56 protein-coding genes (1 of these 56 only partly in view) are annotated in these 55,872 nt (G+C 62.4%); 34 read left to right on the top strand and 22 right to left on the bottom strand.

The window, feature by feature from the left end; all coding sequences use genetic code 11:
* The 3 genes from QN219_RS16485 to QN219_RS16475 all read right to left on the bottom strand — a co-directional run.
* Positions 1-1,129 carry the 5' portion of an RNA polymerase sigma factor gene (locus QN219_RS16485; RefSeq protein ID WP_284000814.1) on the bottom strand. The gene continues 146 nt to the left of window position 1, outside the view, so 1,129 of the gene's 1,275 nt are visible here — the first part of the coding sequence; the start codon lies at positions 1,127-1,129; its stop codon lies beyond the left edge, outside the window.
* Positions 1,126-1,500, bottom strand: coding sequence for a YciI family protein (locus QN219_RS16480; protein WP_284000813.1), 375 nt, complete (start codon positions 1,498-1,500; stop codon positions 1,126-1,128). Before QN219_RS16480 ends, QN219_RS16485 begins: the two co-directional genes overlap by 4 nt.
* A 195-nt stretch (positions 1,501-1,695) precedes the next feature.
* A complete protein-coding gene (locus QN219_RS16475; protein ID WP_405052156.1) occupies positions 1,696-2,628 on the bottom strand; it encodes a DMT family transporter in 933 nt (310 codons plus the stop codon).
* A gap of 166 nt (positions 2,629-2,794) precedes the next feature.
* Here QN219_RS16475 and gcvA point away from each other — a divergent pair, with 166 nt between their 5' ends.
* Positions 2,795-3,679 carry a transcriptional regulator GcvA gene (gene gcvA, locus QN219_RS16470; RefSeq protein ID WP_284000811.1) on the top strand — a complete coding sequence of 295 codons (885 nt, stop codon included), beginning with the start codon at positions 2,795-2,797 and terminating at the stop codon, positions 3,677-3,679.
* 47 nt (positions 3,680-3,726) lie between these two features.
* Here gcvA and dnaA read toward each other — a convergent pair whose 3' ends face one another.
* From dnaA to mutM, 4 genes are all read right to left on the bottom strand, one after another.
* Positions 3,727-5,172 carry a chromosomal replication initiator protein DnaA gene (dnaA, locus tag QN219_RS16465; protein WP_284000810.1) on the bottom strand — a complete coding sequence of 482 codons (1,446 nt, stop codon included), beginning with the start codon at positions 5,170-5,172 and terminating at the stop codon, positions 3,727-3,729.
* A gap of 1,016 nt (positions 5,173-6,188) precedes the next feature.
* Positions 6,189-6,455 carry a 30S ribosomal protein S20 gene (gene rpsT / locus QN219_RS16460; RefSeq protein WP_284000809.1) on the bottom strand — a complete coding sequence of 89 codons (267 nt, stop codon included), beginning with the start codon at positions 6,453-6,455 and terminating at the stop codon, positions 6,189-6,191.
* 192 nt (positions 6,456-6,647) lie between these two features.
* Positions 6,648-7,421, bottom strand: coding sequence for an enoyl-CoA hydratase (locus tag QN219_RS16455; protein ID WP_284000807.1), 774 nt, complete (start codon positions 7,419-7,421; stop codon positions 6,648-6,650).
* A gap of 38 nt (positions 7,422-7,459) precedes the next feature.
* Positions 7,460-8,350, bottom strand: coding sequence for a bifunctional DNA-formamidopyrimidine glycosylase/DNA-(apurinic or apyrimidinic site) lyase (gene mutM, locus QN219_RS16450; protein WP_284000806.1), 891 nt, complete (start codon positions 8,348-8,350; stop codon positions 7,460-7,462).
* Positions 8,351-8,625: 275 nt separating this feature from the next.
* Between mutM and ubiE the strand changes: the two genes are divergently transcribed.
* The 8 genes from ubiE (at position 8,626) to coaBC (ending at position 15,676) form a co-directional block, all read left to right on the top strand.
* Positions 8,626-9,402, top strand: a complete 777-nt coding sequence (gene ubiE, locus QN219_RS16445) for a bifunctional demethylmenaquinone methyltransferase/2-methoxy-6-polyprenyl-1,4-benzoquinol methylase UbiE (protein ID WP_284000805.1) — start codon at positions 8,626-8,628, stop codon at positions 9,400-9,402.
* Between the two features lie 4 nt (positions 9,403-9,406).
* Positions 9,407-10,981, top strand: coding sequence for a 2-polyprenylphenol 6-hydroxylase (gene ubiB, locus QN219_RS16440; RefSeq protein WP_284000804.1), 1,575 nt, complete (start codon positions 9,407-9,409; stop codon positions 10,979-10,981).
* Between the two features lie 327 nt (positions 10,982-11,308).
* A complete protein-coding gene (locus QN219_RS16435) occupies positions 11,309-11,812 on the top strand; it encodes a GNAT family N-acetyltransferase (RefSeq protein WP_284000803.1) in 504 nt (167 codons plus the stop codon).
* Between the two features lie 152 nt (positions 11,813-11,964).
* Complete coding sequence (locus QN219_RS16430; protein ID WP_269278962.1) at positions 11,965-12,225, top strand: hypothetical protein; 261 nt, start codon at positions 11,965-11,967, stop codon at positions 12,223-12,225.
* A 185-nt stretch (positions 12,226-12,410) separates the two neighbouring features.
* Positions 12,411-13,190 carry an SDR family oxidoreductase gene (locus QN219_RS16425; RefSeq protein ID WP_284000802.1) on the top strand — a complete coding sequence of 260 codons (780 nt, stop codon included), beginning with the start codon at positions 12,411-12,413 and terminating at the stop codon, positions 13,188-13,190.
* Between the two features lie 110 nt (positions 13,191-13,300).
* Positions 13,301-13,894: an ankyrin repeat domain-containing protein gene (locus tag QN219_RS16420; protein ID WP_284000801.1), complete on the top strand. Its 594-nt coding sequence runs from the start codon at positions 13,301-13,303 to the stop codon at positions 13,892-13,894.
* Positions 13,895-13,909: 15 nt separating this feature from the next.
* Entirely contained in the window at positions 13,910-14,380 is a 471-nt protein-coding gene (locus QN219_RS16415) for a nucleoside deaminase (RefSeq protein WP_284000800.1), read from the top strand.
* 87 nt (positions 14,381-14,467) lie between these two features.
* Entirely contained in the window at positions 14,468-15,676 is a 1,209-nt protein-coding gene (coaBC, locus tag QN219_RS16410; protein ID WP_284000798.1) for a bifunctional phosphopantothenoylcysteine decarboxylase/phosphopantothenate--cysteine ligase CoaBC, read from the top strand.
* A gap of 12 nt (positions 15,677-15,688) precedes the next feature.
* Here coaBC and QN219_RS16405 read toward each other — a convergent pair whose 3' ends face one another.
* Positions 15,689-16,531 (bottom strand): class II glutamine amidotransferase, encoded by an 843-nt coding sequence (locus QN219_RS16405; RefSeq protein ID WP_284000796.1) that lies wholly within the window; start codon positions 16,529-16,531, stop codon positions 15,689-15,691.
* 256 nt (positions 16,532-16,787) lie between these two features.
* Between QN219_RS16405 and QN219_RS16400 the strand changes: the two genes are divergently transcribed.
* From QN219_RS16400 to QN219_RS16350, 11 genes are all read left to right on the top strand, one after another.
* Positions 16,788-17,918, top strand: a complete 1,131-nt coding sequence (locus QN219_RS16400; RefSeq protein WP_284000795.1) for a Gfo/Idh/MocA family oxidoreductase — start codon at positions 16,788-16,790, stop codon at positions 17,916-17,918.
* A gap of 267 nt (positions 17,919-18,185) precedes the next feature.
* The gene (locus QN219_RS16395) at positions 18,186-19,049 is read left to right on the top strand and encodes a MurR/RpiR family transcriptional regulator (RefSeq protein ID WP_284000794.1); all 864 of its coding nucleotides are present in this window, start codon (positions 18,186-18,188) and stop codon (positions 19,047-19,049) included.
* A gap of 109 nt (positions 19,050-19,158) precedes the next feature.
* Positions 19,159-21,111, top strand: coding sequence for a 5-dehydro-2-deoxygluconokinase (gene iolC / locus QN219_RS16390; RefSeq protein ID WP_284000793.1), 1,953 nt, complete (start codon positions 19,159-19,161; stop codon positions 21,109-21,111).
* 68 nt (positions 21,112-21,179) lie between these two features.
* Positions 21,180-23,033 carry a 3D-(3,5/4)-trihydroxycyclohexane-1,2-dione acylhydrolase (decyclizing) gene (gene iolD / locus QN219_RS16385; protein ID WP_284000792.1) on the top strand — a complete coding sequence of 618 codons (1,854 nt, stop codon included), beginning with the start codon at positions 21,180-21,182 and terminating at the stop codon, positions 23,031-23,033.
* Positions 23,034-23,290: 257 nt separating this feature from the next.
* Positions 23,291-24,190: a myo-inosose-2 dehydratase gene (gene iolE / locus QN219_RS16380; protein WP_284000791.1), complete on the top strand. Its 900-nt coding sequence runs from the start codon at positions 23,291-23,293 to the stop codon at positions 24,188-24,190.
* Positions 24,191-24,365: 175 nt separating this feature from the next.
* Positions 24,366-25,166, top strand: a complete 801-nt coding sequence (gene iolB, locus QN219_RS16375; protein ID WP_284000790.1) for a 5-deoxy-glucuronate isomerase — start codon at positions 24,366-24,368, stop codon at positions 25,164-25,166.
* Positions 25,167-25,240: 74 nt separating this feature from the next.
* The gene (locus QN219_RS16370; protein WP_284000789.1) at positions 25,241-25,642 is read left to right on the top strand and encodes a GFA family protein; all 402 of its coding nucleotides are present in this window, start codon (positions 25,241-25,243) and stop codon (positions 25,640-25,642) included.
* Between the two features lie 4 nt (positions 25,643-25,646).
* Positions 25,647-26,459 (top strand): AraC family transcriptional regulator, encoded by an 813-nt coding sequence (locus QN219_RS16365; protein ID WP_284000788.1) that lies wholly within the window; start codon positions 25,647-25,649, stop codon positions 26,457-26,459.
* A gap of 142 nt (positions 26,460-26,601) precedes the next feature.
* Positions 26,602-27,510, top strand: a complete 909-nt coding sequence (locus QN219_RS16360) for a DMT family transporter (RefSeq protein WP_284000787.1) — start codon at positions 26,602-26,604, stop codon at positions 27,508-27,510.
* Positions 27,511-27,574: 64 nt separating this feature from the next.
* Entirely contained in the window at positions 27,575-28,267 is a 693-nt protein-coding gene (locus QN219_RS16355) for a phenylalanine--tRNA ligase beta subunit-related protein (protein ID WP_284000786.1), read from the top strand.
* A 91-nt stretch (positions 28,268-28,358) separates the two neighbouring features.
* The gene (locus QN219_RS16350) at positions 28,359-28,730 is read left to right on the top strand and encodes a hypothetical protein (protein ID WP_284000785.1); all 372 of its coding nucleotides are present in this window, start codon (positions 28,359-28,361) and stop codon (positions 28,728-28,730) included.
* A gap of 43 nt (positions 28,731-28,773) precedes the next feature.
* On the opposite strand, the gene QN219_RS16345 is transcribed toward QN219_RS16350, so the two are convergent.
* Positions 28,774-30,357 (bottom strand): peptide chain release factor 3, encoded by a 1,584-nt coding sequence (locus QN219_RS16345; RefSeq protein ID WP_284000784.1) that lies wholly within the window; start codon positions 30,355-30,357, stop codon positions 28,774-28,776.
* 96 nt (positions 30,358-30,453) lie between these two features.
* Between QN219_RS16345 and dut the strand changes: the two genes are divergently transcribed.
* A complete protein-coding gene (dut, locus tag QN219_RS16340) occupies positions 30,454-30,924 on the top strand; it encodes a dUTP diphosphatase (RefSeq protein ID WP_284000783.1) in 471 nt (156 codons plus the stop codon).
* A 67-nt stretch (positions 30,925-30,991) separates the two neighbouring features.
* Here dut and QN219_RS16335 read toward each other — a convergent pair whose 3' ends face one another.
* Entirely contained in the window at positions 30,992-31,426 is a 435-nt protein-coding gene (locus tag QN219_RS16335) for an Lrp/AsnC family transcriptional regulator (RefSeq protein WP_173511160.1), read from the bottom strand.
* A 134-nt stretch (positions 31,427-31,560) separates the two neighbouring features.
* Here QN219_RS16335 and QN219_RS16330 point away from each other — a divergent pair, with 134 nt between their 5' ends.
* Positions 31,561-32,472, top strand: coding sequence for a DMT family transporter (locus QN219_RS16330; RefSeq protein WP_284000782.1), 912 nt, complete (start codon positions 31,561-31,563; stop codon positions 32,470-32,472).
* 3 nt (positions 32,473-32,475) lie between these two features.
* Here the strand turns inward: QN219_RS16330 and QN219_RS16325 are convergent, their stop codons facing one another.
* Together QN219_RS16325 and QN219_RS16320 are read right to left on the bottom strand one after the other, a co-directional pair.
* Positions 32,476-33,207 (bottom strand): gamma-glutamylcyclotransferase, encoded by a 732-nt coding sequence (locus QN219_RS16325; protein WP_284000781.1) that lies wholly within the window; start codon positions 33,205-33,207, stop codon positions 32,476-32,478.
* Positions 33,208-33,300: 93 nt separating this feature from the next.
* The gene (locus QN219_RS16320) at positions 33,301-33,885 is read right to left on the bottom strand and encodes a LysE family translocator (RefSeq protein WP_289624165.1); all 585 of its coding nucleotides are present in this window, start codon (positions 33,883-33,885) and stop codon (positions 33,301-33,303) included.
* A gap of 221 nt (positions 33,886-34,106) precedes the next feature.
* Between QN219_RS16320 and QN219_RS16315 the strand changes: the two genes are divergently transcribed.
* Positions 34,107-34,724, top strand: coding sequence for a LysE family translocator (locus QN219_RS16315; protein ID WP_284000779.1), 618 nt, complete (start codon positions 34,107-34,109; stop codon positions 34,722-34,724).
* Positions 34,725-34,958: 234 nt separating this feature from the next.
* Positions 34,959-35,927 carry a cysteine synthase A gene (gene cysK / locus QN219_RS16310; RefSeq protein WP_284000778.1) on the top strand — a complete coding sequence of 323 codons (969 nt, stop codon included), beginning with the start codon at positions 34,959-34,961 and terminating at the stop codon, positions 35,925-35,927.
* Positions 35,928-36,141: 214 nt separating this feature from the next.
* Here cysK and QN219_RS16305 read toward each other — a convergent pair whose 3' ends face one another.
* Entirely contained in the window at positions 36,142-37,086 is a 945-nt protein-coding gene (locus tag QN219_RS16305) for a threonine/serine dehydratase (protein ID WP_284000777.1), read from the bottom strand.
* 50 nt (positions 37,087-37,136) lie between these two features.
* Between QN219_RS16305 and QN219_RS16300 the strand changes: the two genes are divergently transcribed.
* Positions 37,137-37,439 carry a helix-turn-helix transcriptional regulator gene (locus tag QN219_RS16300; protein ID WP_284000776.1) on the top strand — a complete coding sequence of 101 codons (303 nt, stop codon included), beginning with the start codon at positions 37,137-37,139 and terminating at the stop codon, positions 37,437-37,439.
* Positions 37,440-37,571: 132 nt separating this feature from the next.
* On the opposite strand, the gene QN219_RS16295 is transcribed toward QN219_RS16300, so the two are convergent.
* From QN219_RS16295 to rsmI, 8 genes are all read right to left on the bottom strand, one after another.
* A complete protein-coding gene (locus tag QN219_RS16295; protein WP_284000775.1) occupies positions 37,572-39,104 on the bottom strand; it encodes a YifB family Mg chelatase-like AAA ATPase in 1,533 nt (510 codons plus the stop codon).
* Positions 39,105-39,456: 352 nt separating this feature from the next.
* Positions 39,457-40,449, bottom strand: coding sequence for an endonuclease (locus QN219_RS16290; protein ID WP_284000774.1), 993 nt, complete (start codon positions 40,447-40,449; stop codon positions 39,457-39,459).
* Positions 40,446-41,564: a sn-glycerol-3-phosphate import ATP-binding protein UgpC gene (locus tag QN219_RS16285; protein ID WP_284000773.1), complete on the bottom strand. Its 1,119-nt coding sequence runs from the start codon at positions 41,562-41,564 to the stop codon at positions 40,446-40,448. The genes QN219_RS16290 and QN219_RS16285 overlap by 4 nt, the downstream gene beginning before the upstream one ends.
* 63 nt (positions 41,565-41,627) lie before the next feature.
* The gene (gene ugpE, locus QN219_RS16280) at positions 41,628-42,470 is read right to left on the bottom strand and encodes a sn-glycerol-3-phosphate ABC transporter permease UgpE (protein WP_284000772.1); all 843 of its coding nucleotides are present in this window, start codon (positions 42,468-42,470) and stop codon (positions 41,628-41,630) included.
* A gap of 10 nt (positions 42,471-42,480) precedes the next feature.
* On the bottom strand, positions 42,481-43,401 hold the full coding sequence (locus QN219_RS16275; protein WP_284000771.1) for an ABC transporter permease subunit: 921 nt from the start codon (positions 43,399-43,401) through the stop codon (positions 42,481-42,483).
* A gap of 122 nt (positions 43,402-43,523) precedes the next feature.
* Entirely contained in the window at positions 43,524-44,822 is a 1,299-nt protein-coding gene (locus QN219_RS16270) for an extracellular solute-binding protein (protein WP_284000770.1), read from the bottom strand.
* 94 nt (positions 44,823-44,916) lie between these two features.
* On the bottom strand, positions 44,917-45,285 hold the full coding sequence (locus QN219_RS16265; RefSeq protein ID WP_284000769.1) for a YraN family protein: 369 nt from the start codon (positions 45,283-45,285) through the stop codon (positions 44,917-44,919).
* Positions 45,275-46,204 carry a 16S rRNA (cytidine(1402)-2'-O)-methyltransferase gene (rsmI, locus tag QN219_RS16260; protein ID WP_284000768.1) on the bottom strand — a complete coding sequence of 310 codons (930 nt, stop codon included), beginning with the start codon at positions 46,202-46,204 and terminating at the stop codon, positions 45,275-45,277. Before rsmI ends, QN219_RS16265 begins: the two co-directional genes overlap by 11 nt.
* Before the next feature lie 250 nt (positions 46,205-46,454).
* On the opposite strand from rsmI, the gene dnaN reads away from it, so the two are divergent.
* From dnaN to QN219_RS16230, 6 genes are all read left to right on the top strand, one after another.
* Positions 46,455-47,573, top strand: coding sequence for a DNA polymerase III subunit beta (dnaN, locus tag QN219_RS16255; protein WP_284000767.1), 1,119 nt, complete (start codon positions 46,455-46,457; stop codon positions 47,571-47,573).
* 237 nt (positions 47,574-47,810) lie between these two features.
* The gene (gene pmtA / locus QN219_RS16250; protein WP_284000766.1) at positions 47,811-48,413 is read left to right on the top strand and encodes a phospholipid N-methyltransferase PmtA; all 603 of its coding nucleotides are present in this window, start codon (positions 47,811-47,813) and stop codon (positions 48,411-48,413) included.
* An 8-nt stretch (positions 48,414-48,421) separates the two neighbouring features.
* On the top strand, positions 48,422-49,003 hold the full coding sequence (locus QN219_RS16245; protein ID WP_284000765.1) for a histidine phosphatase family protein: 582 nt from the start codon (positions 48,422-48,424) through the stop codon (positions 49,001-49,003).
* A gap of 7 nt (positions 49,004-49,010) precedes the next feature.
* Positions 49,011-49,715 (top strand): orotidine-5'-phosphate decarboxylase, encoded by a 705-nt coding sequence (gene pyrF, locus QN219_RS16240; RefSeq protein WP_284000764.1) that lies wholly within the window; start codon positions 49,011-49,013, stop codon positions 49,713-49,715.
* A 139-nt stretch (positions 49,716-49,854) separates the two neighbouring features.
* Positions 49,855-50,142: a DUF1330 domain-containing protein gene (locus QN219_RS16235; protein WP_153442546.1), complete on the top strand. Its 288-nt coding sequence runs from the start codon at positions 49,855-49,857 to the stop codon at positions 50,140-50,142.
* Between the two features lie 121 nt (positions 50,143-50,263).
* Entirely contained in the window at positions 50,264-51,244 is a 981-nt protein-coding gene (locus QN219_RS16230) for a complex I NDUFA9 subunit family protein (protein WP_284000763.1), read from the top strand.
* Positions 51,245-51,884: 640 nt separating this feature from the next.
* Here QN219_RS16230 and QN219_RS16225 read toward each other — a convergent pair.
* On the bottom strand, positions 51,885-52,691 hold the full coding sequence (locus tag QN219_RS16225) for an undecaprenyl-diphosphate phosphatase (protein WP_284000762.1): 807 nt from the start codon (positions 52,689-52,691) through the stop codon (positions 51,885-51,887).
* A gap of 164 nt (positions 52,692-52,855) precedes the next feature.
* Between QN219_RS16225 and QN219_RS16220 the strand changes: the two genes are divergently transcribed.
* From QN219_RS16220 to QN219_RS16210, 3 genes are read left to right on the top strand one after another with little or no spacing between them, the layout of a single operon-like run.
* Positions 52,856-53,548 carry a glutathione S-transferase family protein gene (locus QN219_RS16220; RefSeq protein ID WP_284000761.1) on the top strand — a complete coding sequence of 231 codons (693 nt, stop codon included), beginning with the start codon at positions 52,856-52,858 and terminating at the stop codon, positions 53,546-53,548.
* Positions 53,549-53,558: 10 nt separating this feature from the next.
* Positions 53,559-54,731, top strand: a complete 1,173-nt coding sequence (gene queG, locus QN219_RS16215) for a tRNA epoxyqueuosine(34) reductase QueG (RefSeq protein WP_284000760.1) — start codon at positions 53,559-53,561, stop codon at positions 54,729-54,731.
* Positions 54,719-55,594, top strand: a complete 876-nt coding sequence (locus tag QN219_RS16210) for an SDR family oxidoreductase (RefSeq protein ID WP_284000759.1) — start codon at positions 54,719-54,721, stop codon at positions 55,592-55,594. The genes queG and QN219_RS16210 overlap by 13 nt, the downstream gene beginning before the upstream one ends.
* Positions 55,595-55,872: the final 278 nt, after the last annotated feature.

The raw sequence follows: 55,872 nt of genomic DNA, 5'->3' as shown, positions 1-55,872 counted from the left end.
TCTGCTTGAGCAGGCCCCCGCGCAAGCCGTGATAGTAGAAATAGCCGGCGAGCCTGTCGCCAAGGGGCTCGACGAGTGCCAGCGCTGCTTCGGGCCCCTCGCGCTTCGACACGGCAACGGCACGGTTGAGCGTGACTACGGGCGACGGTTGCAGACGTTCGAGCGTCTGATAGAGCAGGTCGATTTGCTCCCAGTCAGTCAGTTCGGGACGCGTGGCGCGGGCGTGCAGCGCCGCGATTGCCGCCTGAACCTGATAGGGACCGGGACGCTGGTGGCGCATGGCCTTGTCGATCATTGCGAGCGCCTCGGTGATCATTTCCCTGTTCCACAGGCGGCGGTCCTGATCCTCGAGCAGAACGATGGCGCCCTCTGCATCGAAGCGCGCCCTGGCGCGGGAATGCTGGAGAAGCAGTAGCGCCGTCAGCCCCATGATTTCCGGTTCGCCCGGAAACAGTCTGAGGAGAAGCCGGGAGAGCCGGATGGCCTCGTCGCATAGATCGGCGGAGACGCCCTCGGGACCATTCATCGCCGAATAGCCCTCGTTGAAGACGAGATAGATCATTGTCGCGACGGCTGCGAGCCGTTCTGCCCGATCAGCGGCATCTGGCGTCTCGAAGGGAATGCCCGCTGCAGCGACACGCGCCTTGGCGCGGGTAATGCGCTGCTCCATCGCTGCTTCGCTGACGAGGAAGGCGCGCGCGATCTGCTTGACCGACAAGCCGGAGACCACCCGGAGCGCCAGCGCGATCTGCTGGGTCGCCGGCAAGGCCGGATTGCTGCAGACGAAGAGCAGCCGCAGGATGTCGTCGCGATAATGTGAACCGTCGAGGCGGTCGGCGAGTTCATCCTCCCGGTCTTCCAGATCGGAAAGCAATTCCTCGGGGGGCAGCGCCGTCTCGCGCGCCTGCCGCCGCACCTTGTCGATGCCGCTGTTGCGGCCGACGAAGATCAGCCAGGCGGCGGGATCCCGCGGGGGGCCGCTCTTCGGCCAGGTCTTCAGTGCCCGGATGCAGGCCTCCTGGAAGGCTTCCTCGGCCATGTCGAGGTTGCGAAAATAGCGCAGAAGTGCACCCATCGCCTGCGGCCGGGCGGAAACCAGAGCGAGATCGATCCAGGCCGTGTCTGTCATGAGGGAAGCTCACTTGGCTTGTAGATGGCGAGGGGACGGATCTCATAGGCGCCGGGGCTGGGATTGACCTCGCCGAGTTCGCGCGAAAAGGCGATGGCCTCCTCCAGCGAGGCGCAGTCTAGGATGAAGAACCCGAGCAACTGCTCCTTCGTCTCGGCAAAAGGACCGTCGATCACGATCGGTTCGCCGCCGCCGTGGCGCAGCGTCGTCGCCGCGGTCGTCGGCAGGAGACGGGCAACCGGGCCAAGCTTGCCGGCCTCGGCATATTTCTTCTCGACGGCGGCCATGTCGCGCATGACCTTGCCGTCCTGCTCCTTGGTCCAGGTCCCGGTAACATCTTCCGAATTGTAGCAAAATACCGCGTAAAGCATCGAGAACTCTCCCGCTCTGATCTCAAGACGAACGACGCTAGAGATAGCCGACAAGCGGGGCGAAAAAAACATGCAAGTATCCGCTGCTGGGGCACGCTTCTGCCCGATATCGCGAAAGCTGCGGTGCTGATGGTTTCCGACAGGAGCAAGTCATCAACGCATTGGTCGCCAATCTCACCTGTGCGAACTGGTGGGCTAGATCTTCTTCTCGCTGCCGAGCTTCCGCTGCGCCGGCAGTGCCCGCAACCGGTTCAGAAGCCGGCCGTCGATCGCCGCGAGCCCTGCTGCGATCAGGACCATGCCAAGGAAATGCTTGGGCTCGAGTCGCTCCCCAAGGAAAACCGCACCGAGCAGGATGGCACTGACGGGGATGAGGAAGGTCACCAGCATCAGATTGGTTGCGCCGGACGTTTCGAGGATGCGGAAAAACAAGACATAGGCGAGCGCGGTCGAGATCAAGGCGATGCCGAGAAGTGCGGCCCAGACGTCGAGCCCGGGAAAGGCAAGCGTCCAGGGCCGGTCGGCGATCAGGGCGAGCGGCACGAGCATCAAGCTCGAGGCACTGACCTGCCCGGTCGCCGTCAGAAGCGGCGCGACGCCCATGCGCTTGAAACGGCGAGCAAAAACGCTTGCGAGCGAATAGGAAAATGCGGCACCGAGCACGGCAAGTTGCGCGAGCACGTTCGAGCCGAGGCCGCCAATTGCTGCCGGACCGATTATCACCGCGACACCGAAGAAACCGACCAGAACGCCGGTCAGCTTGTTCGCCGTCATTTTCTCGTCATCCGTCAGCAGATGGGCAACGACAACGCCGAAAAGCGGCGTGGTGGCGTTGAGAATGGAGGCAAGGCCGCTGGCAATGTGCGTCTGTCCCCAGACGATCAGCGAAAAGGGAACGAGGTTGTTAAGCAGTCCCATGCCGAAGAATGCGAGCCACACCTCTCGCCGGCGCGGCAGCGCGAGCCCAAGAGCGCCGATGAAAATCAGAAGGGCCGCGGCCGCAAGCGTCACGCGCAGCGCGACGATGGTGAAAGGCGGCAGCGCTTTCACCGCAATGCCGATGAAGAAGAACGACCCGCCCCACAGCACGGACAAGGCGATGAGCATGCCCCATTCCCGCGCACCCATAACCCTCGCGCCTGCCGAACTGCTCATGGCATTTCCCTTCATGATTTAGTTTTCCCGATGTTTTCAGGCAGTGAGCCCCAGCGCTTTCCCATATTTGTTTATCACACAAGATGTTATACTTTCCCAAGCGAACAATTTTCTGGAACTGGTTGAGTTTAGCTAAATCATGGAAACGCCGCTCCCCTCGCTGTCGGCACTGCGCGCCTTCGAAGCGGCCGCGCGCAATCTGAGCGTGACGCTGGCCGCCCGTGAGCTCAACGTGACGCCGGGCGCCGTCAGCCTGCAGGTGCGCGAGCTGGAGACTGCACTTGCGGTGAAACTGTTCGAGCGCCGCCCGCGGCAGCTTGTCCTGACAGATGAGGGAAATGCCTATTTCGCGACGCTGAGGCACGCCTTTCGAATGATCCGCGAGGCGACCGAAGACCTTGCCGCCCGCAATCGGCCGCCGGTGCTGACGATCAGTTGCACGCCGACTTTCGCCGCCCAGTGGCTCGTGCCACGTCTCGACGACTTCGAGAAGAACATGCCGGGTATCGACGTGCGTCTCAATGCCTCGAACCGGCTGACGGACTTCGACAGGGATGCGGTCGATGTCGCGATCCGCCATGGTTTTGGGCAATATCCGGGTCTTGCTAGCGAACGCCTGCTCGATGACGAGCTCGTCCCCGTACTGAGCCCGGCGCTGATGCGGTCACGCCCGCTCATAGAGCCGGTCGACCTTCGCAACCACGTCCTTCTGCACGACGTACAAAGACAGGATTGGCGGCTGTGGCTCGACGCCGTCGGGGCGAGCGAGGTTCAGAGCACACGGGGGCCGGTTTTCATCAACAGCAACGGCGCGATCGAAGCGGCAAGGGCGGGCGACGGCGTCGCGCTGGTGCGGCTTTCGCTGGTCGCGCGCGAACTTCGGGAAGGCGCGCTTGTTGCACCATTCGCCTGCGGCATTGCGACGAACCTCGCCTATTATCTTGTCTATCCGGCGACGGCGCTCGATCGGGCGGCTGTGGCAGGTTTTCGCAGATGGATTCTCGATCAGGTCCGCAAAAGCTAAAAAGCCCGACACGCAGCCGGGCTTTTCAAATAGATGAATATTCTGCTTTATTCGTTGATTAGCCGCTTCAGCAGTTCGATCTCGTGGCTGAGCTTGGTGTCCGCCGCGATCAACTCCTCGATCTTGCGCACGGCATGCAGCACCGTCGTATGATCGCGACCGCCGAAGCGTCGGCCGATTTCCGGGAACGAGCGCGGCGTCAGCGTCTTCGACAGATACATGGCAATCTGGCGCGGCTTGACGATGACGCGCGTGCGTCGGTTCGACACCAGTTCCTGGCGCGAAACATTGTAGTGCTTGGCGACGACGCGCTGGATGTCCTCGATGCGGACGCGCCGCGGTTCACCGGCGTTGACGAGGTGGCCAAGCAGTTCGTCGACGCGCTCGATCGAGAGCTGAGGCTCGAAGGAACGACGGAAGAGTAGCTGGTTGAAAGCGCCCTCCAGCTCGCGGCCGCTGGCCGTGACATTGCGCGCGACGTGGCACAGGATATCGGTCGGAATATCGAGCGACGCGTCATCCTGGCGTGCGGCCTCGAGCCGCCGCTTCAGCATCTCCAGACGCATCTCGTAATCCGGACCTTCCATCTCGATCGCGACGCCGCCCTGAAGCCGCGAGCGAACACGGCTGTCGAGCGATTCCAGTTCCCACGGCGCGCGGTCGGCAGCGACCACGACCTGCTTGGCGGAGTCGAGCAGCATGTTCAAGAGATGGCAGAACTCGTGCTGGATCGACTTGCCCTGCAGGAACTGCATGTCGTCGATCACCAGAAGATCGATATTGCGCAGCGATTCCTTGAGGGACAGCGCGTCGTTGTCGCGGATTGCGGTCGCGAAGCGCCACATGAAGTATTCGGCCGTCAGATAGACGACGCGCGGCGCCCGGGCGCTCTGCAGGGCGGCGATCGCGATCGCCTGCAACAGATGCGTCTTGCCGAGGCCAACGCTCGAATGGATGAAAAGCGGATTGAAACGCACGGCGCCGGCGCCAGCCTCGGCGATGGTGCGTGCGGCGGCGAGCGCCACGCGGTTCGACGAGCCTTCGACGAAACTGTCGAAATTGTAGCGCTGGTCGAGCGGCGACCCGAAAAGCGGCGCCTGGGCCGGTCTCTGCACGGTTGCCACGGCCGCCGCGGCGACCGAGGCAATCGACTGGGCCGTTGCCGGACGTCGTGCCGGGGTCGTCGGAACCGTTTCACTTGCCGCCGGCATCGCTTCTTCGTGGGTAACCGGACGCGCACCGCGCGTCGCGGTGCGTACGAGGATTTCCACCTTCAGGATTTCGCCGTCTTCCTGCTGAAACAGGTTGGTGATGAGATCGAGATATCGGTTGTTGATCCAGGACTTCAGGAACGTCGTGGGCACCGAAAGACGTACAACGCTCTTGGAAATCGAATGGAGCTTGAGACGTCCAAACCAGCTTGCGAAGACATCCGGACCGACTTGTGCTTTCAAACGCTGACTTACGCGCTCAAAAAGTGCGTCATGCCGCATGTCGTGTTTTTCCCCCGCCGCCTGAGACTGATTGCTTCCGGCCTGACCTGCGTCAGCTGCCGTCGCCAAATTCATCTGCATGTTGCCGCCTTCCAAAATCATGCTCCGATGCCGTCATTGCTGCCGGCCTCATCTCTTAGTCCGTCTGCCACGGCTGCCTTCAAAGCCATGCCGCGTCCGACGAACGCTCCTGTCACACCGAAAGCCGGGCTCCTCATATCCCGCCTCGGTGCGCGTTGCGCTCACCCGCCCGCTTTCGCAAGCGAATGTCCCCTCGCGCCCCGCCTTTACCGACTCCACCCGGCCGCTTTCAAGCCGCGCAAAATCGCATTCCTCGTTACAGGCTGTGCCGCACCCTCGTACGAAGCGGACAGCCCGACTGCCTCCTTCTCCTGGGCGCCTCACAGGCGCGCTCCTTAGAACGTCCCAGCCATTCCCTCAACCACAAGACGAAAGATCCTCGTTCCGGAACGAAGGATCGGTCCGGTTTCTCTATCTTGACTTGTTTGATTGAACGACGTGGAGTGACCCCGCCACAGCGAACAGAAAGCTCGAGGCCACCTCATTGAAATGGCCCTGCACTTCCCTTTACAGATATGATCTGTGTCCCCTGTGGGAGGCATTTAGGCAGGATCGACCGGCAAGATCAATCGCGAATTTTACCTATCGTTAAACGCCGCCGGTTGACTCTCTCGCCGCCTTTTGCTTGCCGCATTCTGAGTCCATCAAGAATCGCTTTTGAATCAAGGGTTTTGATTTTCTTGCGCTTGCTTAGCTGGCGAAAAAGAAAAAAAATAAAAATTCGCTTGACTCGCTTCGGACCCGGCCTGTCCCCGATCTCCAGGCACACCAGCGCGAAGACCTCGCGTAAGTCCTTGAAATTATTTCTGAAAATTTGTCATCGCAATGACACAACCAAAAACCCGTCATTTCACCATAGCGGTGACAGAAGTATGAATCCGAAAAGCCCGGCGCAAGGACCGGGCTTTTCATCAACAGATTTTTATTTAGCCGGGTTAGGCCGAAAGGGCCTTCACACGCTGTGCCAGACGGGAAACCTTGCGCGATGCCGTGTTGGCATGCAGCACGCCCTTGGTGGCGGCGCGCATCAGTTCCGGCTGCGCTGCCTTGAGGGCTGCGGCTGCGACTGCCTGATCGCCGGCAGCGATGGCTTCTTCAACCTTGCGGATGAAGTTGCGGACGCGCGAACGACGGGCCTTGTTCACTGCGGTGCGGCGTGCGATCTTGCGGGTCGCCTTTTTCGCCGAAGTTGTATTGGCCATTGATGCCTCTCTTCGAAAACTGACATGAACTCCGCCTTCGCCGTGCCGGGTCACTGCGACCTGTCATCCAAAGCAATTCGGGAGCATTATCGGAAAGCCTCGGGTTGCGGCGTTCCAAGCTGAGGGCGGCGTATAGCTGGAAACCGCCCTCTCGTCAACGCGCAAATTTGAGAAAACTGTGCGGTTTGCGCTTCACTTATGCCGGAAGTCTGCCTTGCGCTTTCCGACGAAGGCAGCCATCCCTTCCTTCTGATCCTCGGTTGCAAAGAGCGACTGGAAAAGCCGCCGTTCAAAGCGCAGGCCCTCGGCCAAGGTAACCTCAAGCGAACGGTTGACCGCCTCCTTGGCCATAACGACCGCCGGCAGCGAGAAGCCAGCAATCTTTTCGGCGGCGGCCAACGCTTCTTCCATCAGCTTTTCGGGCGCCACCACACGCGAAACGAGTCCCGACCGTTCGGCTTCCGCCGCATCCATCATCCGGCCGGTCAGCACCAGATCCATCGCTTTCGCCTTCCCGACGGCGCGGGTGAGGCGCTGCGAGCCGCCCATGCCCGGAATGACGCCGAGGGTAATCTCTGGCTGGCCGAATTTCGCCGTCTCCGACGCGATGATGATGTCGCACATCATCGCGAGTTCGCAGCCACCACCGAGCGCAAAGCCGGAAACGGCGGCTATCACCGGCTTGCGGGCGCCGGCGACCCGCTCCCAGCCGCCGAGAAAATCGCCAAGATAGGAATCGACGAAATCGAGCGCCTGCATCTCCTTGATGTCGGCGCCGGCCGCGAAAGCGCGCTCCGAACCGGTCAGCACGATCGCGCCGATGTCCTTGTCGGCCTCGAAGGCCTTCAATGCGGCATCGAGCTCCCTCATCACGGTCGAATTCAGCGCATTCAGCGCCTGCGGGCGGTTGAGCGTGATCAGGCCCACGCGTCCGCGTGTTTCGACCAGCAACGTCTCGTAACTCATTCTTGATCTCCTCCGTTCGGATGCGCCCGGTCGAGCGCCTATTTCTGGCAGCGCGGGCAACAAAAGGTCGAACGCCCGGCATGAACCATGCGGGCGACGGTACCGCCGCAGTCCGGCCTGCGGCAAGCCTCGCCTTCGCGATCATAGACCGAAAAGGAATGCTGGAAATAACCGAGCGAGCCGTCTGTCTGGATGTGATCCTTCAGTGAGGAACCGCCGGCGGCGATGGCGTCGGCGATCACATCACGGATCGCCTCTGTCAGCGTCACCAGGCCCGGCCTTGCGCGCCCGCGCTTGTCCACCAGCGAGCCGGCCGGACGGGAGGGCGACAGGCCAGACCGCCACAGCGCCTCGCAAACGTAGATATTGCCGAGGCCGGCAATGATCTTCTGATCCAGGAGCGCCGCCTTGAGCGGCTGCGCCTTGCCGGCAAAGCGCTGGGCAAGATAAGCGGCATCGAGCGCATTTCCCGTCGGCTCCTGGCCGAGGTCGCGGAAGAAGACGTGATCGGCGATCCCGTCGCGCCGGGCGAGGTCCATGAAGCCGAAGCGGCGCGGGTCGTTGTAGATCACCCTCGCGGGTCCGGACTGTCCGCTCAGGTGAAAGATCACGTGGTCGTGCTTCTCGTCCTTGCCGCGCTGATGGTGGAACCTGCCCGGTGTGTCGGCATCCGTCCCGGCCTCGATCCGGAACGAACCGGACATGCCGAGATGCGCGATGATCACGTCGCCGCCTTCGAGATCGATCATCAGATATTTGGCACGGCGCGACAGAGAGACGATGCGGCGCCCCGCAACGGAAGCTGAAAAATTGTCGGGAAAGGGAAAGCGCAGGTCCGGCCTGCGCAGTTCGGCCCGCACGAGAAGCGCCCCTTCCATGGTCGGCGCGAGTCCCCGCCTCACCGTCTCGACCTCGGGCAATTCCGGCATTGTTCGTCTTCCTTCTTCGGCTCGCGCACCGGTCGTGCACGCCATTCCCTTGACGGCATTGTTGTCCTATACAGCGCCGCGCGTCGTATCAGGCGCGCAAAGGACGCTGCAGCACTTTGAATTGCTGCATGTTTTTATCCTTAAATCGGCTGCGATTTAACAAAACATGCAGTAGGGATGCGCTATGCCGCAGCCGCATCCTCTCCGCTGAGATAGCGCGGACAAGGTGATTTCGCTATGGTGCCGGCAAATTTGGTTGAAGTGGAGTTTTTCGTATGACGGATGAGCGCGTATCTGCCAATGGCGGCATGGAAACCTCCTTCGGTTTCCGCGAGGTCGGCGCAGGCGAGAAGCAGCCGCTCGTCAACGATGTCTTCCACAAGGTCGCCAAGCGCTACGACATCATGAACGACGTGATGTCGGCCGGGCTCCATCGTGTCTGGAAGGACGCGATGATCGCGGCGCTCAATCCGCCGCGCCGGGAGGACTATCGGGTGCTCGACGTGGCCGGCGGCACCGGCGACATTGCCTTTCGTATCGTCGAGGCCTCCGCGCGTCACGCGCATGCGACCGTGCTCGACATCAACGGATCGATGCTCGCCGTCGGGGCCGAGCGGGCAAGGAAGAAGGGGCTGTCGGCCAATCTCGACTTCGTCGAGGCCAATGCCGAGGACCTGCCCTTCGCTGCGAACTCCTTCGACGCCTACACGATCGCCTTCGGCATCCGCAATGTGCCGCGCATCGACGCGGCGCTCAAGGAGGCCCACCGCGTCCTGAAGCGCGGCGGACGGCTGCTGGTGCTCGAGTTTTCCGAGGTCGAGATGCCGCTGCTCGACCGTTTCTACGACACCTGGTCGTTCAACGCGATTCCGAAGTTCGGCAAGCTGATCACCGGCGACGAAGCTCCCTACCAGTATCTGGTCGAATCGATCAGGAAGTTTCCGAACCAGCGCGATTTCGCCGCGATGATCAAGAATGCGGGCTTTTCGCGTGTCAGCTTCACCAATTATACCGGCGGCATCGCGGCACTTCATTCCGGCTGGAAAATCTGACCACATGAGCACGCCTGGAGCATATTTCCGTCTTGTGCGGATCGGCTGGGTCCTTGCGCGCGAGGACGCCTTTTCGGCGGTCCCTTCCGAACACCTTCCTCCGCTTGCGCGTTTCGTGCAGAGGCTCGCCGGATTGCTTGCCCGCCGCAGGGCCCGGTTCGAAGCGCGCAGCGGACGGCTTGCCCGGGCCGTCGAACGACTCGGTCCATCCTATGTCAAGATCGGCCAGTTCCTGGCGACACGCCCGGATGTCGTCGGCGCGGAGCTTGCCGCCGACCTGTCGCTCTTGCAGGACCGCATGGCGACGTTTCCGCAGAGCGAGGCCAGGGCCGCGATCGAAGGATCGCTCGGCCGCTCCGTCGATGAGCTCTTCGTTGAGTTTTCCGAGCCGATGGCGGCGGCTTCGATCGCGCAGGTCCATACCGCCGTCGTCATGCGCGACGGCCGTCGCGAACAGGTCGCCGTCAAGGTCATTCGTCCGGGTGTGCGCCAACGCTTCGCCGCCGACATCGAAGCCATGTACCTGGTCTCCCGCATGCAGGAGCGGTTCCTTCCCTATACGCGCCGGCTGAAGCCGGTCGAGGTGACGAAGACGATCGAGCAGACGACCAAGGTCGAAATGGACCTCAGACTCGAGGCCGCGGCGCTCTCCGAACTCGGCGAGAACACCAAGGAAGATTCCGGTTTTCGCGTGCCCAGGGTCGACTGGGAGCGCACAGGCCGCGACGTCGTGACCATGGAATGGATCGACGGCGTGAAGATGTCGGACATCGAAGGTCTGAAGCGGGCCGGCCACGACCTCAACAAGCTCGCCGAGACGCTCATCCAGTCCTTTCTGCGGCACACGCTGCGCGACGGGTTCTTCCACGCGGACATGCACCAGGGCAATCTGTTCGTCGATGATGCCGGTCACATCGTCGCCGTCGACATGGGCATCGTCGGGAGGCTCGGCAAGAAGGAACGCCGTTTTCTCGCCGAAATTCTCTACGGCTTCATCATGCGCGACTACCAGCGCGTCGCGGACGTGCATTTCGAGGCTGGCTACGTTCCCTCGCACCATGATGCTGCAAGCTTCGCCCAGGCCATTCGCGCGATCGGCGAGCCGATCCATGGCCAGCCGGCCGCGACCATCTCGATGGCAAAACTCTTGACGCTGCTATTCGAAGTCACCGAGCTTTTCGACATGCAGACCCGCCCGGAGCTCGTCATGCTGCAGAAGACCATGGTGGTCGTCGAAGGCGTTGCCCGTACGCTTAATCCGCGGTTCAACATGTGGAAAGCGTCGGAACCGGTCGTCGGCAAATGGATCCGAGACAATCTCGGGCCGAAGCGCATCGTCGCAGACGTCCGCGACGGTCTCCACGCGGCGTTCAGGCTAGCCGAAGCGATCCCCGACATTGCCGCCCGGACGGAGCGCTTCTCGGCGGATATCATGGCGATGAGCGAAGACGGCTTGCGCTTCGATGCCGAGACCGCAGAGGCGATCGGCAAGGCCGAGGCGCGCCATACGCGCTCCGGCCGCATCGCGCTCTGGATCATCGCGGCGACGCTCCTCTATATCGCCTGGCTGCTTACCTGATCGGCATAGAACCCGTCGCTTGTCTGCCAAAATCACTTCCGCTTCTTCGCATCCTGAAGTAGCATCCGGCCATGGACAGTCGTTTTGCGCTCGTGATGATGGTGACCACGCAGACCCTACAGCGCCGCGCGTCCAATCGGACGCGCCAAGATCGCTGTAGCGCTTTTGCTGCATGATTTTGTCCTTAAATCGATTCCGATTTAAGGAGTCATGCAGCAGGGTGTGCGGGGAACCTGTTGCGCTAAGCAGCCTGTCTCCACGCCAACCCTGCCGAGGCAAGCAGGGTTCGGCTCTGTTTCCTCGGTCCCACTCTGATGAGAGGAAACGATGACCACCGCTCCGCCCGAAATCCGCATCCGCGCCGCATCTGTCTCCGACTGGGAGGCGCTCGCCGCCTTACGCGACCAGCCCGGCGTTCGCGCCGGCACATTGCGGTTGCCCTTCGCACGGCCAGAACAGACGCGGAAATGGCTCGAAAACCTCACCGAATCTGACATGGTCATCGTCGCCGAACTCGACGGGCGCATCGTCGGGCTGGCCGGCCTGCATCGTCACAGCGGACGACGGCAGCATGCGGCGGATCTCGGCATGAGCGTGCATGATGATTACCGGCGGCGCGGTATCGGCAGGGCCCTGCTCGACGCGCTGATCGATGCGGCCGACCGCTGGCTCGGCGTTTCTCGCATCGAGTTGACGGTCTTCACTGACAACGAAGCGGCGATCGCGCTCTACCGGCAGGCGGGTTTCGCCACCGAGGGCGTGTTGAAATCCTGGGCGATGCGGGACGGCGCGCTCGCCGACGTTTTGGTCATGGCGCGCCTTCGCGCGTGACGGCAAACGGTACTCTGCGATGGACACCTCCGCCGGGGCTTCCATCGCCGTTCGAGCACATGTTCCATTCGAAACTGCGAATATGCATTCGTGATGCGATCGTTCCTCCATGGATGACGGAAGGTCATCCCGAGCTCGGAGGAGAGGACGTCATGCGCAAGATCATCATCGCAGCCGCCGTCGCGGTTACCACCATTTCCTTTGCCGCCCCGTCCGAAGCCGGCGGCTTCTCGATCGGCTTCGGCAACGGCCACTACCATCACGGTTGGAGCGGCCGTGTCGGCTTCGCCGGCAGCTATTACGACGGCCCCTATTACAGCGACTATTACGAACCCTATTGCTTCATCAGGAAAGTGAAGCGCCACGACCGTTTTGGCAACTTCTACATCAGACGAGTCCGGATCTGTCGCTAACCCGGTAAATCCGGATGATGCGCAAACCCGGTCGCGTGCGGCCGGGTTTTTCTGAATCGCTCATGGAATATTGGTCTGCCGGGCACCGACCTTGCCGCGCCATTTTTCCTCCCCCTGCCCATTGACGACGTCGCTCGGGCGCGCTCCAACAGCACGAGTAGCGATGAATGGTGGAGGACTGGATCATGGATCTCGGTATCGAAGGCAAACGGGCTCTCGTGCTCGGCGGCAGCAAGGGACTTGGGCGCGGTATCGCCGAAGCGCTTGCCGCAGAAGGTGTTGCCGTCGCGCTGACAGGCAGGGACACGCATGCGACCGGCAAGATCGCCGCCGAGATCCATCGAGCCGCAGCCGGCTTTGCCCTCGATCTTACCAAACCCGAAACAATCGACCCCTTTCTGGATCGGCTGAGTGCCGAGTTCGGCCCGGTCGACATCCTCGTTCTGAACGGCGGCGGTCCGCCGCCGACGCTTGCGGCCGATATCGATCCCGATTTCTGGCGAACGCAATTCGAGGCGATGGTGCTCGCTGGCATGCGCATCACGCACCGCCTGCTGCCGGGCATGCGCGAGCGGCGCTTCGGCCGCATCATCGCTGTCGCCTCGACCAGCATCCGCGAACCGATACCGGGCCTCAGCGCCTCCAACGCCCTGCGCAGTGCGCTTGCCGGTTGGATGAAGACGCTCGCGGGCGAGGTCGCGGCGGACGGCGTTACCGTCAACATGCTGTTGCCGGGGCGGCTTGCGACCGATCGCACGCTGTCCTTCGACCGCATGGACGCGGAAAGGGAAGGAGCCAGCATCGAAACGGTCGCGGCGCGCAGCCAGTCCGAAATCCCGATCGGGCGTTACGGCACGCCCGCCGAATTCGGCGGGGCCGCCGCCTTCCTCGCGAGCCGCCAGGCGGCCTATGTCACGGGCGCCGCACTGCCGGTCGACGGCGGTCTCAGTCGCTCCATGCTTTGAGTTGGTGTGCCACGGTGTCGCTTGAGCGAATGACCCCCGGACAGGCATTGCGGTGCCGATTCCTCGCGGCCATCATGTTTCTGTTGAGTGTGGGAGTCGCTGGAGCCGCCATGCTGGAGAAAGAACTGATCGCTGCCGCGCGACGGGGCAATGCTGCCGAAATCAGCGCCCTGCTTCAGCGAGGCGCCACGGCGGATGCACGGGACGACACAGGCGCCACGGCGCTGCTCGTCGCGACGCATGAAAACAACATCGAGGCCGCCCGAGTCCTCATCGAGGCCGGCGCTAACGTCAATGCCAAGGACCACATCGAGGACAGCCCCTACCTCTATGCCGGCGCGCGCGGCCATCTCGAAATCCTGAAGATGACGCTAGCGCATGGGGCGGATCTCAAGAGCACCAACCGCTATGGCGGCACCGCCCTCATTCCGGCGGCCGAGCGCGGCCATGTCCAATCGGTGAAGACGCTGATCGAGGTCGGCGTCGCTGTCGACCATGTCAATCGCCTCGGCTGGACGGCGCTCCTTGAAGCGATCATCCTCGGTAGCGGCGGTGACAAGCACACGGAAATCATCAGGCTGCTTATCGATGCCGGCGCAGACGTCAATCTTGGCGACAGCGAAGGCGCCACACCTCTCGCTCACGCGCGAAGGCGTGGCTTCGGCAAGATCGAACGCCTTCTTGCCGCCGCCGGCGCCCACTGAAACCGGAGCGGAATAATGCAAGAGGAACAACGCTTTCTGTGCGAGGCGGTGTCGCTCGCGCGCAGCAACATGGAAAACGGCGGCCGCCCCTTCGGCGCCGTCGTGGTCAAGGATGGCGAGGTGATTGCGACCGGCGTCAACGAGATGAGTCGGACGGGCGATCCGACCTCGCATGCGGAACTCAATGCGCTGCGTGCAGCGGCCCAAGCTCTCCGGTCGCTGCGGCTCGAGGGCTGCGCCGTCTACGCCAGCGGTCAGCCATGCCCAATGTGTCTTGCCGCAATGCGCATGGCTGGCATCAACGACATCGCCTACGCCCATTCGAATAGGCAAGCGGAGCCTTACGGATTGTCGACCTCGGCGATCTACGCAGAACTGGCCAAGCCAATCACGGAACAGGCCATGCGATTTCGCCATGTGCCGCTCGAAGCGCAAGATGCGGTGCCGCTTTACGCCGAATGGCAGCAGCGACAACAGACAGGTTAGCCGCTGCACCGGCTCCAATTGCGTGCGGCAGGCCCGTCGGGTAGGGTCGCCATCAAAGAACCAGGAGCGGCGAAGAGCCGAAGCGGAATGACATTTTCCGGCAAGCGCATACTTCTCATCATTTCGGGCGGAATCGCCGCCTACAAGAGCCTTGACCTCATTCGTCGTATGCGCGAGCGCGGTGCCGAGGTCCGGCCGGTGATGACGGCGGCTGCGCAGGAGTTCGTGACGCCGCTCGCGGTTGGTGCCCTTTCCGCCTCCCATGTCTTCACCGAGTTGTTCTCGCGCGAGGACGAGCAGGATGTCGGCCATATCCGGCTGGCGCGCGAATGCGATCTCGTCGTCGTTGCTCCGGCGACCGCCGATCTGATGGCCAAGATGGCCAGCGGCCTCGCCAACGACCTCGCCTCGACCATCCTTCTCGCGACCGACCGGCCCGTGTTGCTCGCGCCGGCGATGAATCCGAAAATGTGGGCGCATCCGGCAACGCGTCGCAATCGCAGAACCCTGGCTGGCGACGGGGTTCACTTTGTCGGCCCCGCTGCGGGCGAAATGGCCGAAAGCGGTGAAGCAGGCGAAGGCCGGATGGCCGAACCGCTCGAGATCGTGGCGGCGGTCGAGCAACTCATGAACGGTGGCGAAAAACCTTTAGCGGGGCGGAAGGCCATCGTCACCTCCGGGCCGACGCATGAGCCGATCGACCCGGTGCGTTACATCGCCAACCGCTCGTCCGGCAAGCAGGGGCATGCGATCGCCGCAGCACTCGCGAAGCTCGGAGCGGAGGTTACGCTTGTCTCCGGTCCGGTGACGATCCCCGATCCCGCAGGCGTTCGCGTTGTTCATATCGAGCGCGCCGAAGAAATGCGCGATGCGGTGCTTGCCGCGCTCCCGGCCGATGTTGCCGTCATGGTCGCGGCGGTCGCGGACTGGCGCGTCGCCTCCGCCGCCGGCAACAAGATCAAGAAGAAACCGGGCGAAGCGCCTCCTCCGCTCCAGCTTGCGGAGAACCCCGATATTCTGAAAACGATCGGCCATCACCCCTCACGGCCAAAGCTGGTGATCGGCTTTGCCGCCGAAACGGAAAATGTTGCCGACAACGGCCGCGCCAAGCTGGAAAGGAAAGGCGCCGATTACATTCTCGCGAACGATGTTTCGCCCGCGACCGGCATCATGGGCGGCGATCGCAACCGCGTGAAGCTGATCGGTCGCAACGGCGTCGAAGATTGGCCGGACATGGAGAAGGAAGACGTGGCGGCAAAGCTTGCCGCGCGCATTGCCGACGCGCTTTCGCAATAGCGGGTCGCGAGATCAAATCGACTGCTGCGCTACACCGCGACGTGGCACATCCGCTACCGGACATTCCCGGGCCTCGATCTCGGCAGTACCGAAAAGGCGCACGTCGACACCGTTTTCGCCGACGATGACGGCGGCGCCGTCCGGAATCTCGACCCAGGCATTGTCGTCGTCGTTGAGCGGTTCGGAGACGAGACAATAACCGCCGCTGCCCCCCATCGGGGCCGCATAGAGCGTCGGTGCGTTCCAGTCGGTGGCGTAACGTACAGCGTAAAGGTTCCGGCCATCGGACAAGGCGGCCGTGAAGCGAACGAGCGGCGGGCGGCCCAGACGTTCGGCAAGCCGCTCGACGAAGGCGAGCGCCTCGGCGATCGCACCAAGCGGGTCGCGGTCGAGACCGAACTGCAAAGCGAGAAGGAAGAGCAGTTCCGAATCCGTCGTGCCGGTGCGCGCCGCATAGAGATCATTGTCGAGCATGCTCTCCATAGGCCGGCGCAAATGCTCGAAGTCGCCGATCTGGCCGTTGTGCATGAAGCACCAGCGTCCGAAGACGAAGGGATGGCAATTGTCGCGGCGCGTGCCGCCACCGGTCGCCGCACGGACGTGGGCGAGGAATAGCGGCGAACGGATCTGCCGCGCGATGCTCCTCAGATTGCAGTCCGACCAGGCCGGAAGGACGTCACGGTAGCGCCCGGGTTCCGGACGGTCGCCATACCAGGCAATGCCGAAACCGTCGCCGTTGGTCGCCGTCTTTGCGCGCGTGGCACAATGAGACTGTTCGATCAGCGAGTGCGCAGGAGAGGTTACGAGTTCCTCGAGATAGAGCGGCTCTCCGCGATAGGCTGCCCAACGGCACATGCTTCCGTCACCCCGGTTCGGCTCTTTCGAAGCGATTCGTTAACCACCGGCGATGTTCCGATGGAAGATGGTAAAAATGCGTTAACAGATTCACCCCTGTGCCCATCGTTCGTAGCCGATTCGCCCACCCGGCGCTGTCACTCGCGGCACATCATCGTGCCGGATCTATTTCGAACAAATATTCCATATTGACAACATTCGCACATTTCATTTCATTTCCACCGAACGCAATGGGCTTTTGCCCGGGAGGAGTGGCATGGGCGGCAAACGCAAACTGGGCGTCGGCCTGATCGGCACGGGTTTCATGGGCAAGGCCCACGCCCTTGGCTTCACGATTGCAGCGCGGGTTTTCGATCTTCCCCTCGAACTGGATCTGGTTTCCGTCGCGGACGTGACACAGGAAAGCGCCGAGGCCGCGCGCGGGCGCCTCGGTTTCCGCAAGGCAACGGCGGACTGGCGGGACCTGTTGACCGATCCCGAGATCGACATCATCGACATCACCACGCCGAACCTTCTCCACAAGGAGATGGCCCTTGCCGCCATTGCCCACGGCAAACATGTCTATTGCGAAAAGCCGCTGGCGCCGACGGTCACCGACTGCGCGGAAATGGTGGCAGCGGCAGAGAAGGCCGGCATCGTCACCCAGGTCGGCTTCAACTACCTCAAGAACCCGCTGATCTTTCTCGCCAAGGACATCATCGAAAGTGGGGAGATCGGCGAAATCCGCTCCATGCGCGGCATTCACGCCGAGGATTTCATGGCGGATGCGAATGTTCCTTGGGGCTGGCGGCTCGACCCGCGGAGCGGCGGCGGCGCGCTTGCCGATCTCGGCAGCCACATCATTGCGTCCATGCGCCACCTGGTCGGACCGATCAGGTCGGTTCTCGCGGAAACGGTCATCCAAATCCCTGAGCGCCCGGTCTCGCTGGGCGCTGCCGAAACGCGTGCCGTCGAAGTGGACGATATCACCCGCGCCTTCGTGCGATTCGAGAACGGCGCGACCGGCAGTTTCGAGGCAAGCTGGATCGCCACCGGCCGCAAAATGCAGCATGACTTCGAAATCTACGGATCGAAGGGCAGTATTGTCTTCACCCAGGAGCGGCTGAACGAAATCAAGGTCTACTATGCGGGCGACAACATTCGCAGCCGTGGCTTCCGCACGATCTGGGCCGGACCCGAACACCCGCCCTACGGCGCCTTTTGCGTGGCGCCGGGCCACCAGATCGGCTTCAACGATCTGAAGGCGATCGAGGTCCACGAATTTCTCGACGCGATCGCCAAGGGCGGCAAGCCCGCAACCGATTTTCGCGAGGGTTACGAGGTGCAGAAGGTGCTGTCGGCGACCTACCAATCGGCCCGCACGAACGAATGGGTCGAAATCGGCTAAGGGTGTCGAGACTTGGGGAATGCTCGGGAATATGCCTCACTCTAACCTTCCCCCGCAAGCGGGGAGAGGGACTTTGCGCCGGCGCTTGCCGCGATTCTCCTTCGCTCCGCTTGCGGGGAGAAGGTGGCCGGAAGGCCGGAAGAGGGGCGGACGTGATCGAAAACCGCCCGAAGCAAAGAAGGGAAAATGGAACATCCATTCTACCGCTACCGCAATCAATCGAATAGAATGAGGCAACGAAACAGACGAGTCTGGAGATTCTGAACGATGCCAACGCCGGAGACGACCGTGGACGTCCCTCAGGATTTCGAGGCGCTGAAGGCCGTTATCCTCGAGCGCAAGGCGCAACTGCCGAAGCGGCTGAAACAGGTCGCCGCCTATTCGCTCGACAATCCGGACGAGATCGCCTTCGGCACGGCGGCAAGCATCGCCACGTCCGCCGATGTCCAGCCCTCGACACTCGTGCGCTTTGCGCAGCATTTCGGTTTCGAGGGGTTTTCAAGCCTGCAGCAGATTTTTCGCGCGAGACTGCGGGAACGTACGCCCGGCTACGAAGAGCGGCTGAAAGCGCTGAGCCAGAACGAACACAGCAAGCTTGAAAGCGGCTCGATCTTCAACGGCTTCGTCGCCGCCGCCCATCGATCGCTGGACAATGTTGCCACGTCCGTCGACCCGGAGGCCTTCGAGCGTGCGGTCGATATCCTCGCCAAGGCCGACACGATCTATCTCATCGCCAAGCGCCGCTCCTATCCGATTTCCAGCTACATGGCCTATGCCTTCGGCAAGCTGAAGGTGAAATACCAGCATGTGGGGACGGCGGCCGGCATCGACGACGACATGCTGGCGATGGCGAACAGGCAGGACGCGGCTTTCGCTGTCAGTTTTTCGCCCTACGCCTCGGAAAGCGCGAGCCAGGCGCGTTTTCTCGCCAGCCGCAGGGTGCCGGTCATATCGCTGACCGACTCGGCTTTCTCGCCGCTCGCGGAATCATCGAAGGTCTGGTTCGAGCTGGTCGAAGCCGATCACGCCGGCTTCCGCTCCCTTTCCGCCAGCATGGCCTTCGCAATGGCGCTGACGGTGGCGATCGCCGAGAAGCGGCAACGCCTGACGGACGGCAGCAACAGTCAATAGAATGAAAATTCCATATTGACGAAATGACGGAATTTATGTTTCATAACCTCATCGCCCATGACATAATCATAATTGTCGGCGCCGGCGCGGCGTCCGCGGGGAGGAAGCAGTGAGCCAGAGTTCATCGGCCGAAAGCCCGTCGGCAAAGGGAGCAAAGCCCCTCGACCTCATCACGATCGGCCGGGCCTCGGTCGATCTTTACGGGCAGCAGATCGGCACGCGCCTGGAGGACGTGGGGAGCTTTGCCAAGTCGGTCGGCGGGTGCCCCTGCAACATTTCGGTCGGCACCGCGCGCCTGGGGCTGAAATCGGCGCTGCTGACGCGTGTCGGCGACGAGCAGATGGGCCGCTTCATCCGCGAGCAGCTGGCGCGCGAGGGTGTCGAGACCCGCGGCATCGTGACGGATCCCGAGCGGCTGACGGCGCTCGCGATCCTTGCCGTCGAAAACGACAAGTCCTTCCCGCTGCTCTTCTATCGCGACAACTGCGCCGACAACGCGCTCTGCGAGAACGATGTCGCGGAAGACTTCATCCGTTCCGCGCGCGCGATCCTCGTCTCCGGCACCCATTTTTCGAAGCCCAACACCGATGCGGCCCAGCGCAAGGCGATGCGGATCGCCAAGGAGAACGGCGCGAGAATCGTCTTCGATATCGATTATCGGCCGAATCTCTGGGGTCTTGCGGGCCACGACGCCGGCGAAAGCCGCTATATCGCCTCCGATCGCGTCTCCGCCCACCTGAAGACTGTTCTCGCCGACTGCGACCTCATCGTCGGCACGGAGGAAGAGGTTCTGATCGCCTCCGGCGAAAGCGATCTGCTCAAGGCGCTCAAGACTATCCGCTCGCTGTCTGAGGCCACGATAGTGCTGAAGCGCGGCCCGATGGGCTGCATCGTCTATGACGGCCCGATCTCGGACAATCTCGAAGACGGCATCGTCGGCAAGGGCTTTCCGATAGAGGTTTACAACGTGCTCGGCGCGGGTGACGCCTTCATGTCCGGCTTCCTGCGCGGCTGGCTGACCGGCGAACCGCACGCGACGTCGGCCACCTGGGCCAATGCCTGCGGCGCCTTCGCGGTGTCGCGCCTGCTCTGCGCGCCGGAAATCCCGACCTGGACCGAACTCACATTCTTCCTCGAAAACGGCAGCAAGGAAAAGGCGCTCCGCAAGGACGAGGCGATCAACCACGTCCATTGGGCGACGACCCGCCGCCGCGACATCCCGCTCCTGATGGCGCTTGCGATTGATCACCGCAGCCAGTTGGAAGACATCGCGGAAGGCAAGCCGGAATTGCTGGCGCGCATCCCCGCCTTTAAGGTGCTTGCGGTCAAGGCTGCCGCCCAGGTCGCCGCCGGCCGCCCCGGCTTCGGCATGCTGATCGACGACAAATACGGCCGCGACGCGCTCTATGCCGCCGGCGCCTACCGCGACTTCTGGATCGGCAAGCCGATCGAACTTCCCGGCTCGCGTCCGCTGCAGTTCGAGTTCAGCCAGGACCTCGGCAGCCGCCTCATCGACTGGCCGGTCGACCACTGCATCAAGGTGCTCTCGTTCTTCCACCCCGATGATCCGGCCGAGCTCAAGGCCGCGCAGATCGCCAAGCTTCGTTCAGCCTTCGAGGCGGCGCGCAAGGTCGGACGCGAGATTCTGATCGAAATCATTGCCGGCAAACACGGCACGCTTGACGATTTCACCATTTCGCGGGCGCTCGGCGAGCTTTACGATGCCGGTTTGAAGCCCGATTGGTGGAAGCTGGAACCGCAGGCAAGCCGCAGCGCCTGGGCCGCCATCGACGCCCTGATCGAAACGCGCGACCCGCTCTGCCGCGGCGTCGTCCTGCTTGGGCTCGAGGCGCCCTATGAGGTGCTGAAGGATGGCTTTGCCGCCGCCCGGACGTCGAAGACGGTCAAGGGCTTCGCGGTCGGCCGGACGATCTTCGCCGACGCCAGCAAGGCGTGGCTTGCCGGCAGCATGACCGACGAGCAGGCGATCGCCGACATGGCGGCAAGGTTCAAGGCGCTGGTGGATCTCTGGCTGCAACTGGGTGAAACAAAGGCTGCATAGGATCGCGTGGGCGACAATGCAGCGGAAAGGGCGAAGCAAGAACTTCGCTCGCGAGGAGGAAACAGACGATGAGCCAGAAAACGGTGCGCCTCACAATGGCCCAGGCCGTGGCGCGGTTCCTGACCAAGCAGATGACGATCATCGACGGCAAGCGCGTGCCGATCTTCGGCGGCGTCTTCGCCATTTTCGGCCACGGCAATGTCGCCGGCGTCGGCGAGGCGCTTTACTCCATCAGGGAAACACTGCCGACCTACCGCGCGCAGAACGAGCAGGGCATGGCGAATGCGGCGATCGCGTTTGCCAAGGCGAGCTTCCGCCGCCGCTTCATGGCCTGCACGACCTCGATCGGTCCCGGCGCGCTCAATATGGTCACATCGGCGGCGCTCGCCCATGTCAACCGGCTGCCGGTTCTTCTTCTGCCCGGCGACGTCTTCGCCAACCGCCGGCCCGACCCGGTGCTGCAGCAGGTGGAGAGCTTCGGCGACGGCACGATCTCGGCAAACGACTGCTTCCGCCCGGTCTCACGCTATTTCGACCGCATCACCCGGCCCGAACAGATCATACCGGCGCTCCGCCGCGCCATGCAGGTCCTGACCGAACCGGCCGATTGCGGCCCGGTCACGCTCTCGCTCTGCCAGGACGTCCAGGCGGAAGCCTATGACTATCCGGAAAACTTCTTCGATGAGAAAGTGTGGGTGCCGCGCCGCGTCGAGCCCGATCTCGACGAACTGGCCACGGCGATCACCACCCTCAAGGCCGCGAAGAAGCCGATCATCGTCGCCGGCGGCGGCGTGCTTTATTCGGAAGCAAGCGCGGAACTCGCGGACTTTGCCGAGAAGCACGGTATTCCCGTCGTCGAGACGCAGGCCGGCAAGTCCTCGCTGCCGCACGCGCACCCGCTCAACATGGGATCGGTTGGCGTCACAGGCACCTCCGCTTCCAACGCGCTCGCCGAGGAGGCCGATGTGGTGCTCGCCGTCGGCTCGCGGCTCCAGGATTTCACCACCGGTTCCTGGGCGCTCTTCAAGAATGATGAACTGAAGATCATCGGCCTCAACGTGCAGCCTTTTGACGCCGGCAAGCACAACGGCCTGCCGCTGATCGCCGATGCGCGGGCCGGCCTCAACCGGATCTCCGGCGGCCTCGGCTCGTACAAGACCGACAGCAATTGGGCGGCGAAGGCCAGGGCCGAAAAGACCGCGTGGCTCGAGGCAGCCGACAAGGCGACGGCCACCACCAATGCGACACTCCCCTCCGATGCCCAGGTGATCGGTGCCGTCCAGCGTGCACGTGGCGGCAAGAAGACGACACTCGTCTGTGCCGCCGGCGGGCTCCCCGGCGAACTGCACAAGCTGTGGCAGGCGGATGCGCCAGGCGGCTATCACATGGAATACGGCTTCTCAACCATGGGATACGAGGTGGCCGGCGGCCTCGGCGTCAAGCTTGCCAAGCCCGACAGCGACGTGGTCGTCATGGTCGGCGACGGCAGCTACATGATGCTGAACTCCGAGATCGCCTCCTCGATCATGCTCGGCGCCAAAATCACCATCGTGCTCCTCGACAATGCCGGCTATGGCTGCATCAACCGGCTGCAGATGGAAACGGGCGGCGCGAACTTCAACAACCTCCTCAAGGACACCCATCACGTGACGCTGCCGGGCATTGATTTTGCCGCCCATGCCGCGGCGATGGGCGCCGTCACTCGCAAGGTCGCCTCGATTCCGGAACTCGAAGCCGCGCTCGCCGAAACGGCGCAAGAGCCGCGCACGACCGTCATCGTCATCGATACCGACCCGCTGATCACAACGGAAGCCGGCGGCCATTGGTGGGATGTCGCCGTTCCCGAAGTGTCGGAACGCGGCCAGGTAAACGCGGCCCGCGAAGGCTACGAAAAGGCGCTTCAGTCGCAGCGGTTCGGTTGATGTCGGAATTAGGCGCCCGCGCTTTCGCGCGGGCGCTTTTCCTATTGGGGCCATTGCCGCCGCGGCCAAGAAATGCCCCTCACCCTAGCCCCTCCCCGCTGGCGGGGAGAGGGGACGAAGTCGGCGCCGCGAGTCACCTTCTCCCCGCCCGCGGGGAGAAGGTGCCCGGCAGATGAGGTGCCCCTGCGCACCCTCTCTGCGCCAAGAAATACCGGAGCATCCGCTTCGAGCACACGACAAACAGAAAGTGAAAAGACATGATCCGCTACGGAACCAACCCGATTGCCTGGAGCAATGACGACGATCATTCGATCGGCGCGCATCTGACGCTCGAGGATTGCCTTTCCGATTGCCAGAAGATCGGCTTCGACGGCATCGAGAAGGGCCACAAGATGCCGTCCGATCCGGAAGCGCTGAAGCAGAAGCTAGCCTCCTACGATCTCGTCTTCGTTTCCGGCTGGCACTCCACCAATCTTCTGACGCATGATGTCGAAGCCGAGAAGAAGGCGATCCAGCCGCATCTCGATCTCCTGAAGCACAACGGCTGCAAGGTGGCGATCGTCTGCGAGACCTCCAATGCCATTCATGGCGACGATTCGAAATCCGTCGCCAACGACAAGCCGGTGCTGCCGGCGGACCAGTGGAAGAAGTTCGGCGCCGATCTCGAAGCGATCGCTCAATATTGCGCCGACCAGGGCATCGACCTCGTCTATCACCATCACATGGGCACGATCGTCCAGACCGGCGAGGAGATCGATCTGCTGATGCAGAACACAGGCCCCGCGACAAAGCTCTTGCTCGATACTGGCCACGCTTGGTTCGGCGGCTCCGATCCGGCGGAAGTCGCTCGGAAATACATGCATCGCGTTCGCCATATCCATTGCAAGAATGTCCGTCCCGCGATCCGCAAGGAAGTGGAGAGCCAGGCCCTCTCCTTCCTCGAGGGCGTGCGCCGCGGCGTCTTCACCGTTCCGGGCGACACCGAAGGTGGCGTCGACTTTCTCGCCGTGCTGAAAATCGCAGCCGAACACGGCTATAATGGCTGGTTGGTGATCGAGGCGGAGCAGGACTCAGCCGTGCGCAATCCGTTCGAGTACCAGTCGCTCGGGCTGAAGTCGCTGAAAGCGTTTGCGAACGAAGCGGGGCTGGATAAGTAAACCCTCTTATCCGACACAGCAGGCGGCGCCCCTCATCCGGCTTCCGCCACCTTCTCCCCGCAAGCGGGAGAAGGGATATATGCCGCAGCGTCCAAGTCCCCTCTCTCCCCGAGCGCGGGGAGAGGCTTACGGTGAGGGGCGGATCACAAAGTACGCAAGATCAGGAGATCGTCATATGTCCAAACTGCTTGTCAAACCCAAGGCACAATCTGGGCTGATGCAGGAGATCACGCCCGAGAGCGCCGGCTGGACCTATGTCGGGTTTGCCCTCAACCGCTTGAAGCCCGGCGAAACGACGGCGGGCGAAGCCGGTGAGAAGGAACTCTGCCTCGTTCTCGTCAGCGGTAAGGCGAAGATTTCCGTCGACGGCGAAGACTTCAGTGAACTTGGCGAGCGCATGACGCCGTTCGAAGGCCAGCCCTATGCCGTCTATGTACCGAAGGGCAGCAAGTGGCAGGCTGAGGCTACCACCGGCCTCGATCTTGCGATCTGCTCCGCGCCCGGTGGCGAGGGCTTCAAGGCCAAGGTCATCCCTCCCGGCACACACCCGCAGATGACGCGCGGCAAGGGCACCAACACCCGTTATGTCACCAACATCATGCCGGAGGACGACGGATCGGCACAGTCGCTGCTTGTCGTCGAGGTGATCACGCCGGGCGGGCACACCTCATCCTACCCGCCGCACAAGCACGACCAGGACGACCTGCCGGCCGAAAGCTATCTTGAGGAAACCTATTACCATCGCCTCAACCCGCCGCAGGGCTTTGCGATGCAGCGCGTCTACACCGACGATCGCTCCCTCGACGAAACCATGGCAGTGGAAGACGGCGACGTGACACTCGTTCCGAAGGGCTATCACCCGGTCGCCGCCGTCCACGGTTATGACGTCTATTATTTGAACGTCATGGCAGGCCCCAAGCGGATCTGGAAGTTCCACAACGCCAAGGAACACGAGTGGCTGTTCACCGGCATCTGAGGAAACGTCTCTGGACGTTTGATACGGCTGGTCTATCGTAATCGCTCAAGCGAAAACCGTGTGAGGAGCGGCCGATGCGGATCGATGGTCAATGCCATTGCGGCCATGTCACCTATGAGGCGGAGATCGACCCGGACGACGTGGCGATCTGCCATTGCACTGATTGCCAGCAACTGACAGGCTCGGCCTATCGCGTCACCGCGAGCACGCCGCGGGCGTCCTTCCGTCTGACCGGCGCCGATCCGAAACTCTACGTCAAGATCGCCGAGAACGGGCGGAAGCGGTTGCAGTTCTTCTGTCCGCAATGCGGCTCGCCGATCTATACGACAGGGACGGATGAGGACGCCGAGGAAATCGGCATCCGTGTCGGCACGATTAACCAACGGCGCCAGCTCGCGCCGCGGTCGCAGATCTGGTGCTCGTCCGCCCTGCCCTGGATCGACGTCAGCAAGCTGCCGGGCGAGCCGCGTGACTAGAGGGATGACGAGAGGCGAATTCAAAATTCTGCGCCGCAGGATCGCCGGTGTGGATGCGGTCGAGGCGGCGACGCGCCATAGCTTTCCGCGCCATAGCCATGAGCAGTTCGGCATCGGGCTCATCCATCAAGGGGCGCAGAAGTCCCTGAGCGGACGCGGACTGGTCGACGCCGAATGCGGCGATGTCATCACAGTCAATCCCGGCGAAGTCCATGACGGCGCACCGATCGGCGATGCCGGCCGCTCGTGGCGGATGCTCTATTTCGAGCCGGCCATCGTCGAAGCCGCCGTCAGCGATATCAGCGAAGGCAGCCGACGATGCTGCGAGTTTACCGACCCGGTCATCCGGAACGCGGCGCTTGCCGCTCGTTTCCGCGAAATCTTCGCGCTCGCGGCGACAGTGGACAGCGACGATCAGATCGTTCGCTGGGACGAACTCGTCCTGACCGTCCTCGCTGAAGCGATGCACCCCGTCCCGCCGGCGAACGCTCCGGCGAGAGCGCCAGCGTCGATCGCCACGGCGCGCAGCCTGATCGATGATGACCCGCTGGCCTCCGTCACGCTTGCGGACATGGCGCGCGCCAGCGGCCTTAGCCGGTTCCAGGTTGTGCGCGGCTTTGCCCGGGCGACAGGCCTCACGCCTCACGCCTATCTGATGCAGCGTCGCATCGACATCGTCCGGCGCCTGATTGCTGAAGGCACGCCGCTCGCAGAGGCGGCGATCGCCGGCGGCTTTGCCGACCAGAGTCATATGACACGCCTCTTCGTGCGCGCCTACGGTGTTTCGCCCGGCGCCTATGCCACAGCCTTCGGCTAGAGCGGGATGAGGAAAAGTGTACGCGGTTCTCCGCCCGCATCCCGCCCAAAATCACCGTGATCTAGCGCCTGCAATTCCGTTCAAGACCGCAAAGCCCGGATCGGATTTTTCTACCACTTCCGAGAATGAGGATTGGCGGACGATGTCGCAACGGTTTCAAGGTTATATCTATCTGTCGCTCGCAATGCTGCTTGTCGGCAGCACGGTGGTCGCGAGCAAGATCATAGCGTCCGGCTTGCCGCCATTCGCCGCAACGACCGTGCGCTTCGCCCTCGCCTTGCCGCTCTTCCTCGTGCTGATGCGCGTGACCGCGACGGCATGGCCAAAGCTACAAAGGCGCGAATGGCTCATACTGCTCGTCCAGGCGGGCGCCGGCAGCGTCGGTTACACGACGCTCCTGATTTCCGGCCTGCGGCTGGCACCGGCTGCCGATGCCGGCGTCATCATCGGCACTCTCCCCGTTATTTCGGCTGCAATCGCCATTCTCGTTCTTGGCGAGAGGCCCCAGCGTTCCGTGCTTCTCGCGATCGTTCTCGCCGCCGCCGGCGTCCTTTCGATCGTATTCCGCGCCGATGCCGACAATAAGCATTCGCTTCTCGGCAGCGCGCTGATTTTCGGCGCCGTCATCTGCGAAGGCCTCTTCATTCTCATCAACAAACGCGTGAAATCCGCGATCTCGCCCCTCGCGCTGTCGACAATGATGGCCTGCCTGGGCATGGCTGTTGCCGCCCCGATCGCCTTGCTCGAAATGCCGAGCATCGACGCGATCACCGCGCAAGCCGTCGCCGCCGTCGTTTATTATGCGCTGATCCCGACGGTCGGTGGTTTCCTGCTATGGTACGCAGGTCTGGCGAAGGTGAGCGGCACGGAGGCTTCTGTTTTCACCGCGCTGGCGCCGGTCTCAGCCGTTCTCCTCGCCTCAGTGGTGCTTGGAGAACCGATCCGCCCGAACCAGATGCTCGGCATCGCCTGCGTGCTTGCTGCCGTTCTCAGCCTGGGATTTCGCACATCCGGGATACTACGCCACGCCCAGCGGCAGTCGGAAGCCTGATGCACATTTCGACCTTTTGTCGAGCACCACTGCAATTACCATTCCGTAAGCACGAGGCAACGCCATGTATTTCCGCCACGCAAGCGACGTCTGGGAGGATTTCCCCGAGCTTTCCGCCGGTGTTCTTCACGCCGAAGGCATCCATCGCCCCGTGTCCGTCGATGCGCATATCGCCCGTTTCGAGGCTGCGGCGAGGACTCGGCTTGCCGCGCGTTCGGAGGCCGAACTGCCGGAGATCCAGGCATGGCGGCGCGCATTCTCACGCATGGGGCTGAAGCCGACCCAATATCGTTCAGCCTCCGAGGCGCTTCTCAGACGTTTCCGGAAGGAAGGATCCCTGCCGCGGATTCACCCGTTGATCGATCTTTGCAACGCGCCATCGATCGCCTTTGCTATTCCGGTCGCAGTCTTCGATCTCTCCAAGGTGGCCGGTCATCTTGAGGTTCGCCACGCCGTCGGCAACGAGACATACATCACGTTCTCTGGCGAGACCGAGCACCCCGAGCAGCACGAAGTGATCTTCGCGGACGAAGAAGGGCGAGCGCATGCCCGCCGCTGGACCAACCGGCAGAGCGGCTATTCGGCGGTCGGCGGCCAGACGACGACCGTACTGGTGGTTGCCGAAGCGCTGCATGCGCGCGCTGAGACAGATGTGAGCCGGCTCGTCGATGAACTTGCTGGAGCTATAGCCGCCGCCTGGATCATCAATCCACGAAGCGCGATATTGGGTCGCCCGTCGCCGCGCTTCGATATCTGAGGCCGGGCGCGAGATTTGGCCAAAATCCTTTGACGGCGCAAATTCGGCTCCAATATCATCCGGCCGAACCGCAACTCGGGATTGACCTGCCATGTCCGACGAACGCGCCACACCATGGTTCCTGAACCTCAAGCAGGCGCTCCTCGATCGGCGCGGGCTCGAGGAAATCTTCCGCCACGTCCGCAATCTGGTTGTCGCGACCCTGGTCATCGCAGCCGGCCTGCATGCCGTCGAGCATCCCGACATCATCGATGCGAAGGGGCTGTTGAGCATCCCGGTCGCCGGCTACTTCGTCTTCTCGACCGGGATTGCGCTGTTTTTCCTCAACTTCGCGGACGGACTTCATCGGCTTGGGAAGATCAAGCGTCACGTCGCTCTGCAACTGCTGCTGGTGGCCGTCTACGTTTTGGTCACCGTCCGTGTCGCCCAACTAATCCTGGCTCTCCGGATGACGCCATCCTAGCCGGCGCTGTGCGGGCGCCGGCTACGATCTTGCCGTGGATTGATCACGCCGCCTTGGCGACGTGATACTCCTTGATCGCCACCATCTTGATCGCCGGATAGCGTTCCGCCTCGTAGCGCAGCGAGAAGCCGTCCTGCGCCAAGAATACCGGATCGCCGTCGAGATCGCGCGCGATATCGCCGCGGCGGGCCGTGATGAACTTGTCGAGTTCGCCCGGATGATCGGCGGAAACCCAGCGGCAGACGGAAAAGCGCGACATTTCGAAGGAGACCGGAAGCCCGTATTCCGCCTGCAGGCGCTCCTTTAGAACGTCGAGCTGCAGCGCGCCGACGACGCCGACGATCGCCGGCGAGCCGTCTTCCGGCGAGAAGAGCTGCACGACGCCCTCTTCCGCCATCTGCTGCAGCGCTTCCTTCAGCTTTTTCGCCTTCATCGCATCCTCGAGCCTGACGCGGCGGAGAATTTCCGGCGCAAAGTTCGGCACGCCCTGGAAGACGAGCGGCTCGCCCTCGGTGAGCGTATCACCGATCCGGAGCGTGCCGTGGTTCGGGATGCCGACGACATCGCCGGCAAAGGCGGTATCGGCGAGCTGGCGCTGCGAGGCGAAGAAGAACTGCGGCGCGGTCAGCCCCATCTGCTTGCCGGTGCGCGAGAGCCGTGCCTTCATGCCGCGCTCGAGCTTGCCGGAGCAGACGCGGACGAAGGCGATGCGGTCACGATGGTTCGGGTCCATGTTCGCCTGGATCTTGAAGACGAAGGCCGTCATCTTCTCGTCCGTCGCCTCGACGGTGCGGATATCGGCGACCTGGGCGCGCGGCGGCGGCGCAAATGCGCTTAACGCATTGATGAGGTCGCGCACGCCAAAATTCCGGAGCGCCGAACCGAAGAACACCGGCGTCAGATGGCCTTCGAGGAAGGCCTTGTGATCGAACGGCTTGCAGGCCTCGATCGCCAGCGTCGTTTCCTCGATGAAGGCGTCTCGCTCGTTTTCGGGAAGGCGATGCGAAGCCATTTCCGGATCGTTCACCTTGGTGAGCCGCTCCTGCGTGTCGGCGCCGCGCACCTCGTTGGTGGCGAGGTGATAGGTGCCGCAGAAGGTCTTCGACCGGCCGATCGGCCAGGTGACCGGCGCGCAGTCGAGAGCCAGCTTGTGCTCGACCTCGTCGAGGATCTCGAAAGGATCACGGCTCTCCCGGTCCATCTTGTTGACGAAGGTGATGATCGGAATATCGCGCAGGCGGCAAACCTCGAAGAGTTTCAGCGTGCGCGGCTCGATGCCCTTGGCGGCGTCGATAACCATGACTGCCGCATCCACCGCCGTCAGCGTCCGGTAGGTATCGTCGGCAAAGTCCTCGTGACCTGGCGTGTCGAGCAGATTGAAGACAGTGTCGTCGTATTCGAAGGTCATCACCGAGGTGACGACGGAGATGCCGCGTTCGCGCTCGATCTTCATCCAGTCCGAGCGGGTCTGGATGCGGTCTTTCTTGGCCTTGACCTCGCCGGCGAGCTGGATCGCGCCGCCGAAGAGAAGGAGCTTTTCGGTGAGCGTCGTTTTCCCGGCGTCCGGGTGCGAAATGATCGCAAATGTGCGGCGGCGGGAAACCGCCTCGGCAATGCTTTCGGCCATATTCTAGTATCCTGTGAGTTGCGGCGTCTTTACAGGCTCGCAGACCAATATGCAATTGACTGCGGCAAGACCGCTGGCGCTTATGACGGAATGATCATGCATTCACTCGAAAACCGCCCTGCCCTCACCCTCGTCCGCCTGCCGCACGCGCAGGATCTCGACCTGCCCGCCTATGAGACGACGGGCGCCGCGGGCATGGATTTGCGCGCGGCTGTTCCCGCTGGCGAGCTGATGACGATCAAGCCGGGCGGCCGGGTGCTGGTGCCGACCGGGTTCATCTTCGAAATTCCCGCGGGCTACGAAGGACAGGTGCGGCCGCGCTCTGGCCTTGCCTTCAAGCACGGCATCACCTGCCTCAATACGCCGGGAACGATCGACAGCGACTATCGCGGCGAAGTGAAGGTGCTGCTCGTCAATCTTGGCGAGAAGGATTTCGTCGTCGAGCGCGGCATGCGCATCGCCCAGATGGTGATCGCGCCGGTGACGCAGGTGGCGATCCGCGAGGCGGACGGGGCCAGCACGACCGCACGCGGCGCTGGTGGATTCGGCTCTACCGGATCCAAGTAGAATGGAATGAGGAAAAGTGTGCGCGGTTTTCCGCCCGCATCCCGCTCCAACTGCATAAAGCAAGTATCTAAAGCGGCGGCAGCCGGCGCTTGACCGGTGTCGACTTGACGATCGAGGTATTCGTCTGCGCCCGTTCGGCAATGCGGTCGAGGATCGTGTCGAGCTCTTCCATATCCCGCACGAGCATCTTGGCGATGAAGCAATCGTCACCGGTAATCTTGTCGCATTCGACAATCTCCGGCGTTTCCTGAATGAGCTTTTCGACGATGTGCAGCATGCCTGGAAGCGGCCGGACGCGCACGACCGCCTGCAGCGGATAGCCAAGTTGCGCCGGATTGACGGAGACGGTGAAGCCATTGATCACGCCGCGGTCCTCGAGCTTGCGCAGCCTGTCGGCGGCGCTCGGCGAGGAGAGGCCCGCCTCCTGCGCCAATTCCTTCAGCGACACGCGGGCATTCGCTGCGAGAATCTCGAGAATACGGCAATCGACATCATCCAACATCAAGTCATCCTCAATAAGACAAAGTAGCAGCTTTGCCTTTCATAATTAGGCATCATAGTCCATCTTCCTTCTTGGATCCATATAAAGTCGCCCAACAGCCGAGTATTGTTGGCGATCAGAAAAGGAGACCAGTCATGGACGGAGAGCTGAAGCGCGGAAGCATGGAGATGACGGCGGCGATGCTGATCTCGGGGACAATCGGCTGGTTCGTGCTGATGTCCGGCCAGCCGGTGACGGGCGTCGTTTTCTGGCGTTGCGTGTTCGGGGCGCTGACGCTGATTGCGCTGGCCGCGATGCTCGGGCTCATCGACTTTCGCCATCTGAAGCCACGCGTCGTCTTCCTTGCAGCACTCGGCGGTGTCGCGATCGTCGTCAACTGGCTCCTGCTCTTTGCCGCCTATTCGCGCGCATCGATCTCGATTGCGACGATGGTCTACAACACGCAGCCCTTCATGCTGCTTGGACTTGGCGCGCTTTTTCTTGGTGAGCGGATCACGATGAACAAGCTTTTCTGGCTTTCGGTTTCCTTCGCGGGAATGATCGCGATCCTCTCCGCGAAACCGGGCGGCGGCTTCGATGCCGAGCACTATCTTGCTGGTATCGCGCTTTCGATCGGAGCGGCGTTCTTCTACGCGATCGCCGCGCTCCTCACCAAGCTCCTCAAGGGCACGCCGCCGCATCTGATCGCGCTCATTCAGGTGATCACCGGGGCGATCATGCTGGCGCCCTTCGCGCTCTCCGCACCGCCGCCGCAGGATGCATGGCAGTGGACGCTGCTTATCGCCGTCGGCGTCGTGCACACCGGCATCATGTATATTCTGCTCTACGGAGCGATCCAGCGGCTGCCGACGCATATGACGGGCGCACTCTCCTTTATTTATCCGATCGCCGCGATCCTCGTCGACCGCGTCGCTTTCGGCCATGAATTGCAGCCGGTACAGATCGCCGGGTCGGCGGCGATCCTCCTTGCCGCGGCCGGCATGAACCTCGGCTGGAGCGTTCGGTCGATCCTGCTTCTCAAGCGCGCAATCAGACCGAGCGCCTGATCGTCAGGCACTCGCTACCTCGTTCGCGTGCACTGCTCTACTGTTGCGCTCGATGCACTCTGCGACGAGCGCCTGCAGGCGCCACAGATTACGGTCCCGAATACCCCTGTCCTCGAGATGCGTCACGGTGTTGAGCAGATATTCCGCGCCTGAGCCGACATGGCCGCATGCGCAAGCCAGCACCTCCGCGACGGCTTCGAGCGAGAGACTTCCGGCATAGAGCGGCGAAGCGCGGTTCATGACAAAGGCCAAGGCCGGGGTTCGGCCGAAGGCGGTCTCGACGGTGATCCAGCGGGGCATGCTGTTGGGCGGTTTATAGGTGAACTCGCGCCGGAAAAGCTTTCCGAGCTGCCCCTCAAGGTTGTCCTTAGGCAGTTCATAGAGGAGACCGCGGCACTGTCCTCCGCGATCGAGCGCCATCATAAGGCCCGGCAGGTCGGGGGTTCCCCGGAAGCGGGTCATTCGGAAGCAAAAGGAACGATGCCAGCCCCGGGCAACGCCGATCTCTTCAGCGACATGTTCGATCTCCGGCTTCCAGATCAATGATCCATAGGCGAAGAGCCGCGTTGGCGACCCAGGAGCCGGATGGTTCCTGATCATCCGCTTCACCCAGTCGTCGTAGTCCGCGTCGCTATGGAGCTCGACACCGGGCTCCACGCCCTTGTCGACGATCGTTTTATGGACCTGCGCGACGTGGGCTGGCGTCAAGCTGAGTGAGCTCCGTGTGTCCGGCATCGTCAAAACCTCGATAGTGCAGAGAAAGATCGCCGACGGCAGACATGAAAGCAAGCCGCCACCCGCCTCGCAGCTTCAGTCGCGCGCAGAGCTCTATCTCCGCGCCTCCGCCGCCATGCTGACCGCCAGACCGGCAAGCACCGTGCTCATCAGCCAGCGCTGCATCAGCATGAAGAACGGGCGGCCGGTGAGAAAGGCGGCGACCGACGCCGCGGTCAACGCGATCAGCGCGTTGACGGTGACACTGATCATGATCTGCAGGCTGCCGAAGGTGAGCGACTGCAGAAGGACGTCACCTTGTTCAGGGCGGATGAACTGCGGCAGCAGCGAAAGATAGAGCACCGCCACTTTCGGATTGAGCAGGTTCGTGACAAGCCCCATGACGAAGAGCTTGCGCGGCCCGTCCTTCGGCAGATCGCGCACCTGAAACGGCGAGCGGCCGCCGGGTCTTACGGCCTGCCAGGCGAGGTAAAGCAGGTAGAGGGCGCCTGCGAAACGCACCGCGTCATAGGCATAGGGTACCGCCAGAAGCAGGGTGGTGATACCGAGCGCGGCGAAAACCATGTAGAAGACGAAGCCGACCGCAACGCCGCCGAGGGAGACGAGACCCGCCACCGGTCCCTGGCAGATGGAGCGGGAGATCAGATAGATCATGTTCGGTCCGGGTGTCAGTACCATGCCGAGGGCAATCAGGGCAAAGGCGATAAGGCTCTGAACATCAGGCACGTTGCGCTCCGAACGAATGTCAGCACTGTCGCCGCGACACTCTCATGATCTCCTTGCACCGGGCAACGCAATTGCTGTCACCCTGACAATCTGACCGCGAAATTTCGCCTCGCGGATTTCGCTTTTCAGCGCGCTGCTGTAGACAAATGCAGGAGCATGTTCGGAGACGCTTCATGACGCTCGCAGCCCTTCTTGCCTATAGCGGCGCCCTCTTCATTGCGGCAATCATTCCCGGTCCTGGCGTGACCGCGCTCGTTGCGCGGGCGCTCGGATCCGGCTTTCGCGAAACCTTCTTCATGGGCCTCGGGCTGATCCTCGGCGACATGGTCTATCTGACTGCCGTGGTGTTGGGGCTCGCCTTCGTCGCGCAGACCTTCACCACGGCCTTTCTGGCCGTGAAGATCGCTGGCGCGCTCTATCTCGGCTATATCGCCTGGAAACTCTGGACCGCCGGCCTTCTGCCGCAGGATATACAGGCGCGGAAATCGGCAAGCGCGACGATGTCCTTCCTGTCGGGACTGATGGTGACGCTCGGCAATCCCAAGACCATGCTGTTCTATGTGGCACTGGTACCGACGCTGATCGATCTCGCGGCAATCGGTCCCGAGGATTACGGCCTGCTGCTGGCGGCGACTTTCCTTGTCCTTCTCGCCGTGCTGCTGCCCTACATGCTGCTCGCGGCCCGCGCGCGCTCGCTTCTGAAGCAGCCGAAGGCGCTCAGGGCCCTGAACCGCGCGGCCGCCGGCATTCTTGCCGGAACGGCCGCCTACATCGCTACCCGCGCGACTTGAAAAAAGATTTCTCCGCCGGCCGCCGCGCAGACGCTTTTTCCTCCGGCTGGCGGGCTTCGAGGCCCATCTCGCCCTACAGCGCCGCGTCTGATCAGACGTGCAAAGACGCTGTAGCACTTTGAATTGCTGTATGTTTTATCCTTAAATCGGAACCGATCTAAGGAACATGCAGTAGAACGGCCCAGTCATTGCCCGTATTCTCGCTGCAACGATGTCAACTGAAGGGAGCAACACATGTCCGAAACGCGTAAGCCTGGCCGCGGCCGCGTCTTTTCCTCGATCACCGAAACGATCGGCGACACTCCCATCGTACGCCTCGACAAGCTGGCAAAAGAGAAGGGCGTAAAGGCAAACCTTCTTGCCAAGCTCGAGTTCTTCAATCCGATCGCCTCGGTCAAGGACCGCATCGGCGTTTCGATGATCGAGTCGCTCGAGGCACAGGGCAAGATCGTACCCGGTCGCACGACGCTCATCGAACCGACTTCGGGCAACACCGGCATTGCGCTCGCCTTCGTCGCAGCCGCCAAGGGTTATAAGCTGATCCTCACCATGCCCGAAACGATGTCGGTCGAGCGGCGCAAGATGCTCTATTTGCTTGGCGCCGAGCTGGTTCTGACGGAAGGCGCCAAGGGTATGAGGGGTGCAATCGCCAAGGCGCAGGAATTGGTCGAGACGCTGCCGGACGCGATCATACCGCAGCAGTTCGAGAATCCGGCCAACCCGGAAATCCACCGCAAGACGACAGCCGAGGAGATCTGGAACGACACCGACGGCAGCGTTGACATTCTCGTCTCCGGCATCGGCACGGGCGGCACGATCACCGGCGCTGGCCAGGTACTGAAGGCGCGCAAGCCCTCGATCAAGGTGATCGCCGTCGAGCCGGAGGAATCCCCGGTCCTCTCCGGCGGCGATCCTGGACCGCACAAGATCCAGGGAATCGGCGCCGGTTTCGCGCCGGCAATCCTCGACACGGGCGTTTATGACGAAGTCGTGACCGTGAACGCGAGCGAAGCCGTCGAAGCCGCACGCCTCGTCGCAAGGCTCGAAGGCGTGCCTGTCGGCATTTCCGCAGGTGCCGCCCTCCAGGCCGCGATCGAAATCGGCCAGCGCGAGGAAAACGCCGGCAAGAACATCGTCGTCATCATCCCATCCTTTGCCGAGCGCTACCTCTCGACGGTTCTTTTCGATGGGTTGGGCGGGTAAACCGCACTTGGCCAAAGGGCGCCTTCGGGCGCCCTCTTCGTTTTCGCGGGGCGCTTCCCTTCACGGATGATTCGGTGAAGCATATCGACCGTGCGAGTCCTGCCTCTTGATCTCGTGGCGAGATGCCGTGGGGCGCGGCATTCTTGCGCACGACCGTCAACGTCCATGAAATGGCAAATGCGGTTCAAGCTCCGTCTGCCACCCGTTGCGGATATCAGGCGAAACGTACCGCGGTCGTGTTTGCGCCGCATATGAGGACGCAGACTTTCTCGCCTGGTGCCGGCGTGTATCTTCCGCTCAACAGGGCCGCGAAGGCCGTTGCGCCTCCTGGTTCGGCGACGATCCGTATCGTGTCCCATAATAACGCTTGCGCCCGTTTGATTTCGTTATCGCTGACGAGGATCGAACGATCGACATAAGATTGGGCGAAGGGAAACATCAGGGCGCCGACCCGTTTTGGCGCCAGGGAATCGGCGGCAATTCCTTCGGCGGGAGCATCGACGGGCCGGCCGGCGTCAAGCGCCATATGCAGTGTCGGCGAGCCTTCAGGCTCCACCGCGATGATTCGCTTGAGACCGGCGAACCAGGCTGCTATGCCGCCGATCAATCCGCCTCCGCCGACGGCAACCATCAACGTGTCGATCTCCGGCAGGTCCTGTTCGATCTCCAAGCCAAGGGTCCCCTGACCAATCAGGGTCTCAGCCTGGTCGTAGGCGTGGATGGTAAGCGCGCCCGTCTCTTTGACGAAGATCTCGCTTGCCGAAAGGGCATCGGCATAGCGCTCGCCCCCGATCACCAGTTTTGCACCGCAGCTTCGGATCCGATCTGCTTTGGCAGGTGAGGTCACACTTGGCACGAATATCGTCGCCGGAACGCCCAGGCGGTTCGCCGCATAGGCGACGGCGGCACCATGATTGCCACCCGATGCAGCGACAACACCGGCCGGCGGCACGGCTCGTCCGATCAGGTTGGCGAACGCGCCACGCGCCTTGAACGATCCGGAATGCTGCAAGCATTCGAGCTTGAATGCAACAGGCAGGGGCGCTCGGCCGAAATCCGTCATGTCGACGCGAAGAACAGGTGTGCGCCGAATGTAAGGACGGATCAGAGCTTCCGCCTCCCGGATGTGCGTCTGTGAAATGGGCGTATCAGCTATCATGGAAAACTCCCGGCCATTGACTTTAATTCGTAACTTAGCAAATTAACGAAATGCAAGAGGTCGATATCATCAAAGCGCTCGCCAACGAAAGGCGACTTCAGATTCTCGCCTGGCTCAAAGAGCCGCTGGCCCATTTCCCGCCGCAGGTGGATGGAGATCTCATCGAGGACGGCGTCTGCGCCGTATTGATTGCGGACAAACTCGCCATTTCCGCGGCGACCTTGAGCGAACACATGCGCGTCCTGTCTCAGGCCGGACTCGTGCGCTCGAAGCGGATCAAGCAGTGGGTATTCTACAAACGTGACGAGGCGCGAATCCGGACGGCGAAAACGCTGATCCAGGAGAGATTGTGACCGGTGTGGGGCGAGTCGTCGAACGAATTGATGCTTGGATGCACGGTAAGCGGTCCCGGCTACGCGTTCCGGTGATCAGGCTTTCGCTTCGGTTTGCTCCGGCGCGCTCCGTTTTTTCTGCACTTGATGACGCTACGCCGCCACCGGCAATCGCTCTCCGGCGACGCGATAGGAAATCGCCTCGGCAAGGTGGATCCTACCGACGGTCGGCGCCTCATCGAGGTCGGCAAGCGTGCGGGCCACTTTCAGCACCCGGTGATAGCCGCGCGCCGAGAACTTCATCTTCTCCGCCGCATCCCGCAAGAGCTGCAGGCCCGCTGCGTCCGGTTCGGCGATCTTCTCGATCATCGTCGTCGAACAGCGGGCATTGCTCGTGAGTTCCGGATGACCAAGAGCCGCGAAGCGGTCCGCCTGCAGCGCGCGAGCGCGGGCGACGCGCTTGGCGACCGCGGCACTCGGCTCGGCCGCGACGGGGCGGATGAGGTCGGCGGCGCTGACGGCCGGCACGTCGATGCGGATGTCGATGCGGTCCATCAAGGGGCCGGAAATCCTCGCCTGGTAGTCGGCCATGCAGCGCGGGCCGCGGGCGCAACTGCGCCCGGGTTCACCCGCCATGCCGCAGCGGCACGGGTTCATCGCAGCTACGAGCTGGATCGCCGCCGGATAGCTGACGCGGTGATTGGCGCGCGCGATGATGCATTCCGAGGTTTCGAGCGGCTGGCGCAGCGCGTCGAGAACCTGCGGCGAAAATTCCGGAAACTCGTCGAGGAACAGGACACCGTGATGGGCGAGCGAAGCCTCGCCGGGTTTTGCCCGCAACCCGCCGCCGATCAAGGCTGCCATGGTGGCGGAATGGTGCGGCGCACGGAACGGCCGGCGGTCCGATAGCTTGCCGCCCGGCAACTGCCCTGCGATCGAATGAACCATCGAGACTTCGAGCAATTCAGCAGGCGAGAGTGGCGGGAGAATGGAGGGCAGGCGCGCGGCAAGCATTGACTTGCCCGAGCCGGGTGGGCCGACCATCAAGAGATTGTGGTTGCCGGCGGCTGCCACCTCCAGCGCCCGCTTGGCGCTCTCCTGGCCCTTGATGTCGCCAAGATCGGGCAGGTTGGCGGCAGCGGCGCGAATGGCCGGCTCGGGACGCGACAGCACCTGCGTGCCGCGGAAGTGATTGGCGATGGCGATCAGGCTGCGCGGTGCGAGAATGTCGATCTCCGATCCGGCCCAAGCCGCTTCCGGCCCACTTTCCGCCGGGCAGATCAGGCCCTTGCCGAGCGCGTTGGCGCCGATTGCGGCCGGCAGAGCGCCGGCGACGGCCGCAATGGTGCCGTCAAGATTGAGTTCGCCGATGACGACGTAGCCGCTCAAAGCATCGGCCGGAATGGCACCCAGTGCCGCCATCAGCCCGAGCGCAATGGCCAGATCGAAATGACTGCCCTCTTTCGGAAGGTCGGCTGGCGCCAGATTGACGGTGACCCGCTTTGCCGGCAGCGCCAGGCCCGATGCGTGCAGCGCCGCCTGGACGCGCTCCCGGCTTTCGGCAACCGCCTTGTCGGGCAGGCCGACGATCTGCATGCCGACCTTACCAGGTGCGACCATCACCTGTACGTCGACCGGAACGCCTTCGATGCCCTGGAATGCAACCGTGCTGACACGCGCGACCATGATGCCCCCTACTGCAGGTTTCCTTTAAATCGAATCCGATTTAAAGAAAAAAATATGCGCAATTAAAAGTGCTACGGCGTCCTTTGCGCGTCTGATTAGACGCGCGGCGCCGTAGAATCAGAGCGGGATGTGCGCGGAAACCCGCTTCACGCGTTTTCTCATCTTCTCATCCCGCTCCAGTCACGGCAGCGCTCGCGCCGCCACAACCGCCGCCGGTTGCAACATCAAATCTTGCACGGAGTGCGCTCAAAAACAAGAACAATGATAGAACAAATGCGTAAACCCGTACTTTGCGAATGAAACGCTCTGTGCGCTCCGTCGGGCGGACCGCTGCGGGTGCAGACCTCCCGCGCTATTCGAAGCCCTCCACGACACAGGTGATGAGATCATGGTCGGACAGCGGGCGGCCCGAAGAATCGAGTGAAGGAATGATGTGGCTTTTGCCAATCTTCAGGCCCCGCGCAAGAAACCAGTCGAGCTTCATTGCACGCTTCGGCCAGCGGGTGATGAGGCTCGGCCGCGTCGTCATGCCGTCGATCGGGCCGCCGTGGCGCGTGAAGCCGCGCTCGGCGCTCATGGCAAACAGGCCCTCGGCTTCGAAATCGCCGCCAATATGGTTCCCGCTGTTGAGATCGCCGCCGATCAGGACAGGAAGCCCCGGAAAGGTCCCGTCCAGCGCGTCGATCAGCTCCTTGACCTGCCGCTCGCGATAGGCAGCCGTGGTCGCGCTTTCGAGATGGGTGGAAATGGCGACGAAAGGGCCCGCCCGAGTCTCGATCACGGCGCCGATGGCAAGGCGCTCGCCGACCCTCGGTTGGTCGCCGCCGTCCATGAACCACAGCCTCTCGCCCCAGAGCCGCAACATGAACGGGCGATTGAACGGAGCGGCCGCCATCAGCGCATTGCCGTGGAAGCCCTTCTCGTTGAAGTCATCCTTGCAGAATTCGCGCTCGGTATCGGACCCCAATCCCAGTTCGATGAATTCGACGCCGTAGGCGTATTGCATACTGAGCGCCACGGCGATTTCGGCAGTCGGGTGCCGCTGGCCGGTACGCGCCATGCCGTTGTCCATCTCCGAAAGCAGAACGAGCGACGCGCCGGTGGCACCAAGGTGCGCAGCACTTTCCTCGGGGAACAGGCAGCGTTCGAGATTCCAGGCCGCGACGGTGAGGGGAAAGGCGAGCGGCTCGCGGGCGGGCGGCGCGCCGCCGATCTCAATCGTGTTCATTTCCTCAAGGCTTTCCATGACGGCGTCATGGGCGGCAATGCTGCGCTCGATCCGGGCAATACCGGCGCGCGTCTCCACCGAGGAAACGGCGAGCGCCGCTGAGGTCGTTTCAATCACAATGCAGGCTCCATGTTCACGGTTCGCGTCGTGGCCGGTACGATGCCCGTTGCCGCATTCGGCTCTTCAAGCCTCCTGCCGGTCTCGGACGAGAAGAAATGCAAGCGCTCCGGCGCCATGGTAACGGCAAAACCGTCCGAAAGTGGCGTCTCCGGCGCAAGCGCGACGGTGACAGAATGATCGTCGATTGCGCCGTGGACGAGGCGCTGCGCGCCCAGTTCCTCGACATAATCTACCCGGAAGAGCAAGGCCTGCTCACCAACCCCGGCGAGACGCAGGTCCTCCGCGCGCAAGCCCACGGTTACCGATCCGTCCGCCGGCGCCCGATAGCCGAGGTCGATCGACTGCGTGCCGATCTGCAGCCGGCCGCCGTCGAGAACGCCTTTGACCAGGTTCATCGCCGGTGAGCCGATGAAGCTCGCAACAAAGGTCGAGGCCGGCGCATGATAGACGTCGAGCGGCCGGCCGATCTGCTCGATCCGGCCGCCGTTCAAGACGACGAGCCGATCGGCGAGCGTCATCGCCTCGAGCTGGTCGTGGGTGACATAGAGCGAGGTGGTGCCGAGGCGCTTCTGCAATCGCTTGATCTCGCCGCGCATGGAGACCCGGAGCTTGGCATCGAGGTTCGACAGCGGCTCATCGAAAAGGAAGGCCGCCGGTTTGCGCACGATCGCCCGGCCCATGGCGACGCGCTGGCGTTGGCCGCCGGAGAGCGCCCGCGGCTTGCGATCGAGATAAGGCGCGATCTCGAGCATGCGCGCAGCCTCGGCAACCCGCGCCTCGATCTCGGTCTTCGGCGTCTTCCGATTCTTCAAACCGTAGGCGAGGTTTTCGTAGACTGTCATGTGCGGATAGAGCGCATAGTTCTGGAAGACCATGGCGATGTCGCGTTCGGCGGGATCGACATCGTTGATGATCCGGGTGCCGATCTTCACAGTGCCCTTCGAGATCGTCTCCAGGCCTGCAACCATGCGCAACAGGGTCGACTTGCCGCAGCCGGACGGACCGACGAGCACGATGAACTCGCCGTCGGCGATGTCGATCGAGACGGATTTCACCGCCTCGACGCCGCCAGCGTAGATTTTCGAAACCTCTGCGATATCGATCGCCGCCATGGGTTGCCTCCGTTGATAAATTCGCTGCTGAGGGCTGCGAGAAGCCCGCATCCTCGGTCCGCTCTACTTGTCGCTTTCGGTCAGACCCTTGATGAACCAGCGCTGGAAAATTACGACGATCATCACCGGCGGCAGCATCGCGAGGATCGCCAGGGCAAAGGCCTCGTTGTAGTCGGGAATGTTGGAGCCGACCCAGACGAGCAGGATCTGCTTGATGCCGCGCACGAGCGTGAAGAAGCCCTCGTCCGTCGTCATCAGCGTCGGCCAGAGATACTGATTCCAGCCATAGACGAACATGATGATGAAGATTGCCGCCATCGTCGTGCGCGACAGCGGCACCAGAACATCGATGAAGAACTTGAACGGCCCGGCACCGTCGATGCGCGCTGCTTCGAGCAGTTCGTCGGGCACCGACTTGAAGAACTGGCGGAAATAGAAGGTGCCGGTCGCCGACGCGAGCAGCGGCACGATCAGTCCCGTGTAGGTGTTCGTCAGTTTCAATGCGTTCATCACCTCGTAGGAGGGGAGAATGCGAACTTCGAGCGGCAAAAGCAGCGTGGTGAAGATGATCCAGAAGGCGAACGTCGCCAGCGGAAAGCGGAAATAGACAATCGCATAGGCGGCCAGCATGGACAGCACGATCTTGCCGGCGGCGAAGCCGAGGCCGAGGATCATGGAGTTCAGCATCATGTTGAAACCGGTGATCTTGCCGGTGAAGCCGCCCTCGCGCGTCAGCACGGCCTTGTAAGTCTCCGCGAAATGGCCGCCCCAGGTGAGGCTCAGACCGTTGCTGTGGATATCGGCGGCCTCATGGGTCGAGGTCATGAACGCGACGACGACCGGCGCGACCATGATGAAGACGCCGATAAGAAGGATGACGTGATCGAGGATTTTCGTGCGGTGCATGGCCGTTACCTCAGTTGTAATGGACACGCCGCTCGATGAAGCGGAACTGGAAGATGGTGAGCACGAAGACAACGGCCATCAGGATCACCGACTGGGCGGAGGAACCGCCGAGATCATTGCCGCGGAAGCCGTCCATATAGACCTTGTAGACAAGGGTGATGGGGTTGTTAGCAGCCTTGTCCTTCACCATGACGTCGATGACGCCGAACGTCTCGAACAGAGCATAGGTGACGTTGATGATCAGCAGGAAGAACGCCGTCGGCGCGAGCAAGGGCAGCACGACCGTCCAGAAGCGGCGCGTGCCGGAACGGCAGTCGAGCGCTGCCGCCTCGCGTACGGAGACGGGAATACCCTGCAGTCCGGAGAGGAAGAAGATGAAGTTGTAGGGGATCTGCTTCCATACGGAAACCACGATCATGGCGAAGGCCGTGTCGAAATAATCGAGCCCCACCTTGATATCCCATCCGAACCAGGCCGCGAGCTTGACGATCGGACCGATGTGCTGGTCGAAGAACATCATGCCGATCAGGCCGGCGACAGGCGGCGCGATGGCATAGACCCAAATCAGCAATGTCTTGTAGCCGCTATTGCCGCGGATGACGCCATCCGCCTTGACGGCGAGCAGCAGGCCGATCGACAACGCGAAAAACGTCACCAGAACCGTGAAGACCGCCGTGAACCGCGCGATACCGAGATATTCGTTCGACTTCAGCACGTCCGCATAGTTGCTCATGCCGACGAAAGTGGATCCGAAACCGAAGGGATCTTCCAGGTAGAAGGAAGACTGGATCGCCTGCGCGGATGGCCAATAGAAGAAGATGAAGATGATCGCGAGCTGCGGCGCGAGGAAGAGATAGGGCAGAAAAGGCGATGAGAACTGAACGCGCTTCGCCCCTGCCTGATCCATTCGATCGCCGGACGATCCCGTCATCCAGCCCGCCGGCCACCTTCTCCCCGCCTTTGCGGAGGGACGCAACGTTCCATCGTCCGCTGCACTCACCTCTCCCCGCGTAAGGGGAGAGGGCGAGGATGAGTGGCCGGCGTGGCTCATGATCAGCCTGCCGTCTTGGCGAAGCGGGCGAGCAGCTCGTTGCCCTCTTTCTCGATCGTCTCGAAGGCGTCCTTGACGGTCGTTTCGCCGGAGAAGATGCGGCCGTACTCGCGCTCCATGATCTCGCGGATCTGCGGGTAGAAGCCGAGGCGATAACCCTTCGACCATTCACCGGCCGGCAGGAGAAGCTGCTTGATGCCGACTTCGGCAACGGGCTTTTCCTTGTAGTAGCCATCCTTCTGGGCAAGCTCGTAGGCTGCCTTGGTGATCGCCACGTAGCCGGTGGACTTGTGATAGAAATACTGGATTTCCGGCGATGTCAGGAACTGGAAGAAGTCAGCGACGCACTTGTTTTCCTCGTCCGATTTGCCGGACATGGCAAAGAGCGCGGCACCGCCGATGAAGGAGTTGGTGCCTGCGCCTTCGATCGAACCCCAATAGGGCAGGAAAGTCGCCGAGAACGGCATCTGCGCCGTCTTCGTCAAACCGCCGAAGGAACCGGACGAGCCGATCCAGAGGGCAGCCTTGCCTTCCTCGAAAACCTTCTGGTTGTCGTTCCAGCCAGCGCCGTAGAAGGCGAAGTAACCCTCGTCCTTCCAGGCCTTTAGCTTCTCGAACATCATCTGCAGGTTCGGGTCGGTGACCTTGAGCTCGGTGTCGGCGACGCTGTCGTAGCCGTTGTTGTTGGTCGCGAACTGGATGTTGTTGCGCGAGAAGAAGTTTTCGGTGAACTGCCAAGTAAGCTGCGACTGGACGAGCGGGATATAACCGGCTTCCTTCAGCTTCGGAGCGACTGCGTCGAAATCTTCCCAGGTCTTCGGAGCTTCGACGCCGACCTTCTTCAGTGCCTCGTCGTTGATATACATGATCGGCGCCGAAGAGTTGAACGGCATGCCGACGAACTTGCCCTCGCTGTCGGCATAGAAGTAGCGCACGCCGTCGATGAAGGCGTTGCGATCGAAGCTGTAGCCGGCCTTGGTGATCAGGTCCTCGGCCGGGATGACGGCGCCCTTGGCATTGATGATGGTCGCGGCACCCGCGTCGAAGACCTGCAGGATGTTCGGCTGCTCGCCCGAGCGGAAAGCGGCGATACCGGAAGCGAGTGCTTCCTCGTAGGTGCCCTTGCTGACCGGCGTCAGGGCGCAGGCGCTCTGGGATTCGTTGAATTTCTGCGCGACCTCGTTGATGACCTCGCCGTTGCGGCCGGCCATGCCGTGCCACCAGGTTATGTTGGTCGCGGCGAGCGATGTCGTTGCGGAAAATGCGAAAGTAACGGCTGCAAGCGAAATTCTCTTGAACATGGTCCCCTGTCCTCTCCACCGTTTGCGGATGGCAGTGGACTAGTGACCTTCCATGACAGGCCCGTAACGCTTTTATGTCGTGACGATTACAAATTCAAAAGGCGTCCGGCAGATGCCGCGGCCAGCGCCAAGGCGTGACCGCGACGATATCGTAGCGGACTGAGAGCCGGTGAAAATCCGCCTGCCGCGACAACCAGATGTCGCTCGCCGCCCTTATGCGCCGTTGTGCCGTATCGGAGACGGCGAAAACCGCCTCGTCGAAGCCGCGCCGGGCTTTCACTTCGACGCAGGCCACAACGTCGCCGCGCCGGGCAATGATGTCGATCTCGCCGAGCCTGGTGCGGTAACGCATCGCGATGACGCGATAGCCCTTCAGAATAAGGCAGAGTGCCGCGCGATATTCGGCGACGTGACCGCGCTTCAAGGCCTTCAGCTTGCGGCTGTCCGGTCGCTCAATCCTCATCGCGTTCCTTGAGAGCGAGAAGCCGGTCATAGAGTTCCTTGCGCGGCAGTCCGGTCCGGTGGGCGGCTTCCGTCGCCGCCTTGCCCATTGGCATGTCCCGTGCAAGTGCGCCCAAGAGCGCATCCACATCCGCTTCCTTGGGAGCCGGCTTTGCATCCGGCGGACCGACGACCAGAACGATTTCGCCCTTTACATTCGCCCCATCGGCGTAGAAGGCACTGAGCTCCTCGAGGGTGCCGCGACGGAACTCCTCGAACGCCTTGGTCAATTCGCGGCAGACGGCCGCCTTCCTTTCCGCACCGAGAACATCGGCGGCCGCGGCGAGCGTCGCAGCGATCCTATGCGGCGACTCGAAGAACAATAGTGTCGCCGGCACGGTGGCGAGTTCGCCGAGACGGTCGCGCTTCGCCTTGTCCTTGGTCGGCAGGAAGCCGGCAAACAGGAAGGCGTCACTCGGGAGGCCCGAACCGACAAGGGCCGCAAGGGGAGCCGACGGCCCGGGAATCGGCACGACCCGGTGGCCGGCCTCGATTGCCAGTTGCGCCAGGCGATAGCCGGGATCGGAGACGAGCGGCGTCCCGGCATCTGAGACGAGCGCCACGGATTTCCCCTCGCCGAGCGCCGCCAGCAGGCGCGGACCGGCCTCTTCTGCATTGTGCTCGTGGTAAGCGAACGGACGATTGACGATGCCGTAGCGGTCGAGCAGCACGCGGGTCACGCGCGTGTCCTCGCAGGCGAGAACGTCGGCGCCGGCAAGTGTCTCCAGGGCTCGAAGGGTGATGTCGGCGAGGTTGCCGATCGGCGTCGCGACGAGATAGAGCGCCGGCTCCAGCGGACGGGCGGGAATGCTCGCATTGTGCAGCCGATAGCCGCGCTGCCTTTCTTTCTCCCCCGCTTGAGGCGATTGATGCTTGTCCAACTCCCTGGTCCCGATCACGACATTGGCTTCTCAGTTCGGCCCTTTATGAGTGAGCAGAGGGGGCAGGGCAAGGGTGCGTTGCGATGGCAAGCTTCCACATTGGGGAAGAGCCCGTGAAACCCCTTGCCTTTGCGGCTCTCTTTCTGCCATTTTGCCCGTCCACATCCTTCCGGCCGATCGGCCGGAGCACTCGCAGTTGACGCTGCGGCGGGTTCGCCCGCCGGGCAACGGTTGAAAGCGGTAGCATCCCATGCGCATTACTCTCGAGCGGTCCAATCTCCTGAAATCGCTGAACCATGTTCACCGCGTCGTCGAACGGCGAAACACGATCCCGATCCTCTCGAACGTGCTGTTGCGCTCGGACGGAGCGAGCCTCGAAATGAAGGCGACCGACCTCGATCTCGAGATCACCGAGGCGACGCCTGCGCAGGTGGAACAGGCGGGCGCCACCACGGTTCCGGCGCATCTCCTCTACGACATCGTTCGCAAGCTCCCCGACGGGGCGGAAGTGCTGCTTGCGACCAATGCCGAAGGCACGGCAATGACGGTTGCCTCCGGGCGCTCGAAGTTTTCGCTGCAGTGCCTGCCGCAATCGGATTTCCCGGACCTGACGGCCGGAACCTTCTCACATTCCTTCCGGTTGAAGGCGACGGATCTCAAGATGCTGATCGACCGGACGCAGTTCGCGATTTCGACGGAGGAGACCCGCTACTACCTCAACGGCATCTTCATGCACACCGTCGAGAGCAAGGGACAACTGAAGCTGCGCGCGGTTGCGACCGACGGCCACCGCCTGGCGCGCGCCGATGTCGAGGCCCCGGCCGGTTCCGAGGGCATGCCGGGCATCATCATTCCACGCAAGACCGTCAGCGAACTGCAGAAGCTGCTCGACAATCCCGACATCGTCGTGACTGTCGAGGTCTCGGACGCGAAGATCCGCTTGACGATCGGCTCGATCGTCATGACTTCGAAGCTGATCGACGGCACGTTCCCTGACTACCAGCGGGTGATCCCGGCCAACAACGAGAAGGAACTGCGCGTCGATTGCCAGTCCTTTGCCCAGGCCGTCGATCGCGTCTCGACGATTTCGTCCGAGCGCGGCCGCGCGGTGAAGCTCGCGCTCGCCGACGGACAGATGACGCTGACGGTCAACAACCCGGATTCGGGCAGCGCGACGGAAGAGCTGCCGGTCGGCTACGAAAGCGATCCCCTGGAAATCGGCTTCAACGCGAAATACCTGCTCGACATCACTGCCCAGCTTACCGGCAACGATGCGGTCTTCATGCTCGCCGATCCCGGTTCGCCGACGCTGGTGCGTGATCTCGCCGCCGAGGACGCGCTTTACGTCCTCATGCCGATGCGCGTGTGAGCGTTCGTTTCGACCGCGGCATGAAAGGCTGACCCCGCCGACACTGGACGGCGGGTTTTTTATGAAACTTGTAGTCGCGCGTATTGTTGATAAGCCGCCGCTTTTAGACGCGGACAGACTTGTTTTTGCCGCAGATGGGAGCACATTATGCCCCATGCGTTTACGCGACCTGGCCGAATCAGAACGCAGCCTCGGCCGCGTGCGACCGAAATGAGAATGATTTTTCGAGGGGGTTCGATGAGTTTGCGCTTGAAGGTGAAGGAAAAGTTCGGTCGGAAGTTCGACGAAGAAATCCGCTTCTTCAAGGGCTGGATGAGCAACACCCGTGCCGTCGGAGCGATCCTGCCAACGTCCTCGATCACGGCGCGACGGATGGCGAGCGTGGTTAATCCCCACTCCGGCCTGCCGGTGCTCGAACTCGGCCCCGGGACCGGCGTGATCACCAAGGCGATCCTCGAGCGCGGCATCGCACCGGAAAAATTGGTGTCGGTCGAATACTCGACCGATTTCTTCAACCAGCTGAGGGCCCGTTTCGCCGGCGTGCAGTTCATCAACGGCGACGCGTTCGATCTCGAACACACGCTCGGATCCCTGAAGGACCGGCAGTTCGACAGCGTCGTGTCCGCTGTGCCGCTTTTGAACTTTCCGATGCACCGCCGGGTCGAACTTATCGAAGACCTGCTTTCGCGCATCCCGGTCGGACGGCCCGTCGTGCAGATTTCCTACGGTCCGCTCTCGCCGGTCGTCGCCGTGCCCGATCGCTACAGCATCCAGCATCTCGACTTCGTCGTGCGCAATATTCCACCCGCTCAGCTCTGGGTCTATCGCAGGGCGCATTGAGGCGTCGCGTGTTCGGCGTCTATCTCACCCATCCGCAAGTCACGATCGACCCGGCAATCGCCGTGCCGAAATGGGGATTGTCCGACCTCGGCAGGGATCGCGCACGTGTAACGGCCGCGAACCCGTGGGTCCGGTCGCTCGGCCGGATCGTATCCAGCCATGAGACGAAAGCCATGGAGACTGCCGCCATATTGGCGCAGGCGGCAGGTGTCCCGGTCGAGACCGACGAAGAGATGGGCGAGAACGACCGCTCGGCAACAGGCTTCCTGCCGCCGGAAGAGTTCGAAAAGGCGGCCGACTGGTTTTTTGCCCATCCGAACGAAAGCTTCAAGGGTTGGGAGCGAGCAATCGATGCCCAGACGCGCATCTGGAACGCGGTTTCCTACATTCTCGATCGCCACGATCCCGCTGTTCCGATCGCCTTCGTCGGGCATGGCGGCGTCGGGACGCTGCTCAAATGCCGCATGACCGGCACGGCGATCGCGCGCGATGCCGACCAACCGGCGGGCGGCGGCAACCTCTTTGCATTTCGTCTTGCGGATCGCGCCGTCACATGCGACTGGACGCCGATGGAATTCTGGCAGGGGTGATCTCGACATGACCATGAGCGCGCGCGACCGGCTGATCGTTGGCCTTGACCTTCCGACGATCGCCGAGGCGGAGAAGATCGTCTCGACGCTTGGCGATGATGTCGCCTTCTACAAGATCGGCTATCAGCTTGCCTTTGCCGGGGGTCTCGAATTCGCGCGGGATCTCGCCGCGAGCGGCAAGAAGGTCTTTCTCGATATGAAGCTGCTCGACATCGACAACACCGTGGCGAAGGGCGTCGAGAACATCGTGAAGATGGGCATGTCGATGCTGACGCTGCACGCCTACCCCAAAGCGATGAAGGCGGCCGTCGAGGCGGCGCGCGGGTCCGGCCTCTGCCTGCTCGGCGTTACGGTCCTCACCTCGATGGACGAGCAGGACGTCATCGATGCCGGCTACGAATACGATCCGCATACGCTGGTGCTGCGCCGGGCGGAACAGGCCCGTGCCGCGGGAATGGGCGGGATTGTCTGCTCCGCCGAGGAGGCCGCCGCGGTGCGCAAGATCATCGCAGCGGAGATGGCGCTCGTCACCCCCGGCATCCGCCCCGCGGGCGCCGACAAGGGCGACCAGAAACGGGTAATGACGCCTGCCGAAGCGCTTCGCGCGGGATCGAGCCATCTCGTCGTGGCGCGGCCGATCGTTCAGGCTGCAGAGCCGCTGACCGCTGCCCGTGCGATCCTCACCGAAATGGAGAGCGCGCTTTTCGGCTGATCCGCTCGGCAAAGGGAAGCACCTCCAGCTATTTTACGAGCTTCCGCCCCTGAGCAACGGGGCGCGCTTGACGTTGACCGCGAATTGCCGGAAGTAACGATCCCGTCTGTGTGCTCTACCGAAAGACGAGGAGTTTATCATGGCCAAGGGATATTGGATCGCTCGGGTCGATATACGGGACCCCGAGCGCTACAAGGACTACGTGGCGGCGGCAAAGCCGGCCTTCGAGAAATACGGCGCAAAATTCCTTGCGCGCGGCGGCAACTTCCATCGACTGGAAGGCGCCGTTCGCTCCCGCAACGTCGTCATCGAATTCCCTTCCCTCCAAGCCGCCGTCGACTGCTACAACTCGCCGGAATACCAGATCGCCGCCGCGATCCGCCAGGAAGTGGCGGACGCCGAAATGGTGGTAGTGGAAGGGGTCTGAACCCCAGCAGAAAGCACCACGAAAGTGCTCGCGCGGCGGCGTGGGATTGGCCTTCACCTCGCCCGCCGCTTGGGCTATGTAGCAAGCAATTCTTCCCTATGAGATCAGGAGTGCGTTTCCCATGACCTTGTCCAACCTTCCGCCGCTGGTGACGATTTTCGGCGGATCCGGATTTGTCGGCCGTCATGTGGTGCGCGCGCTCGCCAAGCGCGGCTATCGCATTCGTGTGGCGGTCCGCCGGCCCGATCTTGCCGGCCATCTCCAGCCGCTCGGCAATGTCGGCCAGATTTCCTTCATCCAGGCCAATCTGCGCTACCGCAAATCGGTCGACCGCGCCGTCGAAGGCGCCGACCATGTGATCAACTGCGTCGGCGTTCTGTTCGAGAGCGGCCGCAACACGTTCGACGCGATCCAGGATTTCGGAGCGCGCGCAGTCGCCGAAGCCGCGCGGGCGGCCGGGGCCACGCTGACGCACATTTCGGCGATCGGCGCCGATGCGAAGTCGGAATCGAGCTATGCCCGGACCAAGGGCCGGGCCGAGGCAGCCATCCTCGAAACGCTTCCGGACGCGATCATTCTGCGCCCGTCGATCATTTTCGGACCCGAGGACGGCTTCTTCAACAAGTTCGCCGAAATGGCGCGGCTTTCGCCGGTCCTGCCGCTGGTGGGCGGCGGTCATACGAAATTCCAGCCGGTCTATGTGACCGACGTTGCCGAGGCCGTGGCTCGCGCCGTCGACGGCAAGATCGAGAAAGGCAAGATCTACGAGCTGGGCGGACCGCAGATCCTGTCCTTCCGCGACTGTCTCGAGCTCATGCTGAAGACGATCGACCGCAAGCGCCATCTCGTGTCGATACCCTTTGGCATTGCTTCGCTGCTCGGCAGCGTCGCTTCGCTGGTGCCGTTCATCACGCCGCCGCTCACCGCCGATCAAGTGGTGTTGCTCAAATCCGACAATGTGGTCTCTGCGCAGGCCGAAGCCGAAGGACGCACGCTCGCCGGAATCGGGATCAAGCCGACGATGCTCGATTCGATCCTGCCGAGCTATCTGGTGCGCTATCGCCCGCATGGGCAGTATACGCGCGGCGGACGCGCGGCCTGACACCCTGCCACCCCCCCGATTTTCTCTTTATGACCGCCGGCTCTGCCGGCGGTTTTTGTTTGTGGCAACGAGGCAACATTGTTGCAGTTCTGCCGCAGTTGCAAATATGAATATCGTTTACCGCAGATTCAGCATGTCCTGATATTGATCATGACATGTCCAGCGAATAAACACCGCTCGCGCCACATCGCTCGGCGAGCGCAGTCGGTGCCAACATCATACTCGAAAGGCATAACGTCCCATGGGCAAGTCGATCGCAATCTTTTTTGCGTCTGCGGCACTGATCATTCTGGCTGGCTCATTCATGGCTCCGAGCACCGTGGCAAGCAGCAGCAAGGGATGCGCGCCCGCCTATGGCGTCGACCCATGCACGACGGCGTCGATCGAGTTTTCCGGCGAGTAAGCCGGCACCTGTCGCGTGACGCGTAGCCGTCCTCTTAAAGAAGGACGGCACAGCGGCGGTTGATATCTGAGTTTTGGCGGGGGCCAGGGAGCCGCATGCGTTTCGAAAGGAGCGCATGCGGCTTTATGTTTTTATAGCGCCGCGCGTTCTATCAGACGCGCAAAGGACGCTGCAGCACTTTTTTGCTGCATGTTTTCATCCTTAAATCGGCTAGGATTTAAGGATGCATGCAGTAGCCTATCCGAGAAGCCACAACCCAAGCAGGCCCGCGGCCCCGACGAAGATCCGCCAGATCGCGAAGGGCGTGAAGCCGCGGTGCGAGACGAAGTCGAGCAGCGAGCGCACGACGAACACGCCTGCGACGAAGGCGGCAATGAACCCGACGGCGATCAGCGTCACATCGTCGAAGGACAGCGCATCGCGGTTCTTGTAGAGGTCGATGGCGAAGGCCCCGACCATGGTCGGCATGGCGAGGAAGAAGGAAAATTCCGCCGCAGAACGCTTGTCGGTTCCCAGCAGCAGAGCACCGGCAATCGTGGCCCCGGAACGCGACGTGCCCGGAATCATCGCGAGGCACTGAAAGAGGCCGATCTTGAGGGCGAGTGACGGCGGATACTCCATCACGTCGGTGTAGCGCGGCTTCAGCGGGAGCTGGTCGATCGCATAGAGGACGAGACCGCCGACGATCAACACGATGCAGATCAGCATCGGTGTTTCAAAAAGCACCGACTTGATGAAGCCGTGGGCCGCGGCGCCGATCACGGCTGCCGGAAGAAAGGCGATGAGCACCGAAAGCACGAAGCGACGTGCGATAGCATTCGTCGGCAGGGCCAACGTGATCTTGAGCAGCCGCTGGAAATAAACCAGCAGGATCGCCAGGATGGCGCCGAGCTGGATGAGAACCGCGAAGGTATTTCCGGGTGACCTGAAGCCGAGGAAGTGGCCGGCAAGAAGGACATGCGCCGTCGACGACACGGGGATGAACTCGGTCAGTCCCTCGACGAGCCCGAGGACGAGCGCGCTGATGATCGATTGATCCGCCATAAATAAGATGTTCCTGACATGTTGGGGTGTGGGAGGAGAAGGTCGATTTGCTTGTGTTTGCCACCTGAACTACCTATAGCTCGTTTTTATGACAAGCCGTGACCAGACACATGTGCCACGATGCTGACGCTCCCTGAAAAAAGATCTACGAAGCGCGACCCTCGATGCCGACACTGTATCACCACCCCATGTCCTCCGCCTCCCGGTTCGTACGCCTGATTCTCTCGGAATACGGCTACCAGACCGAGTTGAGCGAGGAGCAGCCTTGGGAGAACCGGCGGGACTTTCTGGCCCTCAATCCGGCGGGCACGCTGCCGGTCTATGTCGACGACAGCATGCGCGCGCTCTGCGGTGCGACGATCATTTCGGAATATCTGGACGAAACGAACGGCATTCTGAAGCGCGATCGCCGGTTGCTTGCCGAGGATCCGTTCCAGCGAGCGGAGATTCGCCGGCTCACCGAATGGTTCCTGCAGAAAATGGAAGCCGATGTGACGCGCCCGCTGGTGCGCGAACGCATCTTCAAACTGCAGATGACGCCGGATCAGGGCGGCGGCGCACCGGATTCCAAAATCCTGCGCATGTCGCGCGCCAATATCCGCCAGCACATGAAGTATCTCTCCTGGCTCGCCGGATCGCGCCCGTGGCTTGCAGGCGACCGCATCTCCTATGCCGATCTCGCAGCGGCGGCGGCGATCTCCGTGCTCGATTACCTCGGCGAAATCGACTGGTCCGAGGCGCCGACGGCCAAGGAGTGGTACCAGCGATTGAAATCCCGCCCGTCCTTCCGACCGCTGCTGGGGGAGCGTGTGCGCGGTGTCACACCGGTCTCGCACTATGCGGACCTCGACTTTTGAGGACAAGGCAATGCCTGGCGACGCCGTCAGAGCGGAAAACCAAGGCAGGAAGCGCAGTACACTGACCGCGTTTCTGAAGGGCGAGGCGGCGGACAAGGGCTTCGATATCTGTCGCGTCACGCGACCGGATACCATTCCGGAGGCGCCCGCCCGGCTGAAACAGTTTCTGGCCGAAGGCGCTCACGGCACGATGGAATGGCTCGCCGAAACTGCAGAACGCCGGTCCGATCCACGCGTGCTGTGGAGCGACGTCCGCTCGATCGTCATGTTCGGAATGAACTACGGTCCCGGGGATGATCCGCGCGCAATCCTCGGCAGGCGGGACCGCGGGGCGATTTCCGTCTACGCGCAGAACCGCGACTATCACGATGTCGTCAAGGGGCGGCTCAAGGAGATCGCGACGCGGTTTGCCGCCCGTGCAGGCGAGGACGTGAAGGTCTTCGTGGATACGGCGCCGGTCATGGAAAAGCCGCTCGCAGAGAAAGCCGGCATCGGCTGGCAGGGAAAACACACCAATCTCGTCAGCCGCGAATACGGTTCGTGGCTGTTCCTCGGCAGTCTTTTCACGACGGCCGATCTTGACCTCGACGAGCCCGAAGTCGACCATTGCGGCTCCTGCCGCGCCTGTCTCGACGCCTGCCCCACCGGCGCCTTTCCGGCGCCCTACCGGATCGACGCGCGGCGCTGCATTTCCTACCTGACGATCGAACACAAGGGACCGATCGAGCCCGAGCTCCGTCCGCTGATCGGCAATCGGATCTATGGCTGCGACGACTGTCTCGCGGCCTGTCCTTGGAACAAGTTCGCCCGCTCAGCCTCGGAAATGAAGCTCAGGCCGCGCGACGACCTGAAAGAGCCGGAATTGAACTTCCTGCTAACCTTGGACGATGCGGCGTTCCGCGCCTTCTTCTCCGGATCCCCGGTGAAACGGATCGGACGCGACCGCTTCGTCAGAAATGCCTTGATCGCGGCCGGCAATTCCGGCGAAAAAAGCCTGATACCAAGCTGCAAGGCGCTGGCGAGCGATGCTTCCCCAGCGGTCAGGGCAATGGCTGTCTGGGCGCTTTCGCGGCTAATGCCGCGCAATGAACTCTCCGCCTTCGCTCGAGAGTGCAGGCCGGAAACCGACAACGACGTACTTTCGGAATGGCAAATGGCAGGAGTAAGCCGATGCATGTCCTGATTCTTGGCGCCGGCTACTCCGGCACGGCGATCGCGAAAGCTCTGGCTCCTGCCGCACAATCCCTGACCGGCACCACCCGTTCTTCCGAAAGGCTCATCGAGCTTGCGCAAGCCGGGATTCGCCCCCTCCTCTACGACGGAGCGGCGATATCCGCCGAACTCGCGGACGCAATGCGCCAGGCAACCCACCTCGTGCAGTCGATTGCCCCGGGCCGGGACGGCGACCCGATGTTTCGCACCGGCGTCGCGCCGTTGCCCGAGCTTCTGCCGAACCTTCGGTGGATCGGCTATCTTTCCACCGTCGGCGTCTATGGCGACCACAAGGGTGCCTGGGTGACGGAGGAAACAGCCTGCAAACCCGTTTCACAGCGTTCCGTGGAACGGATAGATGCCGAGAATGCCTGGCTCGCCTATGGGGCCGAGCGTCACATTCCCGTCGCGGTCCTGCGCCTTGCCGGCATTTATGGACCGGGCCGCAATGCCTTTCGCAATCTCGCCGAAGGCACGGCGCGCCGGCTGGTAAAGCCCAACCAGGTGTTCAACCGCATCCGGGTCGAAGACATCGGATCGGCTGCCGCCTTCCTCGCCAGCCGCGGCATGGGCGGCATCTTCAACGTCACCGACGATGAACCCGCCCCGCCACAGGACGTCGTTGCGGAGGCCGCCCGGCTGATGGGCGTCGAGCCGCCGCCGGAAACTTCCTTCGAGACCGCCGAACTGTCGCCGATGGCGCGCTCCTTCTACGGCGAGAACAAGCGCGTTTCGAATGCGCGCCTTCGCGAGGCCGGGTTCGAATTCGCCTTCCCCAACTATCGCGTTTCGCTTGCACAGTTGTGGGAAACCGGCACCTGGCGCGGCAAGTAGACTCCGCCACAATTCACGCGATCAGAATACCGCCGTTCAGACGAAAGCATGTCTCCAGATCATCCGATAGTAACGGGGAACCCGGCATATGCTTGACTGCCCAAAGCTTGCCCATGTTCGGTCTATACTTCGCCTCTTTCTACAACTTAGGCGATAGTTCCGAGATTTCCACGAACGAGAATCGCAAAAAATCATCCCAATCGAAATTTTTAATGATTTTTTTGCGAAAGGAGGAGCCTGCACGCCACACGCGGCCTCCAGCGAGGTGGAATCGCTGA

The organism is Sinorhizobium sp. 8-89 (assembly GCF_030124325.1).
Taxonomy (GTDB): domain Bacteria; phylum Pseudomonadota; class Alphaproteobacteria; order Rhizobiales; family Rhizobiaceae; genus Sinorhizobium.
This window is presented reverse-complemented; position numbering and strand designations above follow the sequence as displayed.

Excerpts from the sequence above, each read along its gene's own strand:
- QN219_RS16395 (WP_284000794.1), top strand. The coding sequence starts at position 18,186 with ATGCCAACGCCGGAGACGACCGTGGACGTCCCTCAGGATTTCGAGGCG.
- QN219_RS16230 (WP_284000763.1), top strand. The coding sequence starts at position 50,264 with ATGACCTTGTCCAACCTTCCGCCGCTGGTGACGATTTTCGGCGGATCC.
- rpsT (WP_284000809.1), bottom strand. The coding sequence starts at position 6,455 with ATGGCCAATACAACTTCGGCGAAAAAGGCGACCCGCAAGATCGCACGC.
- QN219_RS16365 (WP_284000788.1), top strand. The coding sequence starts at position 25,647 with ATGACGAGAGGCGAATTCAAAATTCTGCGCCGCAGGATCGCCGGTGTG.
- QN219_RS16480 (WP_284000813.1), bottom strand. The coding sequence starts at position 1,500 with ATGCTTTACGCGGTATTTTGCTACAATTCGGAAGATGTTACCGGGACC.
- cysK (WP_284000778.1), top strand. The coding sequence starts at position 34,959 with ATGTCCGAAACGCGTAAGCCTGGCCGCGGCCGCGTCTTTTCCTCGATC.
- pmtA (WP_284000766.1), top strand. The coding sequence starts at position 47,811 with ATGAGTTTGCGCTTGAAGGTGAAGGAAAAGTTCGGTCGGAAGTTCGAC.
- QN219_RS16270 (WP_284000770.1), bottom strand. The coding sequence starts at position 44,822 with ATGTTCAAGAGAATTTCGCTTGCAGCCGTTACTTTCGCATTTTCCGCA.
- QN219_RS16435 (WP_284000803.1), top strand. The coding sequence starts at position 11,309 with ATGACCACCGCTCCGCCCGAAATCCGCATCCGCGCCGCATCTGTCTCC.
- QN219_RS16420 (WP_284000801.1), top strand. The coding sequence starts at position 13,301 with ATGCTGGAGAAAGAACTGATCGCTGCCGCGCGACGGGGCAATGCTGCC.
- QN219_RS16415 (WP_284000800.1), top strand. The coding sequence starts at position 13,910 with ATGCAAGAGGAACAACGCTTTCTGTGCGAGGCGGTGTCGCTCGCGCGC.
- ubiE (WP_284000805.1), top strand. The coding sequence starts at position 8,626 with ATGACGGATGAGCGCGTATCTGCCAATGGCGGCATGGAAACCTCCTTC.
- QN219_RS16225 (WP_284000762.1), bottom strand. The coding sequence starts at position 52,691 with ATGGCGGATCAATCGATCATCAGCGCGCTCGTCCTCGGGCTCGTCGAG.
- coaBC (WP_284000798.1), top strand. The coding sequence starts at position 14,468 with ATGACATTTTCCGGCAAGCGCATACTTCTCATCATTTCGGGCGGAATC.
- dnaA (WP_284000810.1), bottom strand. The coding sequence starts at position 5,172 with ATGCGGCATGACGCACTTTTTGAGCGCGTAAGTCAGCGTTTGAAAGCA.
- QN219_RS16210 (WP_284000759.1), top strand. The coding sequence starts at position 54,719 with ATGCATGTCCTGATTCTTGGCGCCGGCTACTCCGGCACGGCGATCGCG.
- pyrF (WP_284000764.1), top strand. The coding sequence starts at position 49,011 with ATGACCATGAGCGCGCGCGACCGGCTGATCGTTGGCCTTGACCTTCCG.
- QN219_RS16360 (WP_284000787.1), top strand. The coding sequence starts at position 26,602 with ATGTCGCAACGGTTTCAAGGTTATATCTATCTGTCGCTCGCAATGCTG.
- ubiB (WP_284000804.1), top strand. The coding sequence starts at position 9,407 with ATGAGCACGCCTGGAGCATATTTCCGTCTTGTGCGGATCGGCTGGGTC.
- QN219_RS16405 (WP_284000796.1), bottom strand. The coding sequence starts at position 16,531 with ATGTGCCGTTGGGCAGCCTATCGCGGAGAGCCGCTCTATCTCGAGGAA.
- QN219_RS16220 (WP_284000761.1), top strand. The coding sequence starts at position 52,856 with ATGCCGACACTGTATCACCACCCCATGTCCTCCGCCTCCCGGTTCGTA.
- iolB (WP_284000790.1), top strand. The coding sequence starts at position 24,366 with ATGTCCAAACTGCTTGTCAAACCCAAGGCACAATCTGGGCTGATGCAG.
- QN219_RS16475 (WP_405052156.1), bottom strand. The coding sequence starts at position 2,628 with ATGGGTGCGCGGGAATGGGGCATGCTCATCGCCTTGTCCGTGCTGTGG.
- QN219_RS16320 (WP_289624165.1), bottom strand. The coding sequence starts at position 33,885 with ATGGTACTGACACCCGGACCGAACATGATCTATCTGATCTCCCGCTCC.
- gcvA (WP_284000811.1), top strand. The coding sequence starts at position 2,795 with ATGGAAACGCCGCTCCCCTCGCTGTCGGCACTGCGCGCCTTCGAAGCG.
- QN219_RS16350 (WP_284000785.1), top strand. The coding sequence starts at position 28,359 with ATGTCCGACGAACGCGCCACACCATGGTTCCTGAACCTCAAGCAGGCG.
- QN219_RS16300 (WP_284000776.1), top strand. The coding sequence starts at position 37,137 with ATGCAAGAGGTCGATATCATCAAAGCGCTCGCCAACGAAAGGCGACTT.
- QN219_RS16295 (WP_284000775.1), bottom strand. The coding sequence starts at position 39,104 with ATGGTCGCGCGTGTCAGCACGGTTGCATTCCAGGGCATCGAAGGCGTT.
- QN219_RS16370 (WP_284000789.1), top strand. The coding sequence starts at position 25,241 with ATGCGGATCGATGGTCAATGCCATTGCGGCCATGTCACCTATGAGGCG.
- iolE (WP_284000791.1), top strand. The coding sequence starts at position 23,291 with ATGATCCGCTACGGAACCAACCCGATTGCCTGGAGCAATGACGACGAT.
- QN219_RS16345 (WP_284000784.1), bottom strand. The coding sequence starts at position 30,357 with ATGGCCGAAAGCATTGCCGAGGCGGTTTCCCGCCGCCGCACATTTGCG.
- dnaN (WP_284000767.1), top strand. The coding sequence starts at position 46,455 with ATGCGCATTACTCTCGAGCGGTCCAATCTCCTGAAATCGCTGAACCAT.
- QN219_RS16285 (WP_284000773.1), bottom strand. The coding sequence starts at position 41,564 with ATGGCGGCGATCGATATCGCAGAGGTTTCGAAAATCTACGCTGGCGGC.
- ugpE (WP_284000772.1), bottom strand. The coding sequence starts at position 42,470 with ATGCACCGCACGAAAATCCTCGATCACGTCATCCTTCTTATCGGCGTC.
- dut (WP_284000783.1), top strand. The coding sequence starts at position 30,454 with ATGCATTCACTCGAAAACCGCCCTGCCCTCACCCTCGTCCGCCTGCCG.
- QN219_RS16355 (WP_284000786.1), top strand. The coding sequence starts at position 27,575 with ATGTATTTCCGCCACGCAAGCGACGTCTGGGAGGATTTCCCCGAGCTT.
- mutM (WP_284000806.1), bottom strand. The coding sequence starts at position 8,350 with ATGCCGGAATTGCCCGAGGTCGAGACGGTGAGGCGGGGACTCGCGCCG.
- iolD (WP_284000792.1), top strand. The coding sequence starts at position 21,180 with ATGAGCCAGAAAACGGTGCGCCTCACAATGGCCCAGGCCGTGGCGCGG.
- QN219_RS16325 (WP_284000781.1), bottom strand. The coding sequence starts at position 33,207 with ATGCCGGACACACGGAGCTCACTCAGCTTGACGCCAGCCCACGTCGCG.
- QN219_RS16305 (WP_284000777.1), bottom strand. The coding sequence starts at position 37,086 with ATGATAGCTGATACGCCCATTTCACAGACGCACATCCGGGAGGCGGAA.
- QN219_RS16400 (WP_284000795.1), top strand. The coding sequence starts at position 16,788 with ATGGGCGGCAAACGCAAACTGGGCGTCGGCCTGATCGGCACGGGTTTC.
- QN219_RS16455 (WP_284000807.1), bottom strand. The coding sequence starts at position 7,421 with ATGAGTTACGAGACGTTGCTGGTCGAAACACGCGGACGCGTGGGCCTG.
- QN219_RS16425 (WP_284000802.1), top strand. The coding sequence starts at position 12,411 with ATGGATCTCGGTATCGAAGGCAAACGGGCTCTCGTGCTCGGCGGCAGC.
- QN219_RS16265 (WP_284000769.1), bottom strand. The coding sequence starts at position 45,285 with ATGAGGATTGAGCGACCGGACAGCCGCAAGCTGAAGGCCTTGAAGCGC.
- QN219_RS16330 (WP_284000782.1), top strand. The coding sequence starts at position 31,561 with ATGGACGGAGAGCTGAAGCGCGGAAGCATGGAGATGACGGCGGCGATG.
- queG (WP_284000760.1), top strand. The coding sequence starts at position 53,559 with ATGCCTGGCGACGCCGTCAGAGCGGAAAACCAAGGCAGGAAGCGCAGT.
- QN219_RS16315 (WP_284000779.1), top strand. The coding sequence starts at position 34,107 with ATGACGCTCGCAGCCCTTCTTGCCTATAGCGGCGCCCTCTTCATTGCG.
- QN219_RS16275 (WP_284000771.1), bottom strand. The coding sequence starts at position 43,401 with ATGACGGGATCGTCCGGCGATCGAATGGATCAGGCAGGGGCGAAGCGC.
- QN219_RS16430 (WP_269278962.1), top strand. The coding sequence starts at position 11,965 with ATGCGCAAGATCATCATCGCAGCCGCCGTCGCGGTTACCACCATTTCC.
- QN219_RS16335 (WP_173511160.1), bottom strand. The coding sequence starts at position 31,426 with ATGTTGGATGATGTCGATTGCCGTATTCTCGAGATTCTCGCAGCGAAT.
- QN219_RS16235 (WP_153442546.1), top strand. The coding sequence starts at position 49,855 with ATGGCCAAGGGATATTGGATCGCTCGGGTCGATATACGGGACCCCGAG.